We start from the raw sequence: 55,983 nt of genomic DNA, 5'->3' as shown, positions 1-55,983 counted from the left end.
GTCAGGGCCAGGCGCGACAGCATCCAGCCGGAATCGCTGGGGCTGCCCGATCACGGCCGCCGCCGGTCACCCGGGCTGCGCCGCTCGGACCTCGCCACACGAGCCGGCATCAGCGTCGAGTACCTGACCCGTATCGAGCAGGGCCGAGACCGCAATCCCTCGATCGCCGTGGTGAACGCGCTCGCCGATGCGCTCAGCCTCGACCCCGCGGAACGGAACCACCTGCGCTACCTGGCGAAGATCACCGGTGGTGAGTGTTCCGCCCACGTCCGGTCGGCGCCGGCGCGCCGTGACGTGCGGACGTCGGTCCTCCGGACGCTCCGCCTCCTGGAACCGGGCATCGCGATCGTGACCAACAGGGTGGGCGACATCCTCGCTCACACCAGCGCGTTCGAGGCCGTGACGAGCGGAACCGGGCTGCTGGACACCGACGCCCCGAACCTCACACGCTACGTCTTCACCGACTCCCGGGCGCGCACGTTCTTCGCCGACTGGGACGACGTGGCGGACGAGCAGGCGCTCGACCTGTGGCTCGGGCCGTCCGTCGAGAATTCCGAGTGGATCACCGCGGAGCTCGCGCCCATGGCCGGTGCCGACTTCACACGCAGGCTGAACCGCCACGTGGTTCCGCAGCGGGGTGCCCTCAGGCTCAACCACCCCAGCGGGCGCGAGCTGCGGCTCGTCCGCGAAACGCTCGACCTCTCCTCGGACGCGCAGCAACTGGTCGTCTTCCTCCCCGCGGACGAAGGCACGGACCTGGCCGTCGAACAACTCCGCCGCCCGTCCCGGAGCCACCTCCGCGTCATCTCGTGACGCATGCGGTCCGTGCACGCGTCAACCGTCCCGAGGAGGGCCGTGGGCCGTCTCCCTCGGGCTACGGGCGGTGGGCCGCGGCGTCCTTCGACAACTGGACGGCCGAGAGCAGGCTGAGACCGGGTGCAGCCTCGCGCAGCACCTTGATCGCCTGCACGGAGTCGGCGGGGCCCTCGTGACCGGCCGCGGCGAGTCGTTCGTGGACCCAACGGGCGCGCAGCTCCGCGTCGGAGGCGGCGGCAGCCTGCTCGATCAAGGCGGCGGCTTCTTCCAGCCCGGGCCGCTGCTCGGGCCCCGCTTCGGCGAGCGCCTGACGCACGCCGGCGGCGATGACGTCCGCGTCCCGCAGGACGAGGACACTGAGTCCCGGTTGCTCGCTCCGTCCGAACATGCAGCCATGCTCGACGCCGACCACCGTGCGGATCAAGGAACTTGAGCGGCATCTGAGCTGCGCGGCACCGAGCCGGCACCCGGATGCCGGATCAGGCGGCGTCGGCTGTCACCGGGCCATGCTGCCGGCCGCGCGACGGCGTTACCCGTACGCGACCGTCAGCACGGCCAGGAGTGGCCCCCACAGGACCAGCGGCGCGTAGCAGAAGTAGAACCAGGCACTCTCCCAGCCCCCGGCCCGGGTAGGTGCTGGGCACCTCCTCGCCTCGGACCGTGACTCCCATGACCTCGGTGACGGGTGTGATGACGGTCCACAGGAGTGTGAGGAGCGTGGCCCCGACGGCGGCCGGCAGGACCACCGCCGTCGTCGGTATCCGGCGCCCGCCCAGGAGCGGGACCCACCGCGGGAACACCTCGCCCCAGCGGGCGACCAGCCCGATCGCGCTGAACGCGAGGACTTCGGACAGGACGGAGAGGGAGACGATGTACGCCCGTTGGCCGAAGCCGATGCCGTCGGCGAATGCCGCCGGGAGCCGCCGGACGCCGGACGGCAGGACGATGAACGGCACCGCGCAGGCGACGAGTTGGATTCTCCGGGACACCCCGGCGACGGGCCGGTGGGCCGCCCGCCACGCGGTGCGCAGTCGTCCGGGGCGGGGGGTCGGGGGGTCGTCGACGCGCGGGGTCGGCTGCATGTGCGGTCCTCGGCTCCGGTGGGCCGATCGCCGGCCCGCTCGGTGACGAAGACGGCAGCCGGCAGGTCGGTAGCGGATCGTCCTGAGGGCCGGACCCGGCTCCGCCGCACGGCCGTCGGCCGGCCGGACGTGACGATTGACGGCGCGGGCACGCTCCGGGCGGCCCGCGCCACGCACCACTCGGCAGGTGCTCGGCACCACGCGCGGCCCGGAAGTGCTCAGCCCGACAGCAGCATGGCGGTCGCCACCAGAGCGAGCAGCCCGGTGTAGGTCCAGGCGTGAGCCCGGTCGGGGATCCGCGGCGGGTGCCGCCGGAGCACGAGGATCACCGGCAGAGCACCGAGGAGCAGTGCCGCCGCGGCGCCGGGGTCGACGAGGCCGATCAGGTTCACGTGCGCGTGCACCGCGGTCGGCGCCGTGGAGCCGCACAGGGAGACCGCTGTGGCAGGGAGCGCGATGACGAGGGTGAGAGGGTTGGCCAGCGCGGTCGCCACATGCATCGTGTGCCCGGCCCGTCGCATCGCGGGGACGGTCATGACGCTGCCTCCCACGCCGAGGAAGGCGGCTATCGCGCCCATCGGCACACCGAGGACGGCCGGCAACGGCCGTGGCGCCTTCGACGCCTCGCCCGCCTGTCCGCGCGGGCGGAGAAAGCCGGGGCGCACGAGCAGGTCGACGACCGTGAGAGCGACGTACGCGACGAACGCCCAGCGGACCGGGTCGGGAGGGGCGAAGCGCGAGGCCGTCGCACCGGCCGTGGCGCCGGCCGCCAGCAGGAGGAGCAGCGCGGCACTGCCGCGGAGCTCGGCGAGCACCCGGCGCCGTGTGACCGCGGTGGCGAATGCCGCGTTCACCACCATCACCAGGGCCGAGGTGGCCGTCGCCACCCGCATCGCGTCCGTGCCGAGGCCGGCGTCCGCCCAGGCCACGACAGGAACCGCGACGAAACCGCCGCCGAAGCCGAACATCACCGTGGTGAGGCCGGTGAGCAGTCCGATGCCGATCAGTGTCATCACGTCCACGGACCCACCCCACCAGGACCGCCCCCCGCCCCGCATGCGAAAGTCGGCACGGTTCCTTCGAGTCTCGGCCACTACGATGACCGGGTGAGGAACGTCGCCCTGGCGGACGTCGACCATGTCGACCGCGCCGTACTGCCCATCGGCACGGACTATCCGCCCGGACACCTGCTGGACTGGCACGAGCACCGGCGCGCGCAGTTCCTCCACGGTGCCACGGGAGTCATGGTCGTCGACACCGTGGACGGCACCTGGACCGTTCCGCCCGAGCGCGCCGTACTGATTCCGGCCGCCACCCCGCACCGGGTGCGCATGCTGGGGGTGAGCACACGGAGCCTGTACATCGAGCCGGACGCCGTCCCCTGGTGGCCCACCACGTGCACGGTCGTGGACGTTCCACCACTTCTGCGCGAACTGCTCCTCGCCGCCGTCGAGTTCGAGCCCGACTACGACCTGTCGGGACGGGGAGGACACGTCGCGGCGCTCCTCCTGCACGAGATCGCCGCGCGCACCCCGCTCCCGTTCCACGTCGGGATGCCGGCTTCGGCCGAACTCGTGGCGCTGTGCCGCGAGTACCTGGCCGCTCCGGACGCCGCGGTCACCAACGAAGCCTGGGCAGCGCGAGTGGCCATGAGCGAGCGCGCCTTCACCCGCCGCTTCCGCACCGAGACCGGCGACAGCCCGGCCGTATGGCGGGCCCGTGCCCGCACGCTCGCGGCGGTACCGCTGCTGCGCACCGCATCGGTCAGTGAGGTTGCCGGCCGCCTGGGCTACGCCTCTCCCGCCGCGTTCACCGCCGCGTTCTCGCGTGCCTTCGGCGTGCCGCCGTCGCGCTTCACCACGAGCGGCGACCGCGGCGCACGCCCCCGCGGCCGTCGCTCCCGACGGCCCGCCGCCTGACGCGGTGAACCCGCGGTCCGGTTCGTGACCGCGAACCGTGCCCGGCTGATCCGCACGGCCGCCCGCCCCCGCCGGAGCCGCAGCGACGCTAGGGGCTCCCCGCGAGCGTGACCAGCAGTCCGGCGAGTACCACCACCGCCGACACCGCGACCATCACCCCACGGGCGGCTGAGGTGAACGGGTTGAGCACTGCCGGTTCGTCGTTCTTGTCGGGCTCCACACCTGTGCAACGACCTCACGATCGTGAAAGGAACGACCGGCCGCGGAGTGTGATGGTCCGACCGGTGACGCACCGGGCGGGCGGAACCGCCGTGCGACGGCCCTGGACGGGGACTCCCCTCCGTGGCCGGCGCACGGCTCTCCGGTCGACGTCTGCCGACCCGTCAGGGTGACACCTCTTCGAGCCGGCGCCCCGCGGTCTCCTCCGCGCCCACGCCGGCGACGACGGCGCCCGCGAGGGAGACGGCGCCCAGGGTCAGGAACACGGCTTCGATGCTCCCGCCGGCGTAGACCGCGCCGACGACGATCGGGCCGAGGATCACGCCGAGGCGGTTGAGGGCGCCGCCGACGCTGCTCCCCAGGGCGCGCATCCGGGTCGGGAACAGCTCGGGTGTGTAGAGGTAGAGGCAGATGTTGGAGCCGAAGAAGAAGACGGCGGCGAGGGATGTCCAGGCCAGCACCCGCAGGGGCGTGTCGGCACCGAAACAGGCGAGGGCGACCAGCACCGCGGCCGACCCGCCGAGGCAGCCGGTGATGACGCGGCGGCGGCCGGCCCGGTCGACGGTGAGAGCGGCGACGAGGCAGCCGAGCAGACCCGCGCAGGAGGTGACCGTGGAGTACAGGAGAGCGTCGGACAGGGACAGGTCGTAGCGGTTCTGGTAGATGGTCGGCAGCCAGGAGGTGATCCCGTAGTTGACGAAGTACCCGGTGAACCACAGGGCCCCGACGACCAGGATGCGACGCCGGTAACGACCGCTGAACAGGCCGCGCAGGCCGGAGGCCGGCGCGTCGGCGGGCCCGCCGGGCACGGCGGTGGGGGAGGGCGAGGGGACGGGCGGAAGCGGGGCGCGCGTCGCCCTCTCGACGGCCGTCTCGATACGGGTCATCACGGCGGCGGCCTCCGCCGTCCGGCCCCGGTCGGCGAGCCAGCGCGGCGACTCGGGCACCATGCGGTGCACCACGAAGGCCAGGACGCCGGGCAGCGCCGCGAGCCCGTACATCCACCTCCAGCCGAGCAGGGGCACCAGCCATGCGGCCGCCAGCGCTCCGACGGTCAGGCCGGCCGGGAAGACCAGCTCGTACAGGAGCACGAAGCGGCCCCGCCGGTGGCTCCGGGTGATCTCGGCGATGAAGGTGGCGGCCACCGGTACCTCACCGCCGATGGCCAGGCCCTGCACGAACCGCAGAGCCATGAAGACCTCGAGGGAGGGGGAGAAGGCGAGCGCGAGGTTGGCGACGCTGGAGACCGCCACGCATAGGGCGATCACCCGGACGCGTCCGATGCGGTCGGCGATCCGCCCGGAGAGCAGGGCGCCGACCAGCATGCCCACCGAGCCGACGGTGAGCAGGAGCGTCGTGGCCGAGGTGGACAGATGCCACTCGCCGCGCAGCTCGGGCAGCGCGTAGGCGATCAGGAGCTGGTCGAACGCTTCGAAGAAGGTGACCGCCCCGACGACCAGGCGGACGGTGACGTGCCAGCGGGACAACGGCAACCGTTCGAAGCGGGCGGCTATGGAGGCTCGGAGTGCGCTGTCGGGCACTGCTTCGGTCGTCATGCTGGTACTCCGCTGGTTCGCAGGGGCGGGGGACGGGAGCGCGGGACACGGCGAAGAAGGTCCGGGCTGCTGAGCCAATCGGAACGGCAGGTAAGCGCCAAGCTTCTAAGCGCTTAAGTTGTATCTCTCGCCCTCGGGACCGCGTCAAGGTCTGGAGCGCGGATTTAACCGGAGATCCTTTCGCGACAGCCTCTTGCGTCGAAGATATTTAAGCCCTTAGATTTCTAGCGCTTACTCAAGCAGCTCCCACACGACCTGTTCTGGAGGCCCCCGTATGCTCCGAACTCCCCCTGACGAAGCACTCGTTGCGGGCCGGTGGCGGCGCGGCGGGGGTGCCGCGACGCAGACCCTCGACCCGGCCACCGGCGCCGCCCTCGCCACGGTGCACGCCGTCACCCCCGACGAGGTCTCCGAGGCCGCGAGGGCCGCCGCCCGGGCCGCCGCCGAGCCCCAGTGGTACGACCTCCTGCCCCACCAGCGGGCCCGATTGCTCACCCGTGTGGCCACGCTCATCGAGGACAACGCCGAACACCTCGCAGCGCTCCAGACCGCGGACACCGGCAAGGCGCTCACCGAAACCCGCGCGCTCGTGGCCAGCGCGGCCGCGACGTTCCGCTACACCGCCGCCGCCCTGGAGACCGCCGAGGAAGCGATCACGCCGTCACGCGGCGCCTACGTGACGCTGAGCGTGCACGAGCCGATCGGCGTCGTCGGCGCGATCAACCCCTGGAACTCCCCGGTTGCCAGCGATGCCCAGAAGCTCGCCCCCGCCCTGGCGGCCGGCAACGCGGTGCTGCTCAAGCCCGCCGAATGGACCCCGCTGGTCTCCCTCGCGCTGGGACGGCTGATCACTCAGGCCCTGGGCGAACTCCGCCTGCCGACGGCCTTGTTGGCCGTCCTCCCGGGATCCGGGCGGGTGGTCGGCGACGCGATCGTACGGGATCCGCACGTCGGCCGGATCGCCTTCACCGGCGGTACGGAGACCGGCCGCGCCCTGGCGCGGACCGCCGCCGAGAAGCTGATGCCCGTGTCGCTGGAGCTCGGCGGCAAGTCGCCCACCGTCGTGCTGGCCGACGCCGACATCGAGCAGGCCCTGGCCGGCGTCATGTTCGGCGTCTTCTCCTCCAGCGGGCAGTCCTGCATCGCCGGGTCACGGCTGTTCGTGGCCCGCGCTCTCTACGACGGATTCGTCGGCGAACTGGTCGCCCGCGTGACCAAGCTGCGCGTCGGCCCAGGAACGCGGCCGGACACGCAGGTCGCCCCACTGGTGCACCCCGCGCACCGCGACAAGGTCGCCGCCTACGTCGACCTGGCCCGCGGGGAGGGCGCCCGCGTGCTGTGCGGAGGCGCCGCGCCCGAGGGCCCCGAGTACGCCGACGGGGCCTACTACCTCCCCACCGTGCTGGACGGACTCCCCAACGACGCCCGCACGTGCCAGGAGGAGATCTTCGGGCCGGTCCTGGTCGCGCTGCCCTTCGACGACGAGGAGGACCTCGTGCGCCAGGCCAACGACTCCGTCTACGGACTCGCCTGCGGCATCTGGACCCGCGACCACCGGGCAGCCTGGCGGATCGCGCGCCGCGTCGAGGCGGGAACCGTCTGGATCAACACCTACAAGCAGTTCAGCGCCTCCACGCCGTTCGGCGGCATGAAGGCGAGCGGCCTCGGACGCGAGAAGGGCCGTGACGCCATCCGCGCCTACCAGCGCCAGAAGTCCCTGTACTGGGGCACCGCCACCACGCCGCTGCCCTGGGCCGGCTGACCATCCCCGGAGAGGACCCATGTACCGTCGCACCGCCCTCCAGGAACCCCCGATCGCCCGCCTGCGCGCTCTGCGCTCCGTCGAACTGCTCACCCCCCGCTTCACCGAGGCCACCGACTTCTACGAGGAAGCCTGGGGCCTGGAGGTGGTCGAGGCCGGCCACAGCGCGAGCTGGCTGCGCGGCACCGGCGAGGAGCACCACGCCCTCCAGCTCACCCGCGCCGACCGGATCGGCCTCGGCCGACTCGCCTTCGCCGTGGCGACGCCGGCGGAGATCGACGAAGCCGCCCAGCTCCTCGAACGCCGCGGCATCCAGCCGGTCACCGGCCCCGGACCGCTCGACCAGGTCGGCGGCGGCTACGGACTGCGTTTCCACGACCCCGAGGGCCGCCTGATCGAACTGTCCGCCGACACCTGGGCCGTGCCGCCCCGCGGGCGGGAGGCCGCCGTGCCCGTCGGCGTGACCCACGTCGTCCTCAACACCACCGACATCGACGCCTCCGTCGCCTTCTACCGCGAGGTGCTCGGGATGCGCGTCTCGGACTGGTCGGAGCACCAGATGGCGTTCCTGCGCTGCAACAGCGACCACCACTGCATCGCCTTCAACCAGGCCGACTGGGTCTCGCTGAACCACGTGGCGTACGAGATGAGCTCCCTCGACCACTTCATGCGCGGCATCGGACGACTGCGCCACCACGGTGTCGCCCCGCAGTGGGGCCCCGGGCGGCACGGCCCCGGCAACAACACCTTCTCCTACTTCACCGACCCCACGGGCCTGGTGTGCGAGTACACCTCCGAGGTCGCGCAGGTCGTCGAGGACCGCTGGATCTGCAAGGTGTGGCGACGCGTCCCCGAACTGTCCGACCTGTGGGGCACCGCGGGCCCGCCGTCCCGGCTGATCCGCGCCCACATGGCCGGCACCCGGGACGGCAGTCCCGTGCTGCCTCCCGTCGACGCCGAATCCGCCGTACCGCAAGGAGCCTGAACCATGAGCACCACCGGGACACTGAAGGTCGGCCTGGTCGGCTGGGGTGCGATCGGCCGCGTCGTCGGGACGGCCCTCGCCGCCGGCGAGGTGCCGGGCGCCGTCCTGACCTGCGTCGTCGACAACCGCCCGCTGGGCGGGGCCGCCCCCGCCGAACAGGTCCCCTTCGACACCGCGATCGAACGCTGCGACCTGATCGTGGAGGCCGCCGGGCAGGGGGTGGTCCGGGAGTGGGGCGAGCGGATCCTCGCCGCCGGTACCGATCTCCTGGTCGCCTCCACCGGCGCCCTCACCGACGAGGACCTCGCCAAGCGCCTCCTGGAGGCCGGGCCGGGCCGGGTCCGTTTCACCTCGGGCGCGGTCGGCGGCCTCGACCTGCTCCAGGCCGTGCGCGCCCTCGGCCCGCTCGACGAGGTCCTGCTGACCACCACCAAGCTGCCCACGACCCTCGAACAGCCCTGGATGGACAAGGAATTGATCGGGCGACTGCGTTCCGCCACCGAGCCCGTGGAGGTGCTTGCGGGCACCGCACGGGACGTGCCCGTGAAGTTCCCCAGGTCGACGAACGTGGCCGCCTCGGTCGCGCTGGCCGTCGGCGACCTCGACGCGGTCCAGGTCCGAGTCGTCGCCGACCCGCACGCGGTCCGCACCCGGCACGTCATCGAGGCGGCCGGCCCGCACGGCTCCTACCGCTTCGAGGTGGCCCACACCCCGGACGCGGACAACCCCGCCACCAGCGGCGTCGTCCCCTACGCGGTCCTGCGTTCCCTCGGGGCGATCGCCGGACGACCGGGACAGATCCTGTGACCACCGCCGCGAAGACATACGTGGAGGAGGCGGGCACCGACGGGCCGCTGCTGCTGTGCCTGCACGGCATCGGCTCCTCGTCGGCCTCCTTCGCACCGCAACTGGCCACGCTCTCCGACCGGTTCCGCGTCGCCGCCTGGGACGCCCCTGGATACGGCAGGTCGCCGGATCCCGACGGGCCACTGCACCTCGACGGGTTCGCCGACGCCGCGGCCGAGGTGATCCTGGCCCGCGGTGGATCGGCACACGTGCTGGGCGTCTCCTGGGGCGGCGTGATCGCCCTGCGGCTCGCCGTGCGCCACCCGCGGCTCGTCCGCTCCCTGGTCGTCGCCGACTCCAGCCCCGGATCGGGCACGGACCCCGAGAAGGCCGCGGCCATGCGGGCCCGCGTACCGGAACTGGCAAGCCTCGGGCCACGGGCGTTCGCCGAGCGGCGCGGGCCGCGCCTGGTGTCCGCCGACGCCTCTGCCGAGCTCGTGCGCCGTGTCGTCGACACCATGGCCGCCGCGGTGCGCCTGCCCGGCTACGCCCACGCCGCCGAGTCGATGGCCTCCGCCGACCTGCGACCCGATCTGGCGCACATCACCGCCCCGGCCCTCGTGCTGTGCGGCGACAAGGACCAGGTCACCGGACCGGACGCCGCCCAGGCCCTGGCCGGTGGCCTGCACAAAGCGGCCTACGTGATCGTCAAGGACGCCGGTCACCTGGCCAACCAGGAGCAACCCGAGCGCTTCAACGCCTGGGTCCTCTCCCACCTGCACATCGCCACCAACCCCAACACCGACCACCACACGAAGGGCTGACACACCATGCCTCTGAGCACCACCGAGTACGACAACGCCGGCGACCTCGCCAAGTACACCGACTCCCTGATCGCGACCCGCGACTCCCGCGAACCCGACTGGGGCACGCTCTCCTTCCAGGAGAAGGCCGGACCGCAGTACCGGCGCGCACAGATCCGCTACGTCGGCTCCGGCGCCACCGGCAACCACGAGAACGACCAGCGGATCATCCCCTCCGGCGGATTCACGTTCTCCAACATGCTGCTGCCCCCGGGCGCCGAGGGCCCGGCCCACACCCACCACGACGTGGAGGAGGCCTTCTTCGTCCTGGAGGGCCAGGTCCGGGTGGGCATCCACCGGGGCCCCGACGAGGTCGAGTACCGCACGCTCGGCTACCGCGACATGATCGTCGTGCCCGCCGGCGTCACCCGCTCGCTGAAGAACGAAGGGGACACCGACGCGCTGTTCTGCGTGATCATCGGCACGCAGAAGCCGCAGGTGCCGACCTACCCCGAGTACTCGCCGCTGTACGGCGTCACCCGTGACTGACACGGGGACCACGGTCGTCGTGACCGGGGCGGGCCGTGGCCTGGGGGAGGCCATGGCCCGCCGGGCCGGCGCCGACGGCCACCGGGTCGTGGTCGCCGAACTGAACCGGGAGTCGGGCGAGCGCACCGCCGCCGCCGTCCGCGCGGCCGGCGGCGAGGCGCACTACGTGCACTGCGACGTGGCCGACCCGGCGTCGGTCGCCCGCCTCGCCGACGCCGTGCGGGAGCACGGCCCCGTCTGGGGACTGGTCAACAACGCGGCCCTCGCCAACGGCGTGGGCGGCAAGGAGTTCCAGGACATCGACATCGACGTCTGGGACCGCCTGATGTCCGTCAACGTGCGCGGCCCGTGGCTGGTGGCCAAGGCACTCCACCCGCTGCTCGCCCGCCCCGGACGCATCGTCAACATCGCCTCCGACGCCGCCCTGTACGGCTCCCCCCGCCTCGCCCACTACATCACCTCCAAGGGCGCGGTCATCGCACTGACCCGCGGCATGGCCCGCGAACTCGGCCCCCACGGCATCACCGTCAACGCCGTCGCCCCCGGCCTCACCGAGTGCGAGGCCACCGAGGCCGTTCCCGCCGGACGTCACGCGCTCTACGCGGCCAACCGCGCGATATCCCGCCCCCAGCAGCCCGACGACCTCGTCGGCCTCGTCTCCTTCCTGCTCAGCGAGGAATCCCGCTACCTCACCGGACAGGTGATCGCCGTCAACGGCGGCTTCACCATGCACTAGAACCGACTGGAGAACCCCATGGATCTCGGTCTCGCCGACCGGACCGTCCTGGTCACCGGCGGCAGCTCGGGCGTCGGCCTGGCCACGGTCCGCGCACTGCTGGACGAAGGCGCCAACGTCGCCACCTGCGGCCGCGACGCCGCCCGCCTCGCCGAGGCCGCTGCCGGACTGGACGGCGGCGACCGGCTGCTGACCGCCGTCTGCGACGTCCGCGACGCGGAGGCCGTACGCGGCTTCGCCGAGCGGACCGCCGACCGGTTCGGCCGCATCGACGGCCTGGTCAACAACGCCGGCCAGTCCCGGATGAAGCGACTGGACGACACCAGCACCGAGGACTGGCGCGATGAACTGGAACTCAAGTTCGCCGGCGTGCTCAACCCCCTCCGAGCCGCCCGCGCACACCTGCGGGCCTCGGACGCGGCGAGCGTCGTCAACGTCAACGCCGTACTCGCCAAGCAACCCGAACCCCGCCTCATCACGACGAGCGCGGCCCGCGCCGGCATCCTCAACCTTTCCAAGTCCCTCGCGGCCGAGCTGGCCGCGGAAGACATCCGGGTCAACTCCGTCTGCCTGGGCCTGATCGACACCGGACAGTGGACCCGTCGCCACGCGGCCGCCGACTCCGGTCTCGGCTACGAGGAGTGGCAGGCACGGCTCGCCGCCGACCGGGGCGTCGCCCTCGGCCGGCTCGGCCGGGCCGACGAGGTGGCCTACGCGATCGTGACCCTGCTGTCGCCGCGCGCCTCGTACATCACCGGAACCGCCATCGACGTCTGCGGCGGGGTCGGCCGCGGCATCCTCTGAGAGGCACCCATGACGTACCGCAACGGAGGCGACCTCCTCGTCGCTGTCCTGAAGGAACTCGGCATCGACACGGTCTTCGGCATCGTGTCCGTGCACAACCTGCCCCTCGTGGAGGCCGTCGACCGCGAACTGCGCTTCGTGCCGGTGCGGCACGAGGCCACCGCCGTCAACGCCGCCGACGGCTACGGCAGAGCCCGGGGCGCCCTCGGCTGTGCCCTGACCTCCACCGGAACCGGCGCGGGCAACGCCGCCGGCTCGCTGGTCGAAGCGCTCGCCTCGGGCACCTCGGTCCTGCACGTCACCGGGCAGATCGAGAGCCGCTTCCTGGGCGGCGCACGCGGCTTCATCCACGAGACCAAGGACCAGCTGGGCATGCTCACCGCGGTCTCCAAGTACGCCGCGACCGTGCCGGACACCGCGAGCGCGGGGCGCCTGCTCCGCGAGGCCGCCACCACGGCCCTCGCCGCGCCCGGCGGCCCGGCCAGCCTGGAGTGGCCGATCGACCTCCAGTACGCGGCCCAGCAGGACGGGAACGCAGCCGCCCCGGCCGCCGGGACCCCGGACCCGGACCCCGCAGAACTCGCCGCCGCACGCGAACTGCTGGCCGCCGCCCGCCGCCCGCTGATCTGGGCCGGCGGCGGCGCGAACCGGGCCCGCCGCGAACTGCTCGACCTGCTCCGGGCGTCCGGCGCGGGACTGCTCACCTCGAACTCCGGCCGCGGCTCGGTCCCCGAGGACCATCCCCAGGTCATCGGCAACTTCGCCACCACGCCCGCGGCCCGAGCCCTCCTCGCCGACGCCGACGTGCTGGTCACCGTCGGCACCCACTTCCGCTCCAACGAGACGGCCGACTACGCACTGCGACTCCCCGAGGCACACATCCAGATCGACCTCGACGCCGCCGCCCTGGGCCGGGTCCACCCGGCCCGGCACGCCCTGCACGCAGACGCCGCGCGCGTCCTGCCGGAGCTGACTGCGTCGGCCGTACCCGCCGACGCGGACTGGACCGCCCGCGCCCGTGCCGTCCGCGACGAGGTGCGGGCCGCCCTGCGCGACGCCATCGGGCCGCAGGCCGCGATCTGCGACGCGCTCGCCGCAGCCCTGCCGCCCGGCTCGGTCGTCGCCCGCGACGTGACGATCCCTTCCTCCACGTGGGGAAACCGGCTGCTGCCCATGCACGACCCGCGCGCCAACGTCTTCCCGCGCGGCGGCGGCATCGGCCAGGGACTCGGCATGGGCCTCGGGGCCGCGCTCGCCCGCCCCGAGGCGCCCACCGTGGTCATCGCCGGGGACGGCGGTCTCGCGGTCCACCTCGGCGAACTGCTCACTCTCGCCCAGGAGCGGCCCCGGCTGCTGCTGCTCGTCTTCAACGACGGGGGCTACGGAGTCCTGCGCAACACACAGGACCGGTACAGCGACCGCCGCTCCGGTGTCGACCTCTTCACCCCCGACTTCGAGGGCCTCGCCGCCGCCTGCCGCCTGCCGTACGCGCGTATCGCCGCCGAGACCGACGCCGAGCCGGTCATCGGCCGGGCACTCGCCGCCGAGGGACCGGTCATCGTCGAGGTGGACCTGGCCTCGCTCGGTCCGATGAAGACCCCGTTCACCCCACCCGTCAAGATCCCCACCGCGTAGGGAGGCCCCACGATGAGCGTCAACGACGAGCAGGAGCGCGAACTCCTCGTACGCCGCATGACGTGGGAGGCGGACGGTGTGCTGTCCGTCGAACTCGTCGACCCGGCCGGCAAGCCCCTGCCGGCCTGGACCCCGGGCGCCCACCTCGACCTGCACGTGGGCGGCCTCGTCCGCCAGTACTCGCTGTGCGGCGATCCGGCCGACGGCACCTCGTACCGGATCGCCGTCCTCGACGAGCCCGCCTCGCGCGGCGGTTCCCGCCACGTGCACACCAAGCTGCGCCCGGGCCAGCGGGTGCGGACGGCGGGCCCCCGCAACCACTTCGCACTCGAACCGGCCGGGTCCTACGTCTTCGTCGCCGGCGGCATCGGCATCACGCCGATCCTCGCCATGGTCCGCCAGGCCGAACGCGACGGCATCCCGTACCGCCTCGTGCACGGCGGGCGCACCCGCGCCTCCATGGCGTTCGGCTGCGAACTGGCCCGGCTGACCGGGGGCGAGATCACGATCGTCCCCCAGGACGAACAGGGCCACATCGACCTCGCGGATGCCCTCTCCGGCCTCCCCGCGGACGCGCTGGTGTACGCCTGCGGCCCCGAGCCGCTGCTCTGCGCCCTGCAGCAGGCCTGCCCGGAGGGCCGGCTGCGGCTGGAGCGGTTCGCCGCCCCGGCGGTGGAACGACCCGGCGACGACACCGCCTTCGAGGTGGAGTGCCGAAGGTCGGGCGTGACGGTCGCCGTCGGCGCCGGCACCTCCGTCCTGGACGCGGTCGAGGCGGCCGGCGTGCCCGTCACCTCCTCGTGCCGCGACGGCATCTGCGGCACCTGCGAGACCCGCGTCCTCGCCGGCACCCCCGAACATCGCGACTTCCTGCTCTCCGAAGCCGAACAGGCTACGAACGAGACGATGATGATCTGCGTCTCGCGCTGCGCCTCCGACCGGCTCGTCCTCGACCTCTAGACCACCGCCGCCCCATGGAGGAGGCCCTGATGACCACCACCTGGCCGTATCTCGACCGGCACCAGTCCCGCACCCACGAACCCACCCCGTACGAACGGAAACTCGCGCGCACCCTCGAAGAGATCTTCACCGAGGACGGTCACGACCTCGCCGCCGTGGTCGGCGGACTCAACGCCCGCCAGGTGCGCACCCCCGACGGCACGCCCTGGACCGAGGAAACCTTCCGCGCCGAGATGCACCGTCTGGGAGCCTGACATGACCCTCACCACCGACGTCACCGCCGACCACATCTACGCCCACGGCCTGCGCAATCAGTGGCACCCCGTCGTCCCCTCGCACTTCGTCGAGCCGGGCGGCATGCGCAAGGTCACCGCCCTCGGCGAGGACTGGCTGCTGTTCCGCAGGTCCGACGGCACCCTGTCCCTGCTCGCCGACCGCTGCCCGCACCGTGGGGCGCCGCTCTCCCTCGGCAAACACCTCGGCGATCGCGTGGCCTGCTGGTACCACGGCGTCGAGGTGCAGGGCGACGGCACCGTCTCCTCCGTGCCCGGCCTGCCCGGCTGCAACCTGGAGGGCAAGAAGCTGGTGACCTCCCTGCCCGTGCGCGAGGTGGCCGGCGCGATCCTCGCCTACTTCGGCGACGAACAGCACCCCGAGCCGGCCGCACTCACCCTGCCGGAGCCGCTGACGAACCCGGACATCGCGTCCTTCCTCTGCTACGCCGAGTGGGACGTGCCGTGGCGCTTCGCCATGGAGAACCTCCTCGACCCGATGCACGGCGCCTTCCTGCACCACGACTCCCACACGATGTACGACGGCGACACACAGGCCAAGTTCCGCATCCGGGAGACCGACCGCGGCTACTTCTTCGAGAAGACCGACCAGCGCGGCGTCAACTTCGACTGGGTGGAGCTGTGCCGCACCGGCGTCGACTGGGTCGACCTGTCCATCCCGTACCCGCCGTCCGCGGGACCCGGCGGCGCCTTCGGCATCGTCGGCATGGCCTGCCCGGTCGACGCCGGACGCACGGGCGTCTTCTTCTGGCGCTACCGGCAGGTGACCGGCTGGCAGCGGGACACCTGGCGGTTCCTGTACCGGACGCTCATCGAGGAACGCCACTGGGAGGTCCTGGAGCAGGACCGGGTGATGCTGGAGGCCATGCCCGCGGACGCCGACCGGTTCGAGAACCTCTACCAGCACGACCTGGGCGTGGTCCGCCTGCGCCGTCTGTTCCGGCAAGAGGCCGAGGCCCAGGCCGTGACGCCGGACGGGCGCGACGGCTGACGGGGAGCCGTGGCCGCCGGCGGCCTCGTGCCTACGATGTCGCCGAGCCGACGATGGAGCGCTCCAGCTTGGACAGCAGACGGGCCAGCTGCCGTCGTTCCGCCGGCGACAGGTCCGCGAGCATCCGGCGCTCGTTCTCCAGGTGCTCGGCGAACACCTCGTCCACCTTGGCGAGTCCGGCCTCGGTGAGCCGCGAGTAGACGACGCGGCGATCCTCCGGGTCACGTTCACGCACGATCAGACCGTCCTTCTCCAGCCGGTCGATGCGCAGGGTCACCCCGGCGGAGGAGATGAGGCCGGAGTCGGCGAGTTGCCCGGCTGTCAGCCGGTAGGGCTCGCCGGCCCGGCGCAGGGCGGTGAGGACGTCGAAGCCGGCCACGGCCAGGCCGTGCCGCTCGATGGCCGCCGCCAGTTCGGTGTTGTAGCGCAGGAAGGTGCGGTGCAGCCGTGCCAGGACCTCCAGGGGAGAGGTGTCCAGCTCGGGCCGCTCCCGCGCCCAGTCCTCGATGATCACCGCGACGGCGTCCTTCTGGGCCGTGGCCTTCTTCCCCGCCATGTTCCGCGCCTCCCCGAGTCACCTGCTGATGCGGACCTGCGAAGAAATCTTAGCCCTGAAATATGTGCGCCTACGCGGTGAGGAGATGCTGCCGTGGCCACCCGGCGGGTGCGGCAGCACGTCCTCGACGACCGCGTCGTGCCTCACATGACGACCGGGGCGCCGTCAGGCGGGCTGGTCCTGCTTCTCCTGCGCAGTGGCACCCGACTTCGGGGTGACCGCCGTGTAGAACACCGACGAGCCCTGCTTGGAGCGCTGTGCCTGCTCCTTGGCCACCAGGCTCTCCAGCGTGTTGCGTACGACGGTGGTCTTGATGTCGCGCTCGGGGTGCTGCCGGCCCAGGGCGGTGGCGATCTCGGCCGCGGAGCGCGGTTCGCTCTGCTCGGCCAGGTGAGCGCGGACGGTGTCGACGAGTGTGGGCTGCGCCGCCTTGTCTGTGGTCGCCCTGGCGGACGCCTCCTTGGCGGGACTCTTCTTCGCGGCCGGCTTGCGGCTGGGCGCGGACGCCTTCTTGGCGCGGGCCTGCTTGCCCGTACCCGCCTTGGACTCCTCCTTCTTGCGCGGCGCCGGCACCGGCGGGACGGGGGCGGACTCCGCCGGAGCCGGGGCGAGACCGAGGGCCTGCTGGAGATTGACCAGGACGGTGTGGTCCTGCTGCAGAGCGGACAACTGCTGCTGCAACGCGGCGATCTCCGCGCCGATGCGCTCCTGCTCCTTGGTGTTGCGCTCGAGGTCGTCCGCGACCTGAGCGGTGTAGTGCGAGGTCAGACCGGGTGTCGTAGCGGTGGTTTCAGCCATGTTCTTGAGAACCCTCCCTGTTGCTTGCGCAGACCGCGGGCGGCGAGTCTGCACGCTTGCAGGACCAAATGCCTCTGCTCTGTGGCCTGGTGCCTCATGCCCGGCACCGGTTACTGCTGCACAGCAGTGCTGCAGTGATACTACGAAAACGGGGTGTGCGGTGTCGTTTTCACCACGTTCGAGAACAGTTCCTCATGTCTTGGGGATGTCACACACCACGCCCGCCCCGGCCACGCCGGCACCCACAGGCCGACAGAGCTCTCCCTGCCGGGACGCAGCCCGCGGTTCCCACTGAGAGAATGGAGAGGTACGTCCAGGGCTCGCCGAGGAGGTCGCCATGACTCATGAGCGTTCCACCGGGTCCCCGGCCGGGGCGGTGAGACTCATCGAGGCGGACGAGCAGCACGCCGTCCTGGCCTTCTCGGGCGTCCTGGACGAGCACGTGCTGCGCGATCTCGAAGAACGGCTCCTCGACCAGCGCCTGCGGCAGGCCGGCAGCTGGCTGCTGGAGATGAGCGACCTGCAGCAACTGGACCTGGCCAGTGCCTACGCGCTCCTTCGTGCCATGGCGAGCGTGCCGAAGCCGCCCGCCGTCACCATCCGCGGCGCCCGCCGCCCGATCCAGCGGACGCTTCGGCACGTGGGTATCGACGCACTGGCCGCCATCGTCACATAGCCGCGGCACAGCGGACGCACCCGCGCACCTCACGCACAGAAGGGGGCATACTGTGTCCGCATGGACAGACAGGGTGAACCGGGGCAGGGGTCGAACCGGCGGTCCCGTACGGTTCTGAACCCCCGGGTCGGGTCCTCGGAAGGTCCCGGAGCCGGCGGGTCGACCTTCACCGTGATCGTGGCGGCCGCCGCCAACTTCGGTGTCGCACTCGCCAAGGCCGTGGCCGGCATCATCAGCGGCTCCAGTGCCATGCTGGCCGAAGCAGGGCACTCGGTGGCCGACACCGTCACCGAGGTACTCCTGCTCACCGCCCTCAGGCGCAGCAAGAAGCCCGCGGACGACGAACACCCTCTGGGACACGGCCCCGAGCGCTACATCTGGGCACTGCTCGCGTCCGTCGCCACCTTCGTGGGCGGCGGCGTCTTCGCCCTGTACGACGGCATCCACGCCCTGACGCACGGGGAGAGCCCGAGCGACCCCCTGATCTCCTACATCGTGCTCGCCGCGGCCTTCCTGATGGAGGGCTGGTCGCTGCGTACCGGTCTCAAGCAGGCCACCGGGAGGGCGGAACACTTCCGGGTCCCCATCCTGCGCTATCTCCAGCACACGCCCGACACGGCCGTCAAAGCGGTCGTCATGGAGGACGCGGCGGCCCTCACCGGTCTGGTCCTGGCGGCGCTGGGGCTGCTCGGCGGACAGCTCACCGGATCCGGCGTGTGGGACGGCGTCGCCTCGATCCTGATCGGGCTGCTGCTCGTCGTCGTGGCGTGGGTCCTCGGCCGCTCCAACACGGAACTTCTCATCGGCCGCGCCCTGCCGGCGCCGGTACGGGAGGCCGTGAGCCGCGAACTGACGGCGGTCCGGCACATCGAGAACGTCCTGGAGCTGACGACACTGATTCAGGGTCCGGGGGAGATCCTCATCGCCGCCAAGGTCGACTTCTGTGACGTCTCCACGGCCCGCCAGATCGAATGGGCCTGCGAGGAGGCGGACACCCGCCTACGGGCCCTGATCCCGGCCGTCAAGCGCGTCTACCTGGACCCGACACCTTCCCGGGGCAGCGACTGAGAGGTCCGTGTCCTTCGGCTTTCGGGCAGCAACGCCCGCGCCCGTGCACGAGTCGCGGTGTCCGGACCCGCGTGGAACGATGACGGTTGAAACACACGAAGGCACCCGGTCGAAGCGGCCTGGCGGTGCACGGCATCTGTGAGGTTCCCATGTCCTCGAAGCGACGTCGGAAGAAGAAGTCCCGCCGCAACCACCCGGCGAACCACGGCAAAAGACCCCAGTCCTGAATCACCGGACAGGTGACCGGAACGGTCACGAATGGAGAAGTGCCCGTCACCGAGCCGGAACTAGCCTGATCGCACGACGGTCGACCAGGCACCGGCCGGCATCGACGAAAGGGCTTCTCCCATGTGTCACCCCTCGCGCATACGCGCGCTCGCCATGGCTCAGCACCTGGGCGACCTCGCCCGGCTGCGCCGCGTCCGCGACCGGATCGACCGCGAGTACACGCAGCCGCTGAACGTCGAGGCGCTCGCCCGTGGCGCGAACATGTCGGCCGGGCACCTCAGCCGCCGCTTCCGGCTCGCCTACGGCGAGTCGCCCTACGCCTACCTGATGACGCGGCGCATCGAACGTGCGATGGCGCTGCTGCGCCGCGGCGACCTCAGTGTCACCGAGGTGTGTTTCGCGGTCGGCTGCTCATCGCTGGGTACTTTCAGCACGCGGTTCACCGAGTTGGTCGGCGTCCCGCCCGGTGTCTATCGGCGCCGGGCGGCGGGTGCGACGGCGGGGATGCCGCCGTGCGTGGTGAAACAGGTGAACAGGCCGATCAGGAATCGAGAAGCGCGCGACAGGCAGCCGCAGCTAGCGTGACCGCCATGGACATCACCATTCACTCGAGCTTCCTCCCGCACGACGACCCGGAGGCATCCCTGGCCTTCTACCGCGACGCCCTCGGCTTCGAGGTCCGCAGCGACGTGGGAAGCGGCACCATGCGCTGGATCACGGTCGGCCCCGCCGACCAGCCCGACACCTCGATCCTCCTGGCGCCACCGGCCGCCGACCCCGGTATCACCGAGGACGAGCGCCGCACCATCGCCGAGATGATGGCCAAGGGCACCTACGGCTGGATCCTGCTGGCCACCAAGGACCTCGACGCCACCTTCGAACGGCTGCAGGCCGGCGACGCCGAGGTCGTGCAGGAGCCGACCGAGCAGCCCTACGGCGTTCGCGACTGCGCCTTCCGCGATCCCGCGGGCAACCTGGTCCGCATCCAGCAGCTGCGCTGATCCGCCCGGCGGCCGCGGCGTCACTGACGGCCGGGGCGAGGCCGATCCCAGGTGCGCCCTCGTCCCGGCCGTGGGCGCTGCGCCGCCTGCCGGCCGGTCCTCGCGAACCGGGCGTTCCGACGACCGACCCTCGGCTTCGCGGTCTTCCGGGGCGCGGTCTGGTCGAGTCAGGAAGCCGCGCCGACGTTCGGCGCCGCGTTCTCCGGCTCCTCCGGAGGGTCGCTGAGCTGCTCGCGCACGTAGTTCCAGACCACCGAGAGCAGCGCGGTGACCGGTACGGCGAGCAGGCTCCCCACGATGCCGGCCAGGCTCCCGCCCAACGTCACCGCCAGCAGGACCACCGCCGCGTGCAGGCCGAGGCCACGACTCTGGATGATGGGCTGGAACACGTTGCCCTCCAGTTGCTGCACCACGACGATGATCGCCAGCACGATCAGAGCATCCGTCGGGCCGTTCGACACCAGCGCGATGAGAACCGCGACGAAGCCGGCGAACAGGGCCCCGACGATGGGTACGAACGCGGACACGAAGGTCAGCACAGCCAGCGGGAGCACGAGGGGCACCCCCAGGATCCACAGGCCGAGGCCGATGAAGAAGGCGTCGATCAGGCCGACAAGAGCCTGGGAGCGTACGAAGGAGCCCAGGGTTTCCCAACTGCGCGCGGCGACGGTCGGGACGTCGGTGGCGAGTCGGCCGGGCAGTTGACGCGTGAGCCACGGAAGGAACCGCGGTCCGTCCTTCAGGAAGAAGAACATCAGGAACACCGCCAGCACCGCGGTGATCAAGCCGCTGACCACGGTGCTCAACCCCGTGGCCACGGTGGAGACCATGCTGCCGACACTGTCCTGCACGCGGGCCATCGCGGAGTCGACGGCACCGGTGATCTCGTCGACGCCGATGTTCAGCGGCGGTCCCGCGGCCCACTCGCGCAGCTTCTGGATGCCCTCGACGACGCCGTCGGTCAGCTCACCGGACTGCGAGGCCACAGGCACCGCGATCAGGGCCGCGATGCCCGTGGCGACCAGGAGGAACAGCACCGTCACCGTCGACGCGGCCAAGGCCGGACGCCACCCGTGCCGCCGCAGAAAGCGGGTCACGGGCCACGTCAGCGTGGTGAGCAACAGGCCCACTATCAGGGGCCATACGATCGACCACATCCGGCCGAGGATCCACAGGGCGACCGCGAGCATCGCGAGAACCAGCAGCGACTCGGCCGAGACGCGCGCGGTCGTGCGAAGGGCGGCGCGGGTTCTCGCGGGACTCAACGTGGGAGACATGAGGCCACCCTATGGGTACGTCCGTTCTGCCGCCGCAGGGTCACCTCCCGCGGCCGCAACGTCCCGTGGGCTGGGCGGCCGGCGGGCGGCACTGGATCGCGAAGTCGGCTGGATCGCGGCTCAGATACCGGCCGATGCACGTGTTCGCCGTCGTACGGCCGCGCCCGGCGCAGAAGTCGAGCACTTCGCGGCCGTCGCCGAAGGGCCCCGGAGCGTAGATCACCCAGAATCCCGGGCGGAGTGACGCGTAGTCGTCGCTGCGGAGGTAGTCCGCTTTCGGGACCGTCTCGCGGATCAGGGCGAGTCGTCGGTCGCGGGCTCCGGTGCCGGAGGAGACGGGTTCGGAGTACAACTGGCCGATCCAACGCCCGCCGTCGGCCGGGGCGTTGGAGGGCGCGGTGGGCGAACTCGCGGCGGCGGGTGACGACGTCGGGCTGGATCCCTGCGTCGGGGTACGTGCCGATTCCCGTGTCTGCTGCGAGGACGGGGTCCGGACACTCGGCGCGGTCGACGTCTGCGTCGTGGACCCGCCCGCCGCGTCGGTGCGTCCGTCTGGGTCGGCGGTCTTGAGCACCGTGAAGACCGCCGCGGCAGCGGCGACGACGGCCACAGCGGTGGCGCCCGCGATCAGGACCGGCTTGCGGGGCCGGCGCGGCCCCGCCGCGAGCGGCACGTTCGGCGTGGTGGGCGTCGGTGCGGGCGTCGGCGCTGGGGTGGCCGTCACCGTCGGCAGGGTCCAGTGCGGTGAGGGTTCGGCCTCCACTTGCGCGAGCAGGGCGTCCAGTTGCTCGGCGTCGGGGCGGGCCACCGGGTCGCGTACGAGCAGGGCGGCGAGGACCGGCCCGAGCGGGCCGGACCGTACGGGCGGTGGAACCGGGTCGTCGAGGACCGCAGCCAGGGTGGCGAGCGTCGTCGCGCGGCGCAGCGGGCTCACGCCCTCCACGCAGACGTAGAGGACCAGCCCGAGGGACCACAGGTCGGATGCGGGAGCGTCGCCATGGCCACGGACGCGTTCAGGGGCCATGTACTCGGGGGAGCCCACGAGTTCACCGGTGGCCGTCAGGGCGGTCGCGTCGTGCAGGGCGGCGATGCCGAAGTCGGTCAGGACGGCCGAGCCGTCGGTGCGCAGGAGGATGTTCGCGGGTTTGACGTCGCGGTGCTGGATGCCGGCGGCGTGCGCGACGCGGAGCGCGGACAGCACCTGGCGGCCGATGCGCGCCGCCTCTTGCGGGCCCAACGACCCGCCGGCGAGCCTTTGCTGGAGTGACACACCGGGGACGAGTTCCATCACGATCCACGGATGCGGGTCCGTGTCGATGATCTGATGGACCGTCACCACGTGGGGGTGGCTGAGGCGTGCGAGCGCTCGCGCCTCCCTGAGGACCCGCTCCCGTGTGGAGTCCGAGGTGTCGGCGTCCGCACGTACGGCTTTGAGCGCCACCTCTCTCTGCAGCACGGTGTCGCGGGCCCGCCACACCGTGCCCATGCCTCCGCTGCCGAGCCGTTCCACCAGCTCGAAGCGTCCGTCGATCACGTCCCCCGGTACCTGCATGACGACAGATATTAGGGCGGGAACGGGCCGGGGCCGAAGCGGCCCACGGGGACGGCGAAAAAGATCGCCGGCTGGTCCCGGCCCCGTCCGGTGCACTTCACGGACTTTCCAGTGGCCGACTCGGGCAAGGGGGCCGAACGGGTGATGCGTGTGCCGGGGTGGGGCGGTGATGGCGCAGGCCGGGGTTCACCGCTCCTCGGTCTGCTGTCCGAGGGGTGATCCCGTCGCGCCACCATGACCGGTGAACGTGTGCCTCACACGGGGTGTCGGTGAGCGGCTCGTGAGGCGTCAGGGCGTCCACACCTCCGGGCCACCACCGTGCCATTCGATCCACGAGGCGCCCTCGACATCGGACGCTTCCACATCCTCCAGCCCGGCTCGGCGCAGGAACTCGGCGATGTCGAGGAGTGTGTACGCCATGCCCACGAAGGCTCCGTCGACACGGACGCGCCGCCCGCCGTCCTCGGCGGGTGGGTAGATCACCACGGGCAGATCGCTCGCCATGTCACCAGGGTGCCCCTGGCGCCCTCGGCACGCATGCGCTGCACCGGCTGCTTTCCCATGGAGAGCGCCGTCACGGTGACTGTGCGGCCGGTACCGACCTCTGACGTCCGGGCGCAGCGGAGAACCGATCCGTTCCGCGGTGAAGAGCAGCGATGACCTGGGGCGACCACGGCCCGTGGCGGCGGGCCGGCAACCTCGGCGGCCCGTCGGAAGGACCACGGCTCGAAGCAGTGGGATCCGGCATGCGAAGAGGTGATGGGAGGCGAGGGTGGGACGACCAGTCGCGTCGCGACTCCATGCGGCGCCGGCCACTTTGGCCCTTGCGGCCGCGACCGGTGCGGTTGTGTCGATGCCCGAGGCGGCGTCGGCGGCGACCGGCGGTGCCACCGGTTGCGCGACCGGGGACGGCGGGGCCACCGGCGGCGCGGGCGGGCAGACGGTGCGGGCCACCACGGGCACCGCGATCCACGAGGCACTGTGTGGCCGGGCCGGCGGCAGCACCTCGATCACCATCGAGGTCGAGGGGACGATCAACCACGCGAACACCGGCAAGGTGTCGGGCGACAGCTGCAACACCGCTGACGGCGTGATCGAGCTCAAGCAGTTCAGCAACGTCACGATCGGTGAGCCGATGCCGGCGGTTCCGGCAAGGCCGCCGGGACGAGCTACGGCAATGTGCGCGACGGTGACATGAACACCTTCTGGTCGCCGGCCGGCTCGACCGGTTCGATCTCGGTCACATGGGGTTCCTCCATCACGGTCTCCGCGATCAACATCCGGGAGGTGTCCGGCTCCGCAGGCCGCATCGGGTCCTGGAGGATCGTCAACGCCGGCACCGGCGCCGTACCGGCCTCCGGCAGCGGCGCGGGCGTCATCACCTTCCCCGCCGTCTCGCTGTAGAAGATCACCTACGAGATCACCGGTTCGAGCGGCACGCCGGAGGTCGCCGAGTACGAGACCTACGGCGGGCAGCGACGCCGTCCCGCCGGCCGCCGGCCGCCGATCACGGTCCGGGAGCCGTCAGTTGTGACGGCTGCCGGAGCCGAGGCAAGGGGACCGACGGGTATGTGATGCAGATCACGCGGAAGAATCCAAGGGTCGTAAATTGGACAGTGGTGCGGTTACCGAATATCGGACGCCTGTCGTTCGGTCTTTGGAACCTGCAAGGGTGGTCGCCTGTCGACCTTAGGAAATGCTGGTCACATGGCTGCTGAGCCTATGAACATGCGGCAACTCCCCGGAGGGAGGGCCAACCCCATGGAACGGTCACCACGGAAACCGCAGGATTTAACGTCTTGTTCATGACTCAGCTGGACGTACGGCCCCAGGCCACCGACACAGGCGACGGGGCTCCCGCCGAAGGCATGCGCACCAAAGGCCTCAGCGGCAACTCCGTAGGCCTGCTGGGCAGCGCGGTCATCGGCGTTTCCACCGTGGCCCCGGTGTACTGCCTGACCTCGACGCTCGGCTCCACCGCCGGCGAGGTCGGGCTGCAGATGCCGGCCGTGTTCCTGGCGGGCTTCCTCCCGATGCTGCTCGTCGCCTTCGCCTACCGCGAGCTGAACAAGGCCATGCCCGACTGCGGCACCTCGTTCACCTGGACGGTCAAGGCGTTCGGGCCCCGAGTGGGGTGGATGTGCGGCTGGGGCCTGGTCATCGCCACGATCATCGTCCTGTCGAACCTGGCCGGCGTGGCCACCTCGTACTTCTGGCTGCTCGCCGGCGAGATCACGGGGAGCGAGTCGGTGGCGGCGCTCGACGGGAACAAGGCGGTGCACATCGTCACCTGTCTGGCGCTCATCGCGATCGCCACAGTGATCAGTTACCGCGGCATGACGGCGACCAAGGGCGTGCAGTACACGCTGGTGGCGCTGCAGCTGCTGGTCCTGGCCGTCTTCGTGGCCATGGCCTTCACGAAGTCCGGCAGCGCGGAGTTCCCGACGTCGGTCGACTTCTCGTGGTCCTGGCTGAACCCGTTCGCCGTCCAGTCGTTCGCGGCGTTCACGGCAGGTCTGTCGCTGTCCATCTTCATGTACTGGGGCTGGGACGCCTGCCTGACGGCCAACGAGGAGACCAGCGGCAGCAGCCGTACGCCGGGCCGTGCCGCGCTCGTCGCCATGGTGGTGCTCGTGGGCTCGTACCTGGCCACCGGTGTCGCGGCGCAGATGGTCGTCGGGTCGGGCGACCAGGGCCTCGGGCTCGCCAACCCCGAAACCTCGGACAACGTCTTCGCCGCCCTGGCGGGTCCGGTGATGGGCCCGGCGCTCGGCATCCTGCTGTTCGTCGCGGTCCTCGCGTCGGCCGCGGCCAGCCTGCAGACGACGTTCATCCCCGTCGCCCGCACGGTGCTGGCCATGTCGACCTACGAGGCGCTGCCGGCCTCCTACGCCAAGGTCCACCCCCGCTTCCGCACCCCTGGGCGCGCCACCGTGACGGCCGGCATCGCGACCGGTGTGTTCTACACGGTGATGACGCTGCTCAGTGAGCACGTCCTGGTCGACACGATCTACGCCCTCGGCCTGATGATCTGCTTCTACTACGCGCTGACGGCCTTCGCCTGCGCCTGGTACTTCCGGGCCGACCTGCTGAAGTCCGGCCGCGACCTGATGTTCAAGGGACTCTTCCCCGTCGTCGGGGGAGTGCTGCTCACGGCCGTCTTCGCCAAGACGCTCGCCGACATGTGGGACCCCGCCTACGGCAGCGGATCGTCCGTCCTCGGGGTCGGCTCGGTCTTCGTGATCGGCGTGGGCCTGCTCGCCCTCGGCCTGGTGATCATGTTCGTGATGCGCCGGCGCAGCCCCGCCTTCTTCCGCGGCGAGGTGCTCACGAAGTCGACCCCGGCTCTGGTCGCCGAGGACTGACGGCGGAACTGCCGCGGGAGCGACTGCGATGTTCGCCGCGATCCGGGTCGATGCCCGGCTCGCGGCGTTCGCCTTTCCCGGCCCTCGGACATGATCACCGGTCTCAGCCCGTGCCGGCGGGCGGATCGGCGAAGATGCCCTCCAGCATGCCCGTGGCCTGCCCGACTTCGATGAGGTACCCGTCCGGGTCGCGCATGTAGCAGCGGAGTTCCGCCTTGCGGTCGATCGGAGGGGTGAGGAACTCGGCGCCCTGGGCGCTCCAGTCCCGGTAGCACTGTTCGATGTCGGCGACGCGGATGTTGAGAAAGCTCGTGGCCCTCGTCGGGTCGGCGGGTGGGTGCAGGGTGACGTCGGGCTTGTCCGGAGTCGGTCCGCCGCCCGGGTTCATGATGAGCCAGCTGTTCGCGAGCTTGACGATGCACGGATTCTCGGCGAGGACCACCTCGCCACCGAGGACGTCGGCGTAGAACGCTCGTGACCGGGCGACATCGGCCACGGTGAGGAAGTGTGTGAGCAGTATCCCGGACGCGGGAGCCGGGAGGTCTTCGCGGCGCATCATTCAGTCACCCATCGTCTTGGTGCGGGCTTCCAGGGCACGGGGCCGGTCCCCACGCGGCGTGGGGCGTGGTGGTCCCTCCACGGACTGCGGGGCCCGTCTCCCATGGTGGGCCCCGACGGCCGTCCACGAAAGACGATCATGGCCGCGGAGGCGGGCCGTCGGCGACTACATGTTGATCATGTGGCCGGCGAGTCCGTGAAGCGCTTCCTGGACGGCTTCGCCCAGCGTCGGATGTGCGTGAACGTTACGGGCCAGCTCATGCACGGTCAGGTCCCACTGCTGCGCCAGGGTCAGCTCGGGCAGCAACTCGGTCACGTCGGGGCCGATGAGGTGGGCGCCGAGAAGTTCTCCGTGGCGGCTGTCGCTGAGGATCTTGACGAAGCCCGCGGTCTCGCCCAGACCGTGCGACTTACCGTTCGCCGTGAAGGGAAACTTGGCCACCCGCACGTCGTAGCCCTGCCGGCGTGCCTGGTCCTCGGTCAGGCCGAAGCTGGCGATCTGTGGGCGGCAGTAGGTGGCCCGCGGGATCATCACGTAGTCCAGTTCCATGGTCTCCGCGTCCCCGATGGTCTCCGCCGCGACGATGCCCATGGCTTCCGCGGCATGTGCCAGCATGAGTTTCGCGGTCACGTCGCCGATGGCGAAGATGTGCGGGACGCTGGTGCGACACCGGCCGTCGACGTCGATCGCTCCGCGCTCCGTGAGCCGTACCCCTGTGTTCTCCAGGCCGTAGCCCTGGACGCGAGGCTGGAAGCCGATGGCCTGCAGCACCTTGTCGGCTTCGAGCGTCTGGCGTTGGCCGCCGGTGGTGACATGGACGCGTACCTTGTCGCCGGAGTCGTCGATGGACTCGACCCGGGTGGAGGTCAGCGCGGTGATGCCCAGCCGCCGGTACTGTTTCGCGAGTTCGGCGGAGACGTCCTGGTCCTCCAGGGGTACGAGCCGGTCGAGGAACTCGACGAGGGTGACCTGAACTCCGTAGTTGTGCAGAACGTAGGCGAACTCGACGCCGATGGCCCCCGCTCCCGCGATCAGGATGCTGTCCGGCAGCCGGTCGGTGAGGATCTGCTCCTCGTAGGTGACGACCCGCTCGCTCAGGGACGTACCGGGGAGCAGCTTCGTGGTCGCGCCGGCGGCGATGACACAGTGATCGAAAGTGAGCGCGTCCGTGCCACCGTCAGCGCGTGACACCTGGAGTGTCCGGTCATCGATGAAACCGCCATGACCGTGGTACTGGGCGATCCGGTTCTTCTTCATCAGGAAGTGGACGCCTCTGACCCGCCCGTCCGCGACTTTGCGGCTGCGGGCGAAGGCCTCCCCGTAGTCGAAGGTGACCCGGCCCTCCACCCGGATTCCGAAGGTCTTCGCCTCCCGGTCGAAGACATGGGCCAGCTCGGCGTTGCGCAGCAGGGCCTTCGAGGGGATGCACCCGACGTTGAGGCAGACGCCTCCCCAGTAACGCTCCTCCACGATCGCCGTGCGCAGCCCCAGTTGGGCGCTTCTGATGGCTGCGACGTAGCCGCCGGGGCCGGCGCCGAGGACCACGACGTCGAAGTGTTCGCTCATGCCAGGCACCCTAGAATATTCCCGGCAAAAGCTGACAGAAGTGGCGATGTGTTGGATTCCGCCGACTCGGCTCGGACCGCGGCGCCGGCTCCCTGGCCGTGGCCCATGCGCTGGACCGTCCGGGCATGGCGTCTAGAGCTCGGCTGCTAAGCTGCAGGCGTTTCTGATCGTTGGGCGAGGAGTCGCAGACATGGTGGGTGACGACGACATCTCCGGGTGATACCCGGCTCTGACCGGCCACCGGCAGGCGCACAAGGGCGCCGCCAGAGTGGTCGTCTCGTCGTTCCCTCATTCCCATGCCTGCCGAGGCAGTGCTCAGGCTGCCTCCTTCTTCTTCTGAAGGCCGCTCCATGTCCGACATCTCCATTGTCTGCTCGAACCTGTCCTTCTCCTGGCCCGACGACACCCCGGTCTTCAAGGACCTGTCGTTCACCGTGGGCCCCGGCCGTACGGGCCTGGTGGCCCCCAACGGCTCCGGCAAGACCACCCTGCTCAAGCTGATCGCCGGCGAACTGCGGCCCGGCACCGGGACCGTGGCCGTCAGCGGCACCCTCGGTCACCTCCCGCAGAGCCTTCCCCTGACCGCCGGTCTCACGGTGGCCGAAGTACTGGGTGTCGACTCAGTGATCCGGGCCATCGACGCCGTCGAATCCGGCGACGTGAGCGAGGAGCACTTCACGACCATCGGCGACGACTGGGACATCGAGGAACGCACCCGCGCCCAGCTCGACCGCCTGGGCCTGACCGACCTCACTCTGGACCGGAGCCTGAGCACGCTCAGCGGCGGCCAGGTCGTCTCCCTCGGTCTCGCGGCCCAGTTGCTCCGGCGCCCCGACGTGCTCCTGCTCGACGAACCCACCAACAACCTCGACCTCGACGCACGCCACAAGCTCTACGACGTGCTGGAAACCTTCCACGGATGCCTGCTGCTCGTCAGCCACGACCGGGCGCTGCTCGACCGCATGGAGCGCATCGCCGAACTCGACGGCCGCGAACTGCGTTTGTACGGGGGGAGTTTCACCGAGTACGAGGAGACGGTGCGCGCCGAGCAGGAGGTCGCCGAGAAGAACGTCCGCAATGCCGAGCAGGAGCTGAAGCGGGAGAAGCGGGAGATGCAGCAAGCCCGTGAACGTGCCGACCGCCGCGCGAGCAACGCCGCCCGCAACCTCAAGAACGCCGGCCTGCCCCGCATCTTCGCCGGCAACATGAAGCGAGGGGCGCAGGAAGCGGCGGGCCGTGCCGGGCAGATGCACGCGGCCCGGGTCGGCGAGGCCAAGGCACGGCTGGACGAGGCGGGGCGTGCGCTGCGCGACGAACAGCGCCTCGTCCTGGACCTGCCGGACACCGACGTGCCCGCCGGGCGCACCCTGTTCCTCGGTGAAGCGATGCAGGTCCGCCACGGCGAACAGGGCGTATTCGGCGACAAGGGCGTCGACCTGACGATTCGAGGTCCGGAACGCATCGCACTGACCGGACCCAACGGGGCGGGCAAGAGCACGCTGCTGCGACTCGTCAACGGCGATCTCACCACGGACGGCGGCGCGATCAGGCGGGCCGAAGGGCGGATCGCCCACCTCTCGCAGCGGCTGGACCTGCTGGACATGGACCGTACGGTCGCCGAGAACTTCGCCGTCTTCGCACCGCACCGCAGCGAGGCAGAACGGATGAACCTGCTCGCCCGCTTCCTCTTCCGCGGTGCCCGGGCACATCTGCCGGTCGGGGTCCTCTCCGGCGGTGAGCGCCTGAGGGCCACCCTGGCCTGTGTCCTGTGCGCCGAGCCGGCTCCCCAGCTGCTGCTCCTGGACGAGCCGACGAACAACCTGGACCTGGTCGGCGTCGGACAGCTGGAAAGCGCACTGGGTTCCTACCGGGGGGCCTTCGTCGTGGTCAGCCACGACGAGCGCTTCCTCGCCGAGATCGGCGTCGACCGGTGGCTGCGGCTGGCCGACGGCGAGCTGACGGAGACGGGAGCCCCCGAGGTGTGAACGGCCGTCGCATCGACCGGGCCCGCACCGAGGTCTCTCACCCGGCGGGCCGCACACCGATCACCCGGGACGTACCGTCATGCCGCAACCAGCCCTGCTCGCCCACGACCTCGTCCGCACCCTCGGCGGCAAGCGGGTGCTCGACGGCGTCTCCCTCACCGCGTCCCCCGGTCACCGCATCGGACTGATCGGAGAGAACGGCGTCGGCAAGTCGACCCTGCTGCGTCTGCTCGCCGGAGAGGACGAGCCCGACGCCGGCCGGGTCACGCGCCCGGCCGACCTCGGCTACCTCCATCAGGAGATGCCGTTCGACGCGGCATCCACCATCGCCGACGTCCTGGACGACGCCTTGCGCGAGGCCCGCGAGGACCTCGCCGAGCTGGAGTTCCTCTCCGCGGAGCTGGCCCGTGCCACGGAGGGATCGCCGGGCCACGCGGCGTTGCTCGACGCCTATGGCAGGCGACTGGAGCGGGCTCAGGAGAAGGAGGCATGGGACGCCGACCGGCGCGCGGCGCTCGTCCTCGACGGGCTCGGACTCGGCGCGGTCGGACACGACCGCACCCTCTCGTCGCTCTCCGGCGGGCAGCGCGGCCGGCTCGCGCTCGCCGCCCTGCTGGTCCGACGGCCCTCGGCGCTGCTGCTGGACGAGCCGACCAACCACCTCGACGACAGCGGCGCCGCCTTCCTGGAGGAGCAGGTGCGCGAGCTGCCCGGCGCCGTGCTGCTGGCCAGTCACGACCGGGCTTTCCTCGACGCCGTCTGCACGGACGTGATCGACCTCGACCCGGCGGTGGACGGCCCCGTGCGCCACGGCGGCAACTACAGCGCGTACCTCTCCGAGAAGCGGGCGGAGCGGGAACGCTGGGAACGGCGCTACGCCGAGGAGCAGGAGGAGATCGAGGCGCTGCGCTACTCGGCCGGTGTCACCGCGCACGCCGTCGCCCCTCACCGAGAGCGCCCCGACAACGAGAAGATGGGCTACGGGCACCGCTCCGGCCGGGTCCAGAAACAGATCTCACGGCGGGTGCGCAACGCGGCCCGCAGGCTGGAGGAACTGGAGCGCACGCAGGTCGCCCGGCCGCCGCAAGCACTGCGGTTCCGGCGTACGGCGCTCGCCGTCCGGTCGGAGGAGGGCACCCTCACGGAGCTGCGCGACGTGCGGGTACCAGGGCGTCTGGCCGTGGACCACCTCGAGGTGTCGGCCACGGAACGTCTGCTGGTCACCGGCGGCAACGGGACGGGCAAATCCACGCTGCTGGCCGTGCTCGCCGGGCGGCTCACGGCACAGGGCGACGTCCGGCGGCGGCGCGGACTGACCGTGGGGATGCTGGCTCAGGACACCGTGTTCGACCGGCCGGAGCGCACGGTCCGGGACACCTACGAACTCACGCTCGGTGCGGCACGTGCCGAGGCGGTTCCCCTGGCGGCACTGGGCCTGATGCACGAGGCGGACCTGGACAAGCCGGTCGGCCACCTGTCCGTCGGCCAGCGGCGCCGGCTCGCCCTGGCGCTGCTGGTCGCGCGTCCGCCCGCCCTCCTCCTGCTCGACGAGCCGACGAACCACCTGTCCCCGCGGCTGTGCGACGAGCTGGAGGAGGCCCTCGGCCCCGGGCCCGGCGCGATCGTCGTGGCCAGTCACGACCGGTGGCTGAGGAGACGCTGGCAGGGACGTGAGATCAGGCTCGGCCCGGCCGGGGCGCCGCGCCGCAGGCGGAGTCCGCGAGGGTGAAGCGGGCGCACAGTTCGGGCGGCAGGCACCCTCGTGAAGGACGGCCCCCGCCCCCTGTGTGCCGGCACTGCCGGGCCGGCAGGCCGGGCGCACCTCGGCGTCCTGCCGTGATGAGGACGTGGCGCCCCGCCTTGCCGACCTTGCCCGCCGGCCCGGACCACGCAGAGCGCGGCGGCCGGCGTGCGGGACTTCGCTCACGACGACCCCGCCAGACGCTCGATCGCCACCATGGCGGCGTCGTCCCCCAGATGACCGCCGGCGTGGCGTAACAGATCCCTGCGCAGGTGGGTCAGCAGAGCGTCCGGCCCCTTGGAGGCCATGCCGGTCACGCGGTCGGCGAGCGGGTAGAAGGTGCCCTCACGGTCGCGGGCCTCGATGACACCGTCCGTGTAGAGAAGGGCGATGTCACCGGGCTCGAAGGCGAACCTTTCCACGAAGAGTTCGGCGTCCACGAACTCGGTGAGGCCCAGGGGCGGCGCGGGGCGCCGGACATCCAGCACGCCGACCTCGCCGCGGCGCAGCAGCAGGGGCGGAGGGTGCCCGCAGTTGATCAGGCGGAGGGCCGGCTCGTCGTCGGGAACGTCCAGTACGGCGGCAGTGATGAACGCCTCGCCCCGGTTCTCGTCCTCGGCCGCCGCGGGGTCGTCCAGGTCCGAGGAGACGGTTCCCTCCAGGAAGGCGACCAGAGAGGAGAGGTCGGACTGCCTGTGCGCCGCGCTCCTGAACGCCCCGAGGAGCAGCGCGGCATCACCGACCGCCTCCAGACCCTTGCCCCTGACGTCACCGATGACGATCCGGGTTCCGTGCGCGGTGCGGGCGGCGGCATAGAGGTCGCCACCGATCTGTGCCTCGCGCTCCGCGGCCAGGTACACGCTGGCGATGCGCAGCGGACCGATCCGGTGCGGAAGCGGCTTGAGGACCACATCCTGCGCGGCCGTCGCCACCGAGCGCAGCCGCGTCAGTTCCCCTTCACGGCGCTCTCGCCAGTAGGCGAAGAAGGTCACGAGGACGGACATGAGGATCAGAGCGATGAGCTGGAAGCTGTGGTTCAGATCGATGAGGCTGGTGCGCACGATCGCCACCACCGCCTGCGCAAGGACGGCGATCGCGCCGATGCATCCGGTCGCCCGGGGGCCTGCGAACGACGCCGTCACAGCGGGGGCCGCGACCAGGAAGGGCCCGAGGTGGACGCTGGGCGGGGCGAGGATGTCGACCACCGTTACGGTCGCGATCAGCGCGATCGGCGCGGCCAGCAGCGCGTGACGCGGTTTTCCCGGCCGGCGGGGATCTCTGCTGAATCGCCGAGGAAACATATGTCCTGAATACACCCCGGCGCGCCCCGTCGCCCCGACCGGCAGCGGCGACTGCGCCCACCGCGCCCGATCGCTGGGTGCGTGCCTGTCGCCGCGGCTTCGCGGCCGGCCGCCGTCCTCCTCGTTCCGGCCACCTGGCCGATGCACGCCTCCCTCGGAAGGAAGCGGCCGATCCGGGCCGCCGCATCGCGCGGCGACGCGGGAGCCCCTAGGCTCGTTCCCGCCGTCCTTCGGGCCTCACCGACCTCGCCCGGCGAGGTGCCACCCGCTCGGACCACCCGGCGGACCAGGTCCGGGTACTCCACTGGAGGTGCGCTCATGTCCGACTGGCGAGCGCGCGCGGCCCGCGCGGGCAAGTGGCCGCTGCGTCCGTCCGGCCACCCGGGCCACGGCGGAGCGGACCCGGCACCCGAGCACTCGATGGACTCGTGGACGGAGGCCGAGCCCCCTAGGGTCCCCCTGGAGCGCAGCCTGGTCGACGCGGCGGTCTACCGCGACGGCCGGCGCGTCGACGCCCACACCTCGCTGGCGGAGATCTACCGGCAGTTGCCGGGGGAGCCGGGCACGATGGCCTGGATCGGGCTGTACCGCCCCACTCCGGAGCAGCTGTGGCAGGCCGCCGAGCAGTTCGGGCTGCACGAGCTGGCCCTGGAGGACGCCATCGTCGCCCACCAGCGGCCCAAACTGGAACGCTACGGCGACACCCTCTTCGTCGTCCTGCGCTCGGCCCGCTACCTCGACGAGACGGAGGAGGTCGACTTCGGCGAGATCCACATCTTCGTCGGCCCGGAGTTCGTGCTCACCGTCCGCCACAGCCAGGCCCCGGACCTGGGCGCGGTCCGCAAGCGCCTGGAGGACGACCCGGTACTGCTCGCGATGGGTCCGGAGGCGGTGCTGTACGCGATTCTGGACGCCGTCGTCGACGGGTACGCGCCCGTGGTGGCCGGCCTGCAGAACGACATCGACGAGATCGAGACCGAGGTCTTCGGTGGCGACCCGAAGGTCTCCCGCCGCATCTACGAACTCTCCCGCGAGGTCGTCGACTTCCAGCGCGCCACGCGCCCGCTGCTGACCATCATGCGCGGGCTGGAGGCCGGCTTCCAGAAGTACGGCACCAGCGAGGAACTGCAGCGCTACCTGCGGGACGTCGCCGACCACGCCACCACCGTCGCCGAGCGCGTGGACGGCTTCCGGCAGATACTCGGCGACATCCTCACCCTCAACGCCACCCTCGTCTCCCAGGCACAGAACGAGGAGATGAAGGCGCTGGCCGAAGCGAGCCACGCGCAGAACAACGAGATCAAGAAGATCTCCAGCTGGGCGGCCATCCTCTTCGCGCCCACCCTCATCGGCACCGTCTACGGCATGAACTTCGACCACATGCCCGAACTGCACTGGATACTCGGCTACCCCTTCGCCATCGCCCTGATGGCCCTGGTGTGCACCAGCCTGTACATCGTGTTCAAACGCCGGGACTGGCTGTGAACCCCCGGTCGGAGCGCGGCCCCCGTTCGTGCTCGGCCTGAGTCGAGCGCAGCATGGAGGGACGGGCCGGCTGGCGCTGTACCCCCTGGGGCTCGCAGGGAAGGGGGCTCGGACAATGGATGGGCGCGACTCGTACGAAAGCCACGTGTCGGCACTGGGGATCTCCCAGGCGTGGTCCTCGTCGGCAGGGGGACTGCTGGACCTGCTCGGGGTGTCGGCCGTCGTACTGGACGACGTCGGACGCATCGTCTTCTGGAGCCCGCAGGCCAGTGACGTCTTCGGTTACTGCGCCGATGAGGCGCTGGGCCGGTACGCGGCCCGACTCCTGCTGCGCGAGGAGCACCGGGACCTGGCCATGAAGCTGTTCGCCCGGGTGATGAGCTCGGGGGAGAGCTGGGCCGGCGCGTTCCCGATCCGGCACAAGGACGGCAGCACACGGCTGGTGGAGTTCCGCAACGTGCGGCTGCAGGACGATCTCGGCGACGTCTACGCCCTGGGGATCGCCGCCGACCAGAGCGTGCTGGAACGAGTGGAGACCAAGCTGGCGCTGTCCGAACAGCTCGTGTCACAGGCACCCGTCGGCATCGCGCTGCTGGACACCGACCTGCGCTACCTCCTGGTCAATCCGGCCCTGGAACGCATCAACGGCGTGCCCATCGCCGACCACCTGGGGCGGCACCCGCACGACGTCCACACCTCTCCCGAGGTCGGCACCATCGAGGCAGTGATGCGGCAGGTACTGGTGACCGGCACGCCGATGGTCGACCAGTACGTCGTCGGCCGCACCCTCGCCGATCCCGACAACGATCACGCCTGGTCGGTGTCGTACTACCGGCTCGAAGGGCCTGGCGGACGGGTGATCGGTGTGGCGTACTCGGTGGTCGACGTCACCGAACGCCACCGGGCCACGGCCGAGGCGGACCGGGCACGGCGCAGGCTCGCGCTGATCGCCGACGCCTCCGCACGCGTGGGCACGACCCTGGGAGTGGAGCAGACGGCGCAGGAACTGGCACACGTCGCCGTCCCCGAGCCGGCGGACGTGGCGGCGGTCGATGTCCTGGACAGCGTTCTGGCCTGCCGCCGGAACGGCGGCCACCACAGCGGGCCCGAGCGATTCCGCGCCCTCGCCATCGCCGCCGCCTACCCCACCGAGATCACCGGCGCCGCGGACAAGGTCGGGGACGTCGCCCCGTACGGCCCGGACCGCCTGCTCACCCAGTGCGTGCACACCGGCCGGCCCGTGTTCGTGCCCCACACCGGCCCGGACGATCTGCTGCGCATCGCGCGGGACGAGAACGCCGCAGCCGCCTTCGCCCGCGCCGGCGTCCACTCCTACCTGGCGGTTCCGTTGATCGCCCACAACGAGATACTCGGCGCCTTCGACCTCCTGCGGGCCCGCAACCCCGTCCCCTTCGACGAAGACGACGTCCTCCTCGCCCGGGAACTGGCGGCACGAGCCGCCGTCGCCATCGACAACGCCCGCTGGCACCAGAGCGTGCGCAACTCCGCCGAAACCCTCCAGCGCAGCCTCCTGCCCAGCCACCCTCCCCGCCTCACCGGCCTGGAGGTGGCCTCGTTCTACCAGCCGGCCCAGGCGTCCAGCGAGGTCGGAGGCGACTGGTACGACGTCATCCCCCTCTCCGGCGACAAGACCGCCCTGGTGGTCGGCGACGTGATGGGCAACGGCATCGCCGCTGCCGCCACCATGGGACGACTGCGCACCGCGACGCGTGCCTACGCCGACCTCGACCTGGCCCCCCACGAGGTCCTCCACCACCTCGACAAGATCACCTGCGGGCTGGAGCACTACATCGCGACCTGTCTCTACGCCGTGTACGACCCGTACGAGCACCTCTGCCGGATCGCCAACGCCGGACACCTGCCCCCCGTCCTCATCCGCCACCGGCAGCGCCCGGAACTGCTCGACCTGCCCTCCGGAGCCCCGCTCGGCGTCGGCGGTGTCCGGTTCCACACCGCGGCCTTCGGTCTTCGGCCGGAGGACCAGCTCGTCCTCTACACCGACGGCCTCGTCGAGACCCGTGAGCACCCCATCGACGAACGACTGGACACTCTGCTCCAGGCCCTCGCCGGCCGGCGAGGGCCCCTTGAGAGAGCGTGCCAGGAGCTCCTGGACGCCCTGCGGAAACCCGACGATCACGACGACGTCGCCCTCCTGCTGGCACAGGTCCGGCCCGTCGATCCCGAGCCGCCCGGGACGCGGGCACGGTGACCCGGGAGCGGTCGGGCTCCCGGGCGAACAGCGGCCGGAGAGCGCTGCGAATCTCAGAGCGGCCTTGCTTCCGGGGCGGGCGAGCCCGGTGGACGGGGCAGTCGCCGAGTCGGCATGGGGCACGCCGTGCGGAGGATCACGTCAGTGCGCCGCGTGTGCGTCGTCAGGGAGGTCCGGCCGGCCGGCCCGCCCGCCCTTCTCGACCACGACGAACTGGCCCATCATGCCCAGATCCTCGTGGTACAGCAGATGGCAGTGGTACATGTACGGAGTGTCCGGGTCGGGCTGCCCGTCGAAGCGCATCGCCAGCTTCACGGTCGTGTCGTTCGGCAGGAAGACGGTGTCCTTGGCGCCGCGCAGGTGTGCCGGTGGAGCCTCTCCGTTGACTTCCAGGACACGGAACTGCACGTCGTGGACGTGGAAGTTGTGCGGCATGCCGTTGGTGTTGCGCACGGTCCAGGTCTCCGTCGTGCCCTGGGTGACGGTCTCGTCCACTCGGTCCATGGCCATCTTGCGTCCGTTGATGCCGGACATCTTCAGGTCGAAGTGCCGGGCGCGCACGGCCTCCGAGCCGTCCGGCACCTCGAGCTCGCCCAGCCGTCCGGGCAGGGCGGGCGAGGGACGGAGCGTCGTCGCGGCCCGCAGCTGCAGGATGTCGAAGGAGTCGTCGCCCCCGCCGAACCGGGTGTTCCAGGCGTCGCCGTAGTTGTCCTGCGGAAAGCTGCGCAGGGTGGTGCGCTCGCCGGGCCGCATCCGTACGACGATCTCGGCGCGTTCGCCCGGTGAGAGCTGCAGCCGACGGGTCTGCACGGGGCGTTCCAGGAGTCCGCCGTCTGTCGCTATCTGCGCGTAGCGCCGGTCGTCGTCGAAGCCGAAGGAGTACACCCGGGCCGTCGAGGCGTTGAGCAGCCGCAGACGTACCAGTTCGTCACGGACCTCCCGGTAGGGGTCAAGGGTGCCGTTGACCATGGTGCGGTCTCCGAGGAAGCCGACGTTCCGCATCAGGCGGTGCCCGTGGTCGAACCGGGCGCCGTCGAACTTCACGTCCTGGACGATCACGGGCAGGTCGTCGACCCCGTACTTCTTCGGCAGCGGCAGGGCGGAGGACCGCTTGTCGTCGAGCAGGAACATCCCGGCGAGGCCGCGCTGGACGTGCTTCTCGGTCCTGCCGTGCGGATGCGGGTGGTACCAGAGGGTGGCAGCGGGCTGATCGACCGTCCAGTGCGGGGTCCATGTGGCGCCGGGCGCCACCATCTGGTGCGGGCCGCCGTCCATCCGCGCGGGCAGGTGCATGCCGTGCCAGTGCACGGTCGACGGCTCGTCGAGGGTGTTGCGCACTCTGACCTCCACCTTGTCACCGCGTTCGGCGCGCAGGGTCGGGCCGAGGTGGTCGCCGTTGAAGCCCCACGTGGTGGTCTTCCGGCCCGGCCGGAACTCCTTCTCGCCGGCGCGCATGGCGAGGTCGAAGACCTTGGTGCCGTCTGCCTCGACCCGCGTCGGTTCGGCGAGCGGGGGGATGGCGAGTTCCTCGGTGAACGAGGTCTCGCCGGCCGTGCTGGTGTCGGCGCCGGTCCACAGCCATGCGAACCCGGCGCCGAGCAGGACGAGCAGTACGGTCACCACCGCGCCGAGGGTGAACAGGACCCGCTTGAGGGTGCGACGCCCCTTCCCCCGGCCGGCCGGCGGCCCGGCCGCCCTTCCCCCGTCCTCCCCGGTCCTGCCCGTCCCTGGTTTCCTCGTCGTCCCCGTTGTCGTCATACCCAGACGATCTCGGTCCAGGGGTGCCGCGAACATCCGGGAGCCGCCCTGAGCCGCCCCTGCCATGTCCCCTACGGGGCCCGGTCCCAGCACCCGTACGGTGACCGAAGGGCGCCGCGATCGGTGTCGGGCTGCCTGACGGGGTACTCGTACGGCTCGTCGGACGGAACCAGAGGGATGACGGCATATGGTTTCGGAATCGGTGGTTGTCCCCTCGGGACAGGCTGACCTGGCTGGTGACCTGGAGATCCCGCCCGGGGCAGGCGGGCTGGTGTTGTTCGCGCACGGCAGCGGTAGCTCACGTCTCAGCCCCCGCAACCGCGCGGTCGCCCACGAATTGCAACGGGCCGGGTTCGGCACGCTGCTGATGGACCTGCTCACCGAGCAGGAAGACCGCGTGGACGCGGTGACAGCAGAGCACCGCTTCGACATCGCGTTGCTGGCCGGGCGGCTGGCCGACGCGATCGACTGGTCGGGGCAACGGCCGGACACCGCGGATCTTCCCGTGGGCCTGTTCGGCGCGAGCACGGGAGCGGCCGCGGCCCTGGTCGCGGCGGCCGAGCGACCGGGAACAGTGGCCGCGGTCGTGTCCCGGGGCGGGCGGCCGGACCTGGCCGGCGATGCGCTGCCCCTGGTCAGAGCCCCGGTCCTGCTCATCGTCGGCGGCAACGACGAGACGGTCCTCGACCTGAACCGCGAGGCCGCCGAAGCACTGTCCGCACCCCATGCCACCCACGTGGTGCCCGGCGCGACCCACCTCTTCCCGGAGCCCGGCGCTCTGGCAGAGGTCGCCGCGGCCGCCGCCGACTGGTTCCGTGACCACCTGCACCACGGGTGACGGGCCTGGTGCCGTGCTTTCTCCCGTCGCTCACCGGTCGCTGCGCGTGCCGTGGGGCCAGGCGAGCGTGAGCGTTCCGGCGGGGCCGAGAGCCACGTCCACGCCGTCGCTGATCCTGGCGAGCGTCGCGCGCAGCCAGGCACGGTCCTCGTCCGGCGCTGGTTCCAGCCGCATCCGCCGGGCCAGCAACGGCACGATGCGCACGGCGGCCAACCGGCCGGTGTCGGCCCTCACCGAGACCAGGTGGGCGAGGCGGAGGTCGTCGCGGTACTCCTCGTAACCGCCGATGCCCTCGTAGTCGTCGATGAAGTCCCCGCAGCCGTGCAGGATCAGCCGGTCGCGGTACACCTCGACGGGGCGTGGGTGGTGCGACGAGTGTCCGTGGACGATGTCGACGCCACCGTCCACCAGCGTGTGGGCGAAGCGGACCTGCGCCTGGGGCACGTGATAACCCCAGTTGGATCCCCAGTGGACGGACACGACCGCGATGTCGCCGGGTCGTTTCACCTGCTGTACGCGCCGGACCAGGGACTCGGCCGCCGCAGCGGTCGGCGCGGGTACGTAGGCGAGTCCGGCCTGCTCCTCGGTGGCCGCCCAACTCGGCGGGATGCCACTGGAGGACATGCCGATGGCGAAGACCAGGACCCGGACGGCCGGGCCCACGGGGACCACGGCCGGTGCGCGGGCCGCCACGGCGTCCTGCCCGGCTCCGGCCACCCGCAGGCCGGCCCGGGACAACGCGTCGAGTGTCTCGATCAGGCCGCCGCGGCCGAAGTCCAGTACGTGATTGTTGGCCAGCACGCAGACGTCGGGCCGGGCCACCGACAGGGCGGGCAGATTGGCCGGGTGCATCCGATAGTGCACCGCCTTGCCGTGTGCGAACTCCCCGTCGCTCGTGATCGCGGTCTCCAGATTGAGGATCCGGACTTCCGGGGCGGCTCGCTCCAGCACCTTCAGTGCCTCGCCCCACGGCCACGAAGGGCTGACGGGCGCGGGTATCGGACCGGCGGCCCGCTCCGCGAGCTCCACGTACGACCGTGCGTTCCGTACGTAGTCCTCCCGCAGCTCCGGGTCACCGGGGTGCGGGAGGATCTGGTCGACGCCGCGCCCGAGCATCACGTCACCGCACAGGAACAGTGTCACCACGCTGGTGCCCATGTCCCCACCCTAGGCCGATCGCCGACATCGTGGCCCACACCGTCCCCACCTGCGGGAATGCTCGTGATCCCGCCGGGCCGCCAGATCGGCTTCGGCCGGTGTCGAGCGCATGCGCCGGGTGCGACGGCTGCACCGTCCGGGCCGCGCCCGCCGGCCGTTCGACGTGCCGCCCGCGCCGCGGTGGACGCCGCCGGGCCGGTCGGCGCGGCGGCCGACGGCTCCCGCGGAACGTCTGACGTGCCGCCGGCTCTCCCGCTCGCCGGTCACCGCACGCAACCACAACCGGCGCGTCGCACCGCTTGACTGAGCGGACGTCACTCCCGCCCAATTGACGGACGCGTCGTCAACGACTCCCCTTGAGGTGACCAGTGAGAAGCCTCAGAACCTGGGCTGCCCTCTGCGCAGCCACCGTCCTCGCTCTTCTCGCCACGGGCCTGGGTCGCGTCCCCGCCACCGCGACGACCGCTCCACCGGGCAAGCCGCCCTTCACCGCCCGACCAGCCGAGGCAGCGCTCGCCCGGCTGCTGCCGCGCCACGTCTCGCAGTTCACCCTCGTCCCGGTGAGCCGTCCCGAGACCGGTGACTACTTCACCGTCTCCGGCGGCGCCGGCGACGTACGCGTCCAGGGCACCAGCCCCGCGGTGATCCTCAGCGGCGTCAACTGGTACCTGAAGTACACCGCCAAGGTGGACATCGGGTGGCCCGGCGCGAGCACGGCCAGGCTGCCCCGCACCCTGCCCGCTCCCGCCGGCACCGTCCGCAAGGACGCATCGGTGCCGCACCGCTTCGCGCTGAACGACACCGACGACGGCTATTCCGGCGCATATCGCGACTGGGCCTCCTACGAGAGGCAGATCGATCTCCTCGCCCTGCACGGAGTGAACGAGGTCTTCGTCCAGATGGGCGCCGACGCCGTCTACTACGAGACCCTCCAGGAGTTCGGCTACTCCAAGGACGAGCTCAGGTCCTGGATTCCGGGGCCCGCGCACCAGCCGTGGTGGCTGATGCAGAACATGTCCGGCTTCGGCGGCCCGGTCTCCGAGCGGCTCCTGAAGGAGCGGGCGGAACTCGGCCGCAGGATCGCGGACCGCCTGCGCCGGCTGGGCATGACCCCGGTGCTGCCCGGCTACTACGGCACGGTGCCCCCGAAGTTCACGGAGAAGAACCCGACCGGTCCGGTCGTCCCGCAGGGCGACTGGGTCGGCTTCGAGCGGCCCGACTGGCTCGACCCGCGCAGCGAGATGTTCCCCAAGGTCGCCGCCTCGTTCTACCGGCACCAGCGTGAACTGTTCGGCGACTCCACGATGTACAAGATGGACCTGCTGCACGAGGGCGGACGACCGGGGGACGTGCCCGTCCCGGACGCCGCCGAGGCCGTGATGAACGCGCTCCAGACCGCGCACCCCGGTGCCGTCTGGACGCTGATCGGCTGGCAGAACAACCCCTCGACGCAGCTGATCGACGCCGTCGACAAGAGCAAGCTGCTCATCGTCGACGGCCTCTCCGACCGCTACGACGGCCTCGACCGAGAAGCCGCCTGGCACGGCGCGCCCTACGCGTTCGGCACGATCCCCAACTTCGGTGGCCACACCACGATCGGCGCCAACACCGCCGTCTGGGCCGAACGCTTTGATCAATGGCGCACCAAGCCCGGCAGCTCCCTGTCGGGCATCGCCTATCTGCCGGAAGGCACCGGCGGCAATCCCGTCGCCTACGAGCTGTTCACCGAACTGGCCTGGCGCACGGGGCCGGTGGACCACGAGGCATGGTTCGCCCAGTACGCGGAACGCCGCTACGGCGGTGCCGACCCACATGCCGCCAAGGCGTGGGAGCTGCTGCGCAGCGGCCCGTACAGCACCCCGTCCGGCAGCTGGAGCGAGGCGCAGGACAGTCTCTTCACCGCCCGTCCCCGGCTGACCGCCACCAACGCGGCCAGCTGGAGTCCCGGCGCGATGCGCTACGACCCGAGTACGGTGCACCAGGCGCTGATCGAGCTGCTGAAGGTCGCACCGGCACTGCGCACCACCGACGCCTACCGCTTCGACCTGGTCGACGTCGCCCGTCAGGCGCTGGCCAACCGGAGCCGGACCCTGCTCCCACAGATCAAGGCCGCCTACGACGCCAAGGACCTGCCCCGCTTCCGGGAGCGGGCCTTGGAGTGGAAGAGCGACCTCGCCCTGCTGGACGAACTGCTCGCCACCGACGCCCGGTTCCTCCTCGGCCCGTGGCTGGAGGACGCCAAGTCCTGGGGCACCACCAAGGCGGAGAGGGCCACCGCCGAGTTCGACGCCCGCTCGATCCTCACCACCTGGGGCCACCGCTCCGGCAGCGACTCGGGCGGTCTGCGGGACTACGCCAACCGGGAGTGGTCCGGGCTGGTCTCCGACTTCTACGCGATGCGCTGGACGAAGTACCTCGACTCCCTCGAGACCGCTCTGGTCACCGGCCGGGCGCCGGTCGCGATCGACTGGTTCACGGTCGAGAACGCCTGGAACCGGCAGCACGACGGCTACCCCGTCAAGGCCTCGGGCGACCCCGTGGAGCTGGCCACCGCTGTGCGCGACGCCCTGCCCGGCCCCTCCCGGACGGCAGCGGAGGGTGCCGGCTGAGCACCGGCCTGCGGGGCGCCGGGCGTGCGGTCGCAGGCCGTGCGCCCGGCGCTTCGTGATGGTATGAGGTGAAACCTGCGAACAGTACCGGCAATGCGTCAGGGCAGACGTCCACCTGCCCCCGGACCACTGAGACCACCTCGAGCCTGGGGAGACACGAATGCCGGCAGCAACCACGGCGACGGATCTCGCGTCCGTCTACCGCGACCTCCATGCGCACCCCGAACTCGCCTTCCAGGAGACACGCACCGCAGCGATCGTCGCCGACCGGCTGCGCGCCCTGGGGTACGACACCGCGACCGGGGTCGGCGGCACGGGAGTCGTGGGCCTGCTGCGCAACGGCGACGGGCCCACGGTCCTCCTACGAGCCGACATGGACGCCCTTCCGGTGCGGGAACGGACCGGCCTGCCCTACGCCAGCATCGCCCACGGCACCGACAGCGACGGCACGACCGTGCCCCTCATGCACGCCTGCGGCCACGACATGCACGTCACCTGCCTCCTCGGAGCAGCGGCCGAACTGGCCGGAGAGCGGTTTGCCTGGAGCGGCACCGCCATGCTCGTCTTCCAGCCCGCGGAGGAGACCGGCCGCGGTGCGCAGGCGATGGTCGACGACGGCCTGTACGACCGCTTCGGCAAGCCGGACGTCGTCCTGGGCCAGCACGTGGCACCGCTGCCGGCCGGATTCCTCGGGCTGTGCCCCGGTCCCGCGTTCGCCGCCTCGGACTCCCTGTCCGTCGTGCTCCACGGCCTGGGCGGACACGGATCACGTCCGGAAGTCACCGTCGACCCCGTCCTCATGGCATCGGCGACCGTGATGCGCCTCCAGGGCATCGTCTCGCGCGAAGTGGCCGGCTCCTCCACAGCCGTCGTGACGGTCGGGGCCCTGCACGCCGGCACCCGCGGGAACATCATCGCGGACCGGGCCGAGATGCACCTCAGCGTCCGCACCTTCGACGCGGCCGTACGGGACGCCGTCCTGTCCGCCGTCGAACGCATCGTCCGGGCCGAGTCCGCAGCCTCCGGCGCTCCCCGCGAGCCGGAGATCACCGTGGCGGAATCGTTTCCCGCCGTCCACAACGACCCGGAAGCCTGCACCTTCACCCAGCAGGCCTTCGCCACCGTCCTCGGCCCCGGTCTGGTCGTGGATCCCGGCCCGGTCACCGGCAGCGAAGACGTCGGCATCCTGGCGGACGCGGCGGACGCCCCGTGCGTCTACTGGCTGCTCGGCGGAGCGGATCCGGCGGCCTTCGCGCACGCCCGGGACTTCGAAGGCATCGAACGCATCGCGCGCAGCCTTCCGTCCAACCATTCCCCCCACTACGCCCCCGTGATCGAACCCACCCTGACCACCGGCATCAAGGCCCTCGTCTCCGCGGCCCGCGCCTGGATGCCGACGGCTGACCTCAGACGATGAGGCAGGTGTAGCGGCCGCTCTGCCCGACGCCGATGCGGGCGGCCTGCGGCAGCAGGTTCGGATCCAGCTGCCCGACGGCGGCCACGGAGCAGGCGGGATCGCCCACCACCTCCGCGGCGGCCATCCGCCGGGCGGCGGCCAGCGCGGTCGAGGAGGTGTACCACGTCGTGGGAGCCGCTTTGCTGCCGCTCGGTGTCGGTGCAGGGGACGCGGACTTCCGTGTGGGGGGCCGTGGGGCCGACGCACTGGGCGGTTTCGGTACGGGGTCGGGTGTCGCTCCGGTGGCATGGGGTGTCGTCATCGGCGGTTGTGCGGTCGGTGGTGTGATGGTGGTGCGGGCGCGGGAGGACGGGGCGACGGGCCGGGGTATTGCTTCGGTGGGGTGGGGTGTCGGTCCCGGCGGTTGTGTCGTCGGTGGGCTGGTTGTGGTGCGGGGGCGGGAGGGCGGGGGGAGCGGCTCGGGTGTCGCTCTGGTGGCGTGGGGCGCCGTCAGTGGTGGTTCCGTGGACCGTGGGGTCACCACGGTGCGGGTGCGCGACGGTACGGGTACCGGTCTGCCGGTTGCCTCGCTGGGGCGGGGCGGTGTGGACGGGCGGGGCGACCCTGTGGGCGTCCGTGCGGTCCGCGGGGCAGCCGTGGTGCCGGGGCGCGACGCCCGAGCGCTGGGCGGAGCCGGTTGCCGTGGGCCGGCCGTCTCGGTCGACGCGGACTCCCGGGTCCCGCTCGGCCTCGGCCGTGCGGTGCTCGATGCCGTCGGCGTAAGGGTGGGCGTCGAGGACGGCAGCGGGGCCGGAGTCGGCAGGGACAGGTCGGCGGAGGCCGACGGCACGGGTTCGGGTTCTCCGCCGTCCGGGGCGACCAACACCCACACGCCGATGCCGCCGAGGACGAGCACGGCGGCGCCGCCCGCGATCCATGGGGCCCGGCGGGGTGGGCGTCGGTGACGGTTCATGGTCACCACTTTCGCCCGTAGGCTGACCGGCCGCTCGTCGTCAGACGCAGGTCGCCGCCAGGCTGCGGCTTCGTCACCTCGACCCACGTCGGGCCGGCCACCACGTCGGACGCGTCCGTCGGTGTGAACGCACCACCCGTCGAGTGGGGCGACGCCGAAGTCCCAGGTGCGCGGGGAGCCGTCCACCCCGCGGAGGGGCGCGAGCGCACGGTGCGGAGACCGGCCGTGCGCGGAAACGCGAACTGATGGGCGCGCGAAGGTCGTTCGGACGTAGGTTGTGCCTTGAATGATCCACGCCTCGGCTGAAAGACGGACACGACTCATGACCGACCCCACGACGGCGCCCGAACCGGTGGCGCACCAGAAGATCGACACCTCGGTGCCGCACTCCGCCCGTATCTGGAACTACTGGCTCGGCGGCAAGGACAACTACCCCGTCGACGAGGAGGCCGGCGACGAGTACACCGCCGTCTTCCCGGGGATCGTCACCATCGCCCGCAGCAGCCGTGCCTTCCTGCGCCGCAACATCGCCTATCTGGTCTCCGAGGCGGGCATCCGGCAGTTCCTGGACGTCGGCACCGGCCTGCCGACCGCCGAGAACACCCATGAGGTCGCCCAGCGACTCGCTCCCGATGCACGGATCGTCTACGTCGACAACGACCCGATGGTCCTCGCGCACGCCCGCGCGCTGCTCTACTCCTCCCGCGAGGGCGCGACCGCCTACATCGATGCCGACGTGACGGATCCGGACCGCATCCTCGCGGCCGCCGCCGAGACGCTCGACCTCAGCCGGCCCACAGCACTGATCCTCAGCAACATCCTGGGCCACGTCGCCGACCACGATCAGGCCCGTTCCATCGTCACCAGGCTGATGGACGGCCTGCCGTCGGGCAGTTACCTTTCCGTCAACGACGGATCACGCGGTGTCGATCCGGTCTTCGAGCAGGCTCAGGACGCCTACAACAACAGCGGCGCCGTCCCGTACAACCTCCGCACCGTCGAGGAGATCGCCACGTTCTTCGACGGCTTGGAGCTCGTCGAACCCGGCGTCGTCCCGGTCACGCAGTGGCGTCCGGAGCCCGGTTCGCCCACTTCGGAGGTCATCGCCGAACACGGCGGACTCGCCCGGAAGCCCTGACCGGCGCACGGACCGACCAATGCCCTGCTCCGCCCCGCACGAGGGGGAGCAGGGCGATCCGTCGTCCCGACCCGCCGTGGGTGGCTATCGCGTCGGCGGGATGCGGTAGACGGACACGTGAGAACGTGATTCGGCGGTGAACGCGGCGCCGGCCCAGTCCGCGTGCCTGCTCTCCGGTTCGAACCCCGCCAGCTGGGCCATGAGGTCGAGTTCGGCCGGCCAGATGTAGCGGTGCGGGCTGCGGAACAGCTGCGCCTGCTCGGTCTCGTCGAACCTGAAGTGGTGCGACACGACGTGCTGACGCAAGACGTCGTAGGTGTCCAGACCGATGTACCCGGGGTCGGACTGCCAGACGGTGGCCTTCTGGCCCGGCGGAAGCTTGCGCAGCTCGGGTACCCAGAGCTCGACCACGAACCGGCCACCGGGCTCGAGGTGGCGGGCGGCGTTACGGAAGCACTCGACCTGCTCGGCCTGGGTGAGCAGGTTGGAGATCGTGTTGTAGACGAGGTAGACGAGGGTGTACGTCCCGGGGGCGACAGCGGTCGCCATGTCGCCGATGACCACGGGGATCGTCGCCGCGTCCACCTTGGTGCGCAGTTGCTCCACCATCGGCAAGGACAACTCGATGCCGGTGACGGGAACTCCTCGCCCGGCGAGTGGGACGGCTACCCGGCCGGTCCCGATCGCGAACTCCAGCGCTGCTCCCTGCCCTGCGAGCTCGGCGAGTCGGTCCACGGCCGGACCCAGGACCTCGGGCGCGAACATGCCGGCTCCGGGCGTGTCATAGCGCTGGGCAGCGTGTGCGTCCCAGATCTCCTCTTGTCGCATTCCGTCAACGCTCGCTGCCTGCCGGTGCTTTGTCCAGCGGATAACCGCCCTGTTCCATGAAGAGATCGGGGACTCGTCACCGAGGCCGGAGCCCCGACCTGACGCCGGCTCCCTGCTGCGAGGAGAGAGAACTCGGTAGCGAACTCGAGCCGTCACCGGCGAACATGGAGCACATGAGTGATCAGCCCGCGCGATGGAGCCAGGCAACCGTCCACCCCGACATGTGGGTCGACCCGGACGACGACCCACGCCACAGCGAAGGAGCGAGTCCGGACGGCGAGCTCGCGACGCTCCAGGACTTCCTGTCGGGCTACCGCACGACCCTGCGGATGAAGTGCGAGGGCCTGGATGCGGAGCAACTGGCCCGTCGGTCGGTTCCGCCGTCGACGATGTCACTGCTCGGCCTCGTGCGGCACCTCGCCGAGGTGGAGCGGGACTGGCGCAACTGGATCAGCGACGGCGATCCGCTGCCGAAGCTGTACGGCGAGCGCGACGCGGACTTCGACGGAGCTGTCGCCAAGCCGGCGGTGGTCGACGCCGCGTACGTCGATCTGGAACGCGAGCAGGCCGCGACCGACGCCGCGCTGGCCGAGCACCCGGACCTGAGCGAGCGCGTGGGGAAGGACGGGATCGCGGTTCGGGAGCTGATGGTGCACAGGGTCGAGGAGTACGCCCGTCACTGCGGGCACGCCGACCTGTTGCGTGAGTGCATCGACGGAAGGGTCGGCCAGTGACAGGGCCCCACGGGGCATGGGGCGCATACACCCGCGCCCACCAGCACGCCACCTGAAGGGTGACGGTCAGCGGATCCGAGGCGCGGAGGACCCCGGCGGGCCGGGGTCCTCTCGGGGCGCGGAGACGGCCGGTCAGTGGCCGGGGGTCAGTTCGCCGCTGAGCTTGCCGTGCAGGTGGGCGTTGTGCTTGTTCAGGCCGGTGATCTCGACGGTCTTGCCTCGCTGGGCGTACTTCGTCTCGATGGCGTCCAGGGCTGCGACGGAGGAGGCGTCCCGGATGTGCGCCGCGCTCAGGTCGATCACGACCCTGTCCGGGTCGGCGGCGTAGTCGCACTGGCCGACGAGATCGTTGGACGAGGCGAAGAAGAGTTCACCCGTCACCCGGTAGACCACGCACGTGCCGTCGGGGTCGGTGACGGCCGTGACCTCGGCGAGGCGGGCGACCCGCCTGGCGAAGACGACCATGGCCGTGATCGTGCCGACGACGCCCGCCTGATGGTCGTCCGCCGCCTGAAACCGCTGGGCTTCACGCTGGAGCAGATGCGGGACCTGCTGCAAGCCACCGACCGCCTCGACGCCGGCACGGGCCTGGACGCCGACGAGCGCGAGGCTCTTCTGGAGCGTGTGCGCGGGTACGAACGGGCTGCCGCGGAGCAGGTCGACAAGTTGCGCGTCCAGCTGGCCCGCGCCGAGGACTTCGCCGCGACCCTGCGCGCCCGCCTGGAACAGAACGCGCCCGCCACCTGAGCCGAACGGCGACTCCCCGGCGGTCGAAGACGCCGGTCTCACCCGACCCCTTCAGGCCTTCGGGCCTCGACGGTCGGGAGGGTGATCTCGAAGCGGCATCCCGCCGTGGCGTTGTGGACCGAGGCACGCCCGCCGTGGGCCTCGACGATGCCACGGACGATCGCGAGCCCGAGTCCGGCGCCGGTGTCCCCGTGCCGCTGGTGCCCCCTGGCGGCACGGGCAGCGGTCCTCATCCCGTCCGGCGCGCCCGCATCGGTCACCGGGGCCGTCGTGGCGGTGCGGCCGTGCGGCGGGGTGCGCGCCCGGCTGCCCCGCCAGCCCGTGTCGAACACGTGCGGGAGGTCCTGCTGCGGGATGCCGCCGCAGCAGTCCTCCACCGCGAGAACGACCAGGTCGTCCTCGCGGCGCGCGCTCACCGCGACGGTTCCGTCGGCCGGTGTCGCCCGGATGGCGTTGACCAGGAGATTGCCGAGCACGCGCGTGATGCCCTGCGCGTCGACACGGACCGGGAGGGCATCGGTGCCACCGTCCACCAGCCGCACTCCCCGCTCGTCCGCGAGCGGCCGCGCTGTGGCCAGGGCGTCGTCCACGAGGTCGTAGACCGATACCCGGGCCAGGACGAGGTCCAGGGACCCCGCCTGGATACGGGACAGCTCGAAGAGGTCGTCGACCATGCCGGACAGCCGCTCGACCTCGGTGCGCATGCGGGAGTGGTAGCGCGCGGGGTCCGGGGCGACGCCGTCCTCGAGGGCCTCGGCCATCGCGCGCAGCCCAGCGAGCGGAGTACGGAGGTCGTGCGAGATCCAGGCGATCAGCTCACGCCGCGAGGTGTCCAGTGACCGCTCGCGCGCCTGTGCGGCCTTCAGCCGGACACCGGTCTCCTCCAAAGCGGCGGCGAGCGCGGCGAGTTCGGAGGTGGGCGGGTCCGCGGGGGCCACGAAGCCGGTCTCACTGCCGACACCCAGTGCCGCCACGGCCAGTTCCCGGCTGCCCGCGGCGATGCGGCGTCCGAACAACAGCGCAGCGCCGAGGGAGATCAGACCGGACACGACGACCACGATCAGCACCACGCGGAAGTCGTGCCCCGACAGGAACATCTCCAGCGCCACCGCGACCGTGCCCGCCGCCATCGCGACGACGGCGAGCGCGGCGACCGCGAACATCGACAGAACGACCGAACGACGGCGCAGCAGGGTGACGGCGGGAGCGGCGATCAGCCCGGCGAGCAGGGCACCGAGAGCCGCCAGGACGACGATGACCAGCATGTCGATCACGGCTGGAGGCCCCCGTTCCCTGTCGGAGCCGCGGGCGGGTCGAAGCGGTAACCGGCGCTCCACACCGTGCTGATCAACTTCGGCGCAGCAGGATCGTCCTCGACCTTCTCGCGCAGCCGCCGTACGTGCACGGTGACGGTCGACGTGTCGCCGAACTCCCAACCCCACACGTGCCGCAGCAGCTCCTCACGGGAGAACACCCGTCCCGCATGGCGCAGCAGGAAGACCAGAAGGTCGAACTCGCGCCCGGTCAGGGCCAGTTCCCGTCCGTCGCGTTCGACTCGCCGGGCGGCCGGGTCGACGACGAGGTCACCGGCCCGCAGGACCGCAGAGGACGCGGCAGGCGGCGGGGCCTCGGCGCGGCGCAGTACGGACGTCACGCGCAGCACCAGTTCCCGTGGGCTGAAGGGCTTGGTCATGTAGTCGTCCGCGCCGAACTCCAGGCCCAGGATGCGATCCGCCTCCTCGCCGCGCGCGGTGAGCATCACCACCGGTACCGGCGGCCCGTCGCCCGACCGCAGCCTGCGGCACACCTCCAGGCCGTCCAGCCCGGGCAGCATCAGGTCCAGGACGACCAGCCGCGGGCGCAGGGCCATGGCCGACTCCAGCGCGGCAAGGCCGTCGGCGGCATGCTCGACCTCGTAGCCGGCGCGGCTCAGATAGCCGGTGACGACCTCGGCGACGGTGGGATCGTCCTCGACGACGAGAACCCGGTGGGTGGTACTGGGACCGGGGGCGGATCGGGTGCTCAAGGGTCAGCTCCTCACCGGGGCGAGGTCGGCGGCGCCGAAGGAGACCGAGAACCGCTTGCACCAGATGACGGCGCTGCGGAACGTGGACAGATCCGTGGCGGCAGGGACGGTGTAGTTCTGGTTGCCCAGGTTGCCCTTGAGCTTCCCCAGCTCCACCGCCCCCTCCCCGAGTCCCGCCTTCACCGTGTCGGCGTCCCGTGTCGAAAGATAGACCCGCACATCCGGGCCTGCCGAGGTCATGAGGTCCTCCAGCCGCAGTACCTGCCCGCCGCCCGCGAGCCGCAGCGTACGGGCGGTGCCGCTGGTGTCGTGCTCGTGGCTGACGAAGCTGCCCTGCGTGAGATCCTCCGGTCCGGTGTCCTTCACCGGTGCCTCGTCGCCCTTGGCCCCGGCGTCGTCCTTCATCCGCGGCCCGTCCGCCACCGTGGGAGCTGAGGACGCCGGCAGGGCCTCGTTCACCGTCGTGTCGGTGAACGCCTTCCAGGGCTGGAAAAGGTAGAGCACGAAACCGGCGGCGACGGCCAGGACCAGCACGGCGGGCACGACGGTACGGCGGGACAGGCGGGACACCAGGACCTCCTGAAGGGGACGAGCGGACCGGCCGCGACCGGCCGACTCCATGATGCGTTCAGCGAACACGTCCCCGCCCGGCCGGGGTACGGGATCGGGCGCCCCGTAAGACACCGGTAATCAACCGAGGTTCGCGGATCGGATCGCCTCTGCCCGGGTGTCCGTGCTCCCGCCGAGCGTGCCGATGAGCTGGAGTGGGTGGCCGGCCTCGCGCAGCGGACCGCGGACGTCGCGGTCGAGGTCGGGCAGGTAGCCGAACAGGACGTCGGCCGGCCCGGCGATCTCCACCTCCCCGCAGGCCGCGGGCAGCAGCAGTGTTTCCGCGCGGCCGAGCTCTTCGCTCCAGGCGCCCGTGCGTACCCGCACCGGGGAGCCGACGTTGGACAGGATCTGCGCGGTGGCGAAGGAGTGCCGCAAGGGTTCCGCCGTGCCGGCACGCCAGCGTTCGAGAGCGAAGTACGGGCCCGCGCACAAGAAGACCCGCTCCACCCCGTCACCCACGGCGACGCTCAGGCCGGGTGTGAAGTCCGGTCTGGTCTCCAGGTCGACCTGCTGCATCAGCATGTCGAGGTTGGAGCCGAACTCCGCGTCGCCCACGGGAGAGCCGTCCTCCATGTTCCAGCGCATCGCGTGCTGCTGGATGTCGGACGTCTGCTCGATCTCGTACACCAGCGTGTCCGGGCCGAAACTGTGCAGGGTGCCGCCGGGCACGTACAGGGTCTCTCCCGCGCGCACGGGCAGACGGCGAAGGACGGCGTCGAAGTCCTGTGCCTCCAGGGCGGCGCGCAGCCGGTCGGTCGTCACACCGTCCTTGACACCGCACAGGGCGGTCGCGCCGGGTGCCGCGTCAAGGATGTGCCACGCCTCGGTCTTGCCGTTGCGTTGCCCTTCCAGACGCTGGGCGTTCGCGTCGTCGGCGTGCAGATGCACGGGCAGGGCGCCGGTGGCGTCGATGAACTTGGTCAGTACGGGGAAGTACCGGCCGGACCACCCGGTGCCCATCAGTGCTTCGGGGTGCTCGGTGACCACCTGGCGCAAGGACCGGCCGGCCAGGGGGCCGTCGGTCACCACGCCGCCGGCGCCCGTGACGTCGCTGCACTCCCAGGTCTCCGCGATGCTCCAGTCCGGGATGCCGGTCTTGCCGAGGCGGCGGGCGATCGCGTGACCACCGAAGACAAGCGGCTTCGCCGTGACGGTCAGCCTCAGCGGGTACAGGCGTGTTCCGCGGGTACTCACGGGACCGGCTGCCCGCCGATCCGGGCCCCGGAGACGTGGCGTACCTCGTCCGGGGCGGGCAGAGGTACCACCCGTGATCGCCGAACCGGGCCGAGTGGGATTTGATGCCGGCGAGGCTGGGACATGGTGGCCCCCGGAGGACGAGTCGGACGGGGCGACGGCGCCTGACCCGCCCGTTCACGCCAGGCGCCCTGTGGCACCCGCTGCCCACCCGGGCCGGAACCCTGCGCATCACCCATGCTCACCCGCCGGCCGATGACCCGCCATGCGAGAGACGGTGCGGAGCGGACCGCACCCCGACCAGGTGACCGGGCGCAGCCGGGATCAGTCGAAATACGACTCGAGCGTGCCGCGCCGCCGGACATCGAGCGTCGCGCAGTGGAAGGAGCCGCCGAACGGCGCGTAGTGCAGCAGGTCGCACGGGACCGGCTCGAACCCCCAGCCTTCCAGGGCCCGCAGCATGCCGGTGTGGTGCCGTTCCGCGATCACGTGCTTCTCGTCGATCATGAGAACGTTCATGTTGAGCCACTTGCCGCACATCGAGGTGATCTTGAGCAGGCGGTCGTCGATCGGGTCGGGCTCGGGGGCGACCAGGATGTCCCACGAGTCCAGGCGGTCGGGGAGGCGGTCGATGTCGACGTACTCGGGATTGACCAGGACCTTGCCCGGCGCGAGCAGGAGGAAGGTCGTGTCGATGTGCATGGGTGTACGGCAGCGGCTCTCGATCTCGTGGACGCGGTAGCCGGGTCCGAGGTGGCGGCGCAGCCAGTCGATGCCCATGCGGTTGGTGACGTTGCTCCTCGTCACGAACAGGTCGCGTCCCGCGCGGACGAAGTCCGCCGCGTCGAACACCGGCTCGAACTCGGTGAGGATGTGACGCATCGGTTCGCCGGCTTTCGGGACACGGAAGTCGGGGTCGAACAGTTCGTCGGTGAGCTGCGGCCTGGGTGCCGCCGTCCAGCGTGCGCCGCGCCGGAAGTAGTCCTTGAGGATCGCGCGATAGGAGTGGGTCTCGAAATACCGGCACGGCCATGCCATCGGGGTCTCGATGATCTCGTCGCCGATCACCAGCATGCTGTCCCGCGGGCACGTGTTGCAGAAACCGCGTGACGACCAGTCGGGCGTGCCGAAGCGCCTGCGGTGGTCCACCGGTTCCGGCCGCCTGACCGTGACGCCAAGGGACCGCAGGAGGGCGATGAACTGATCGAGCTCATGCTGCGCGCGTTCGATCAGTGCGCGCGGATACCTGAAGCCGGCGGCAAGCCCTTGCAGCCGTGCGGCCCACGGTGGGACGTTGCAGGTCACGACCGGATGACCGGAGGGAATCGTCGCGCCCTCCAGACGCCCGACGATGATCTCCTCCAGCGGGTCCCACTCGTTGTGCGAATTGACCGGCGAACGTGTCGGGGTGCTCATGGAACCGCCTCCGTCACCTGACCGGGACGTTGGCTGCGGGGGTCGTCCAGACCCTGGCGGGGCGCCGGCACCGTGCGGTCCCACCGTCCCGGTACGGAACCGCTTTTCATTCCATCGGTGGGGAGACGCGTGCCATCGGCGGCCTCGGTGCTTGCGGACGACGGCCGGGGCGCGGCGGGGGCGCGTCACCGTCCGGCCGGTGGTTCGGTGACCTGGGCCTGAGCGGGCCGCAGGAGTTGGCCGCCGACGCGGTACCCGGGACGCAGGATCGCGGTGCAGGTGGGCTGTTCGACCTGGTCGGAGTGGGTGCAGGAGACAGCCTCGTGCCATGCGGGGTCGAAGGGATCGCCGACAGTGCCGAAGGGCTGCAGTCCCAGGGCCGCCAGTTCGCCTTCCAGCACCTCGGCGACGCGCTGGAATCCGCCGGTGACGTCTCCATGCCTACGCGCCTGGTCGATGGCGTCGAGGACGGGGAGCAGACCGGTGAGCACGTTGGCCACGGCCACCTCGCCGACCGCGCGGCGGTCCCGGACGACCCGCCTGCGGTAGTTGTCGAACTCGGACGTCACGCGCCGCAGGTCCGCTGTCAGCTCGCGCAGCTGCGCCCGCAGGGCATCGGCCTCGCCGACGGCCGGGTGCGTCTGCCGGGCCGGTTCCACGTCGCCGCGGCGGCGGGGCTCCAGGCTGGCTCCCGGCTCCCGCCGCCGGTCGTCGTGGATGAGCGTCAGCGGGTTCTTGCCTGTGCGGTGCATGTCGCTCGGGCGGGTCATCCTCGACCCTCCTGCCGCTTGTCGTCGTCGACGATCTCCGCGTCGACGACCTCCTCGTCCTGTCCTGCGGCGCCTGCCTCGCCCCCGCCCGCGCCGCCGGCGGCCGTCTGCCGGCCCTGGGCCTGCGCGTACATGGCCGTGCCCACCTTCTGGGCCGCCGCCATCACCTTCTCGGTGGCCTGCCGCAGAGCCGCCGGGTCCTCGCCGCCGGCCGGCTGGGCCTTGAGGGTCTCCTTGAGCTCCGCCAGAGCGGCCTCGACCTCGCTCCTGACGTCCGGGGGGATCTTGTCGGCGTTGTCGGTGAGCAGCCGTTCGGTCTGGTACGTGACCTGCTCCGCCTGGTTGCGGGTCTCGGCGGCCTCCCGCCTGCGCCGGTCCTCCTCCGCGTGCTGCTCGGCCTCGCGCATCATGCGGTCGATGTCCTGCTTCGGCAGCGAGGAGCCGCCGGTGACGGTCATCTTCTGCTCCTTGCCCGTGCCCAGGTCCTTCGCGGTCACGTGCA

General features: G+C 71.3%; 52 protein-coding genes and 3 pseudogenes (1 of these 55 only partly in view). 30 read left to right on the top strand and 25 right to left on the bottom strand.

Going from position 1 to position 55,983, the window contains the following annotated elements; translation table 11 throughout:
• Positions 1-813: the 3' portion of a helix-turn-helix domain-containing protein gene (locus IE260_RS30085; protein ID WP_189877552.1), read on the top strand. The gene continues 24 nt to the left of window position 1, outside the view; 813 of the gene's 837 nt are visible here — the last part of the coding sequence; its start codon lies beyond the left edge, outside the window; the stop codon is at positions 811-813.
• A 61-nt stretch (positions 814-874) separates the two neighbouring features.
• Here IE260_RS30085 and IE260_RS30080 read toward each other — a convergent pair whose 3' ends face one another.
• The 3 genes from IE260_RS30080 to IE260_RS30070 form a co-directional block, all read right to left on the bottom strand.
• A complete protein-coding gene (locus IE260_RS30080) occupies positions 875-1,204 on the bottom strand; it encodes a hypothetical protein (protein ID WP_189877550.1) in 330 nt (109 codons plus the stop codon).
• Between the two features lie 91 nt (positions 1,205-1,295).
• Positions 1,296-1,898 (bottom strand): hypothetical protein, encoded by a 603-nt coding sequence (locus IE260_RS30075; RefSeq protein ID WP_308434707.1) that lies wholly within the window; start codon positions 1,896-1,898, stop codon positions 1,296-1,298.
• Between the two features lie 218 nt (positions 1,899-2,116).
• On the bottom strand, positions 2,117-2,920 hold the full coding sequence (locus tag IE260_RS30070; protein WP_229881422.1) for a sulfite exporter TauE/SafE family protein: 804 nt from the start codon (positions 2,918-2,920) through the stop codon (positions 2,117-2,119).
• A gap of 84 nt (positions 2,921-3,004) precedes the next feature.
• Here IE260_RS30070 and IE260_RS30065 point away from each other — a divergent pair, with 84 nt between their 5' ends.
• A complete protein-coding gene (locus IE260_RS30065; protein WP_189877548.1) occupies positions 3,005-3,817 on the top strand; it encodes an AraC family transcriptional regulator in 813 nt (270 codons plus the stop codon).
• 88 nt (positions 3,818-3,905) lie between these two features.
• Here the strand turns inward: IE260_RS30065 and IE260_RS42685 are convergent, their stop codons facing one another.
• Together IE260_RS42685 and IE260_RS30060 are read right to left on the bottom strand one after the other, a co-directional pair.
• Positions 3,906-4,037, bottom strand: coding sequence for a hypothetical protein (locus tag IE260_RS42685; RefSeq protein WP_268254951.1), 132 nt, complete (start codon positions 4,035-4,037; stop codon positions 3,906-3,908).
• 163 nt (positions 4,038-4,200) lie between these two features.
• Positions 4,201-5,592 (bottom strand): MFS transporter, encoded by a 1,392-nt coding sequence (locus tag IE260_RS30060; RefSeq protein ID WP_189877545.1) that lies wholly within the window; start codon positions 5,590-5,592, stop codon positions 4,201-4,203.
• Between the two features lie 274 nt (positions 5,593-5,866).
• Here IE260_RS30060 and IE260_RS30055 point away from each other — a divergent pair, with 274 nt between their 5' ends.
• Genes IE260_RS30055 through IE260_RS30005 form a run of 11 tightly spaced genes read left to right on the top strand, consistent with a single transcriptional unit; the run spans position 5,867 to position 15,896 of the window.
• The gene (locus IE260_RS30055) at positions 5,867-7,354 is read left to right on the top strand and encodes an aldehyde dehydrogenase family protein (RefSeq protein ID WP_189877543.1); all 1,488 of its coding nucleotides are present in this window, start codon (positions 5,867-5,869) and stop codon (positions 7,352-7,354) included.
• Between the two features lie 19 nt (positions 7,355-7,373).
• Positions 7,374-8,339 (top strand): VOC family protein, encoded by a 966-nt coding sequence (locus IE260_RS30050; protein ID WP_189877542.1) that lies wholly within the window; start codon positions 7,374-7,376, stop codon positions 8,337-8,339.
• Positions 8,340-8,342: 3 nt separating this feature from the next.
• Positions 8,343-9,146: an aspartate dehydrogenase domain-containing protein gene (locus IE260_RS30045; RefSeq protein WP_189877540.1), complete on the top strand. Its 804-nt coding sequence runs from the start codon at positions 8,343-8,345 to the stop codon at positions 9,144-9,146.
• Entirely contained in the window at positions 9,143-9,949 is an 807-nt protein-coding gene (locus IE260_RS30040) for an alpha/beta fold hydrolase (RefSeq protein WP_189877537.1), read from the top strand. The genes IE260_RS30045 and IE260_RS30040 overlap by 4 nt, the downstream gene beginning before the upstream one ends.
• Positions 9,950-9,955: 6 nt before the next feature.
• The gene (locus tag IE260_RS30035) at positions 9,956-10,477 is read left to right on the top strand and encodes a cupin domain-containing protein (RefSeq protein WP_189877535.1); all 522 of its coding nucleotides are present in this window, start codon (positions 9,956-9,958) and stop codon (positions 10,475-10,477) included.
• Positions 10,470-11,213: an SDR family oxidoreductase gene (locus IE260_RS30030; protein WP_268254950.1), complete on the top strand. Its 744-nt coding sequence runs from the start codon at positions 10,470-10,472 to the stop codon at positions 11,211-11,213. Before IE260_RS30035 ends, IE260_RS30030 begins: the two co-directional genes overlap by 8 nt.
• Before the next feature lie 18 nt (positions 11,214-11,231).
• Entirely contained in the window at positions 11,232-12,017 is a 786-nt protein-coding gene (locus IE260_RS30025; protein ID WP_189877533.1) for an SDR family oxidoreductase, read from the top strand.
• A 9-nt stretch (positions 12,018-12,026) separates the two neighbouring features.
• Positions 12,027-13,652, top strand: coding sequence for a thiamine pyrophosphate-binding protein (locus IE260_RS30020; protein WP_189877532.1), 1,626 nt, complete (start codon positions 12,027-12,029; stop codon positions 13,650-13,652).
• A gap of 12 nt (positions 13,653-13,664) precedes the next feature.
• Positions 13,665-14,612: a PDR/VanB family oxidoreductase gene (locus IE260_RS30015; RefSeq protein WP_189877530.1), complete on the top strand. Its 948-nt coding sequence runs from the start codon at positions 13,665-13,667 to the stop codon at positions 14,610-14,612.
• 29 nt (positions 14,613-14,641) lie between these two features.
• Positions 14,642-14,866 carry a recombinase-like helix-turn-helix domain-containing protein gene (locus tag IE260_RS30010; RefSeq protein WP_189877528.1) on the top strand — a complete coding sequence of 75 codons (225 nt, stop codon included), beginning with the start codon at positions 14,642-14,644 and terminating at the stop codon, positions 14,864-14,866.
• Position 14,867: 1 nt separating this feature from the next.
• Complete coding sequence (locus tag IE260_RS30005; protein ID WP_189877526.1) at positions 14,868-15,896, top strand: Rieske 2Fe-2S domain-containing protein; 1,029 nt, start codon at positions 14,868-14,870, stop codon at positions 15,894-15,896.
• A gap of 31 nt (positions 15,897-15,927) precedes the next feature.
• On the opposite strand, the gene IE260_RS30000 is transcribed toward IE260_RS30005, so the two are convergent.
• Positions 15,928-16,452: a MarR family winged helix-turn-helix transcriptional regulator gene (locus IE260_RS30000; protein ID WP_189877523.1), complete on the bottom strand. Its 525-nt coding sequence runs from the start codon at positions 16,450-16,452 to the stop codon at positions 15,928-15,930.
• Between the two features lie 165 nt (positions 16,453-16,617).
• On the bottom strand, positions 16,618-17,250 hold the full coding sequence (locus IE260_RS29995) for a hypothetical protein (RefSeq protein WP_189877521.1): 633 nt from the start codon (positions 17,248-17,250) through the stop codon (positions 16,618-16,620).
• Positions 17,251-17,587: 337 nt separating this feature from the next.
• Between IE260_RS29995 and IE260_RS29990 the strand changes: the two genes are divergently transcribed.
• From IE260_RS29990 to IE260_RS29975, 5 genes are all read left to right on the top strand, one after another.
• Positions 17,588-17,926, top strand: a complete 339-nt coding sequence (locus IE260_RS29990; protein ID WP_189877519.1) for an STAS domain-containing protein — start codon at positions 17,588-17,590, stop codon at positions 17,924-17,926.
• Positions 17,927-17,986: 60 nt separating this feature from the next.
• A complete protein-coding gene (locus IE260_RS29985) occupies positions 17,987-18,994 on the top strand; it encodes a cation diffusion facilitator family transporter (RefSeq protein ID WP_189877518.1) in 1,008 nt (335 codons plus the stop codon).
• Positions 18,995-19,143: 149 nt separating this feature from the next.
• Complete coding sequence (locus IE260_RS43430) at positions 19,144-19,221, top strand: 50S ribosomal protein bL37 (RefSeq protein WP_465270565.1); 78 nt, start codon at positions 19,144-19,146, stop codon at positions 19,219-19,221.
• 121 nt (positions 19,222-19,342) lie between these two features.
• The gene (locus IE260_RS29980; RefSeq protein WP_189877516.1) at positions 19,343-19,807 is read left to right on the top strand and encodes a helix-turn-helix transcriptional regulator; all 465 of its coding nucleotides are present in this window, start codon (positions 19,343-19,345) and stop codon (positions 19,805-19,807) included.
• A 5-nt stretch (positions 19,808-19,812) separates the two neighbouring features.
• Positions 19,813-20,223, top strand: a complete 411-nt coding sequence (locus IE260_RS29975; protein ID WP_189877514.1) for a VOC family protein — start codon at positions 19,813-19,815, stop codon at positions 20,221-20,223.
• A gap of 167 nt (positions 20,224-20,390) precedes the next feature.
• On the opposite strand, the gene IE260_RS29970 is transcribed toward IE260_RS29975, so the two are convergent.
• From IE260_RS29970 to IE260_RS29960, 3 genes are all read right to left on the bottom strand, one after another.
• Positions 20,391-21,500 carry an AI-2E family transporter gene (locus tag IE260_RS29970; protein ID WP_189877512.1) on the bottom strand — a complete coding sequence of 370 codons (1,110 nt, stop codon included), beginning with the start codon at positions 21,498-21,500 and terminating at the stop codon, positions 20,391-20,393.
• Positions 21,501-21,540: 40 nt separating this feature from the next.
• A complete protein-coding gene (locus tag IE260_RS29965) occupies positions 21,541-23,052 on the bottom strand; it encodes a serine/threonine-protein kinase (RefSeq protein WP_189877510.1) in 1,512 nt (503 codons plus the stop codon).
• A gap of 288 nt (positions 23,053-23,340) precedes the next feature.
• Complete coding sequence (locus tag IE260_RS29960; RefSeq protein ID WP_189877509.1) at positions 23,341-23,556, bottom strand: hypothetical protein; 216 nt, start codon at positions 23,554-23,556, stop codon at positions 23,341-23,343.
• 268 nt (positions 23,557-23,824) lie between these two features.
• Here IE260_RS29960 and IE260_RS29955 point away from each other — a divergent pair.
• Together IE260_RS29955 and IE260_RS29950 are read left to right on the top strand one after the other, a co-directional pair.
• Positions 23,825-24,525 (top strand): annotated as a pseudogene (locus tag IE260_RS29955) (hypothetical protein); the annotation flags it as partial.
• A gap of 332 nt (positions 24,526-24,857) precedes the next feature.
• Positions 24,858-26,417: an APC family permease gene (locus IE260_RS29950; RefSeq protein WP_189877507.1), complete on the top strand. Its 1,560-nt coding sequence runs from the start codon at positions 24,858-24,860 to the stop codon at positions 26,415-26,417.
• A gap of 103 nt (positions 26,418-26,520) precedes the next feature.
• Here the strand turns inward: IE260_RS29950 and IE260_RS29945 are convergent, their stop codons facing one another.
• Both IE260_RS29945 and lpdA read right to left on the bottom strand, forming a co-directional pair.
• Positions 26,521-26,973, bottom strand: coding sequence for a VOC family protein (locus tag IE260_RS29945; RefSeq protein WP_189877684.1), 453 nt, complete (start codon positions 26,971-26,973; stop codon positions 26,521-26,523).
• A 168-nt stretch (positions 26,974-27,141) separates the two neighbouring features.
• Positions 27,142-28,542, bottom strand: coding sequence for a dihydrolipoyl dehydrogenase (lpdA, locus tag IE260_RS29940; protein WP_189877505.1), 1,401 nt, complete (start codon positions 28,540-28,542; stop codon positions 27,142-27,144).
• Between the two features lie 350 nt (positions 28,543-28,892).
• Between lpdA and IE260_RS29935 the strand changes: the two genes are divergently transcribed.
• Positions 28,893-30,527: an ABC-F family ATP-binding cassette domain-containing protein gene (locus IE260_RS29935; RefSeq protein ID WP_189877503.1), complete on the top strand. Its 1,635-nt coding sequence runs from the start codon at positions 28,893-28,895 to the stop codon at positions 30,525-30,527.
• A gap of 79 nt (positions 30,528-30,606) precedes the next feature.
• Positions 30,607-32,256, top strand: coding sequence for an ABC-F family ATP-binding cassette domain-containing protein (locus tag IE260_RS29930; protein ID WP_189877501.1), 1,650 nt, complete (start codon positions 30,607-30,609; stop codon positions 32,254-32,256).
• A gap of 194 nt (positions 32,257-32,450) precedes the next feature.
• On the opposite strand, the gene IE260_RS29925 is transcribed toward IE260_RS29930, so the two are convergent.
• Positions 32,451-33,569 (bottom strand): PP2C family protein-serine/threonine phosphatase, encoded by a 1,119-nt coding sequence (locus tag IE260_RS29925; RefSeq protein ID WP_189877499.1) that lies wholly within the window; start codon positions 33,567-33,569, stop codon positions 32,451-32,453.
• Positions 33,570-33,887: 318 nt separating this feature from the next.
• Between IE260_RS29925 and IE260_RS29920 the strand changes: the two genes are divergently transcribed.
• Positions 33,888-35,054, top strand: coding sequence for a magnesium and cobalt transport protein CorA (locus IE260_RS29920; protein ID WP_189877497.1), 1,167 nt, complete (start codon positions 33,888-33,890; stop codon positions 35,052-35,054).
• 115 nt (positions 35,055-35,169) lie between these two features.
• Positions 35,170-37,284 carry a SpoIIE family protein phosphatase gene (locus IE260_RS29915; protein WP_189877495.1) on the top strand — a complete coding sequence of 705 codons (2,115 nt, stop codon included), beginning with the start codon at positions 35,170-35,172 and terminating at the stop codon, positions 37,282-37,284.
• A gap of 141 nt (positions 37,285-37,425) precedes the next feature.
• Here IE260_RS29915 and IE260_RS29910 read toward each other — a convergent pair whose 3' ends face one another.
• On the bottom strand, positions 37,426-39,042 hold the full coding sequence (locus tag IE260_RS29910; protein WP_189877493.1) for a multicopper oxidase family protein: 1,617 nt from the start codon (positions 39,040-39,042) through the stop codon (positions 37,426-37,428).
• Between the two features lie 187 nt (positions 39,043-39,229).
• On the opposite strand from IE260_RS29910, the gene IE260_RS29905 reads away from it, so the two are divergent.
• A complete protein-coding gene (locus IE260_RS29905) occupies positions 39,230-39,880 on the top strand; it encodes a dienelactone hydrolase family protein (protein WP_189877486.1) in 651 nt (216 codons plus the stop codon).
• A 30-nt stretch (positions 39,881-39,910) separates the two neighbouring features.
• Here IE260_RS29905 and IE260_RS29900 read toward each other — a convergent pair whose 3' ends face one another.
• Positions 39,911-41,038 carry a CapA family protein gene (locus IE260_RS29900; RefSeq protein WP_189877484.1) on the bottom strand — a complete coding sequence of 376 codons (1,128 nt, stop codon included), beginning with the start codon at positions 41,036-41,038 and terminating at the stop codon, positions 39,911-39,913.
• Positions 41,039-41,406: 368 nt separating this feature from the next.
• Between IE260_RS29900 and IE260_RS29895 the strand changes: the two genes are divergently transcribed.
• Both IE260_RS29895 and IE260_RS29890 read left to right on the top strand, forming a co-directional pair.
• Positions 41,407-43,647, top strand: a complete 2,241-nt coding sequence (locus IE260_RS29895) for an alpha-N-acetylglucosaminidase (protein WP_189877482.1) — start codon at positions 41,407-41,409, stop codon at positions 43,645-43,647.
• Between the two features lie 160 nt (positions 43,648-43,807).
• Positions 43,808-45,064 carry an amidohydrolase gene (locus IE260_RS29890; RefSeq protein WP_189877480.1) on the top strand — a complete coding sequence of 419 codons (1,257 nt, stop codon included), beginning with the start codon at positions 43,808-43,810 and terminating at the stop codon, positions 45,062-45,064.
• On the opposite strand, the gene IE260_RS42680 is transcribed toward IE260_RS29890, so the two are convergent.
• A complete protein-coding gene (locus IE260_RS42680) occupies positions 45,054-45,188 on the bottom strand; it encodes a hypothetical protein (protein ID WP_268254949.1) in 135 nt (44 codons plus the stop codon). The genes IE260_RS29890 and IE260_RS42680 overlap by 11 nt on opposite strands.
• A 1,150-nt stretch (positions 45,189-46,338) precedes the next feature.
• Between IE260_RS42680 and IE260_RS29885 the strand changes: the two genes are divergently transcribed.
• The gene (locus tag IE260_RS29885) at positions 46,339-47,154 is read left to right on the top strand and encodes an SAM-dependent methyltransferase (protein WP_189877478.1); all 816 of its coding nucleotides are present in this window, start codon (positions 46,339-46,341) and stop codon (positions 47,152-47,154) included.
• Positions 47,155-47,238: 84 nt separating this feature from the next.
• Here the strand turns inward: IE260_RS29885 and IE260_RS29880 are convergent, their stop codons facing one another.
• Positions 47,239-47,982 (bottom strand): class I SAM-dependent DNA methyltransferase, encoded by a 744-nt coding sequence (locus IE260_RS29880; protein ID WP_189877476.1) that lies wholly within the window; start codon positions 47,980-47,982, stop codon positions 47,239-47,241.
• A 173-nt stretch (positions 47,983-48,155) separates the two neighbouring features.
• On the opposite strand from IE260_RS29880, the gene IE260_RS29875 reads away from it, so the two are divergent.
• Complete coding sequence (locus tag IE260_RS29875; RefSeq protein WP_189877474.1) at positions 48,156-48,716, top strand: DinB family protein; 561 nt, start codon at positions 48,156-48,158, stop codon at positions 48,714-48,716.
• A gap of 132 nt (positions 48,717-48,848) precedes the next feature.
• Here the strand turns inward: IE260_RS29875 and IE260_RS29870 are convergent.
• Positions 48,849-49,202, bottom strand: a pseudogene (locus IE260_RS29870) (STAS domain-containing protein); the annotation flags it as partial.
• Between IE260_RS29870 and IE260_RS29865 the strand changes: the two are divergent.
• Positions 49,197-49,463, top strand: a pseudogene (locus IE260_RS29865) (MerR family transcriptional regulator); the annotation flags it as partial. The pseudogenes IE260_RS29870 and IE260_RS29865 sit on opposite strands and share 6 nt — an antisense overlap.
• Positions 49,464-49,501: 38 nt before the next feature.
• On the opposite strand, the gene IE260_RS29860 reads toward IE260_RS29865, so the two are convergent.
• The 7 genes from IE260_RS29860 to IE260_RS29830 all read right to left on the bottom strand — a co-directional run.
• Positions 49,502-50,737 (bottom strand): sensor histidine kinase, encoded by a 1,236-nt coding sequence (locus IE260_RS29860; protein WP_189877473.1) that lies wholly within the window; start codon positions 50,735-50,737, stop codon positions 49,502-49,504.
• Positions 50,734-51,489 (bottom strand): response regulator transcription factor, encoded by a 756-nt coding sequence (locus tag IE260_RS29855; RefSeq protein WP_189877471.1) that lies wholly within the window; start codon positions 51,487-51,489, stop codon positions 50,734-50,736. Before IE260_RS29855 ends, IE260_RS29860 begins: the two co-directional genes overlap by 4 nt.
• A gap of 3 nt (positions 51,490-51,492) precedes the next feature.
• On the bottom strand, positions 51,493-52,059 hold the full coding sequence (locus IE260_RS29850; protein WP_229881414.1) for a DM13 domain-containing protein: 567 nt from the start codon (positions 52,057-52,059) through the stop codon (positions 51,493-51,495).
• 120 nt (positions 52,060-52,179) lie between these two features.
• Positions 52,180-53,295 carry a class I mannose-6-phosphate isomerase gene (locus tag IE260_RS29845; RefSeq protein ID WP_189877469.1) on the bottom strand — a complete coding sequence of 372 codons (1,116 nt, stop codon included), beginning with the start codon at positions 53,293-53,295 and terminating at the stop codon, positions 52,180-52,182.
• A 324-nt stretch (positions 53,296-53,619) separates the two neighbouring features.
• The gene (locus IE260_RS29840) at positions 53,620-54,711 is read right to left on the bottom strand and encodes an amidinotransferase (protein ID WP_189877467.1); all 1,092 of its coding nucleotides are present in this window, start codon (positions 54,709-54,711) and stop codon (positions 53,620-53,622) included.
• Positions 54,712-54,896: 185 nt separating this feature from the next.
• Entirely contained in the window at positions 54,897-55,481 is a 585-nt protein-coding gene (gene grpE / locus IE260_RS29835; RefSeq protein WP_189877465.1) for a nucleotide exchange factor GrpE, read from the bottom strand.
• The coding region (locus IE260_RS29830) for an Hsp70 family protein (RefSeq protein ID WP_189877463.1) at positions 55,478-55,983 on the bottom strand (506 nt) is incomplete at its 5' end. The genes IE260_RS29830 and grpE, both read right to left, overlap by 4 nt.

It is taken from the genome of Streptomyces viridiviolaceus, from assembly GCF_014650995.1.
In the GTDB taxonomy this organism is placed as follows: domain Bacteria; phylum Actinomycetota; class Actinomycetes; order Streptomycetales; family Streptomycetaceae; genus Streptomyces; species Streptomyces viridiviolaceus.
The sequence above is the reverse complement of the archived record's forward strand: the minus strand, read 5'-3'. Positions and strand labels throughout refer to the sequence as shown.

Excerpts from the sequence above, each read along its gene's own strand:
- IE260_RS29950 (WP_189877507.1), top strand. The coding sequence starts at position 24,858 with ATGACTCAGCTGGACGTACGGCCCCAGGCCACCGACACAGGCGACGGG.
- IE260_RS30005 (WP_189877526.1), top strand. The coding sequence starts at position 14,868 with ATGACCCTCACCACCGACGTCACCGCCGACCACATCTACGCCCACGGC.
- IE260_RS29990 (WP_189877519.1), top strand. The coding sequence starts at position 17,588 with ATGACTCATGAGCGTTCCACCGGGTCCCCGGCCGGGGCGGTGAGACTC.
- IE260_RS29970 (WP_189877512.1), bottom strand. The coding sequence starts at position 21,500 with ATGTCTCCCACGTTGAGTCCCGCGAGAACCCGCGCCGCCCTTCGCACG.
- IE260_RS43430 (WP_465270565.1), top strand. The coding sequence starts at position 19,144 with ATGTCCTCGAAGCGACGTCGGAAGAAGAAGTCCCGCCGCAACCACCCG.
- IE260_RS29915 (WP_189877495.1), top strand. The coding sequence starts at position 35,170 with ATGGATGGGCGCGACTCGTACGAAAGCCACGTGTCGGCACTGGGGATC.
- grpE (WP_189877465.1), bottom strand. The coding sequence starts at position 55,481 with ATGACCCGCCCGAGCGACATGCACCGCACAGGCAAGAACCCGCTGACG.
- IE260_RS29905 (WP_189877486.1), top strand. The coding sequence starts at position 39,230 with ATGGTTTCGGAATCGGTGGTTGTCCCCTCGGGACAGGCTGACCTGGCT.
- IE260_RS29885 (WP_189877478.1), top strand. The coding sequence starts at position 46,339 with ATGACCGACCCCACGACGGCGCCCGAACCGGTGGCGCACCAGAAGATC.
- IE260_RS30045 (WP_189877540.1), top strand. The coding sequence starts at position 8,343 with ATGAGCACCACCGGGACACTGAAGGTCGGCCTGGTCGGCTGGGGTGCG.
- IE260_RS30020 (WP_189877532.1), top strand. The coding sequence starts at position 12,027 with ATGACGTACCGCAACGGAGGCGACCTCCTCGTCGCTGTCCTGAAGGAA.
- IE260_RS29975 (WP_189877514.1), top strand. The coding sequence starts at position 19,813 with ATGGACATCACCATTCACTCGAGCTTCCTCCCGCACGACGACCCGGAG.
- IE260_RS29910 (WP_189877493.1), bottom strand. The coding sequence starts at position 39,042 with ATGACGACAACGGGGACGACGAGGAAACCAGGGACGGGCAGGACCGGG.
- IE260_RS30000 (WP_189877523.1), bottom strand. The coding sequence starts at position 16,452 with ATGGCGGGGAAGAAGGCCACGGCCCAGAAGGACGCCGTCGCGGTGATC.
- IE260_RS29980 (WP_189877516.1), top strand. The coding sequence starts at position 19,343 with ATGTGTCACCCCTCGCGCATACGCGCGCTCGCCATGGCTCAGCACCTG.
- IE260_RS30060 (WP_189877545.1), bottom strand. The coding sequence starts at position 5,592 with ATGACGACCGAAGCAGTGCCCGACAGCGCACTCCGAGCCTCCATAGCC.
- IE260_RS29920 (WP_189877497.1), top strand. The coding sequence starts at position 33,888 with ATGTCCGACTGGCGAGCGCGCGCGGCCCGCGCGGGCAAGTGGCCGCTG.
- IE260_RS29880 (WP_189877476.1), bottom strand. The coding sequence starts at position 47,982 with ATGCGACAAGAGGAGATCTGGGACGCACACGCTGCCCAGCGCTATGAC.
- IE260_RS29995 (WP_189877521.1), bottom strand. The coding sequence starts at position 17,250 with ATGGCTGAAACCACCGCTACGACACCCGGTCTGACCTCGCACTACACC.
- IE260_RS29890 (WP_189877480.1), top strand. The coding sequence starts at position 43,808 with ATGCCGGCAGCAACCACGGCGACGGATCTCGCGTCCGTCTACCGCGAC.
- IE260_RS29960 (WP_189877509.1), bottom strand. The coding sequence starts at position 23,556 with ATGGCGAGCGATCTGCCCGTGGTGATCTACCCACCCGCCGAGGACGGC.
- IE260_RS29930 (WP_189877501.1), top strand. The coding sequence starts at position 30,607 with ATGCCGCAACCAGCCCTGCTCGCCCACGACCTCGTCCGCACCCTCGGC.
- lpdA (WP_189877505.1), bottom strand. The coding sequence starts at position 28,542 with ATGAGCGAACACTTCGACGTCGTGGTCCTCGGCGCCGGCCCCGGCGGC.
- IE260_RS30050 (WP_189877542.1), top strand. The coding sequence starts at position 7,374 with ATGTACCGTCGCACCGCCCTCCAGGAACCCCCGATCGCCCGCCTGCGC.
- IE260_RS30075 (WP_308434707.1), bottom strand. The coding sequence starts at position 1,898 with ATGCAGCCGACCCCGCGCGTCGACGACCCCCCGACCCCCCGCCCCGGA.
- IE260_RS29900 (WP_189877484.1), bottom strand. The coding sequence starts at position 41,038 with ATGGGCACCAGCGTGGTGACACTGTTCCTGTGCGGTGACGTGATGCTC.
- IE260_RS30010 (WP_189877528.1), top strand. The coding sequence starts at position 14,642 with ATGACCACCACCTGGCCGTATCTCGACCGGCACCAGTCCCGCACCCAC.
- IE260_RS29965 (WP_189877510.1), bottom strand. The coding sequence starts at position 23,052 with ATGCAGGTACCGGGGGACGTGATCGACGGACGCTTCGAGCTGGTGGAA.
- IE260_RS29945 (WP_189877684.1), bottom strand. The coding sequence starts at position 26,973 with ATGCGCCGCGAAGACCTCCCGGCTCCCGCGTCCGGGATACTGCTCACA.
- IE260_RS29985 (WP_189877518.1), top strand. The coding sequence starts at position 17,987 with ATGGACAGACAGGGTGAACCGGGGCAGGGGTCGAACCGGCGGTCCCGT.
- IE260_RS30080 (WP_189877550.1), bottom strand. The coding sequence starts at position 1,204 with ATGTTCGGACGGAGCGAGCAACCGGGACTCAGTGTCCTCGTCCTGCGG.
- IE260_RS29875 (WP_189877474.1), top strand. The coding sequence starts at position 48,156 with ATGAGTGATCAGCCCGCGCGATGGAGCCAGGCAACCGTCCACCCCGAC.
- IE260_RS30035 (WP_189877535.1), top strand. The coding sequence starts at position 9,956 with ATGCCTCTGAGCACCACCGAGTACGACAACGCCGGCGACCTCGCCAAG.
- IE260_RS42680 (WP_268254949.1), bottom strand. The coding sequence starts at position 45,188 with ATGGCCGCCGCGGAGGTGGTGGGCGATCCCGCCTGCTCCGTGGCCGCC.
- IE260_RS29935 (WP_189877503.1), top strand. The coding sequence starts at position 28,893 with ATGTCCGACATCTCCATTGTCTGCTCGAACCTGTCCTTCTCCTGGCCC.
- IE260_RS30055 (WP_189877543.1), top strand. The coding sequence starts at position 5,867 with ATGCTCCGAACTCCCCCTGACGAAGCACTCGTTGCGGGCCGGTGGCGG.
- IE260_RS30015 (WP_189877530.1), top strand. The coding sequence starts at position 13,665 with ATGAGCGTCAACGACGAGCAGGAGCGCGAACTCCTCGTACGCCGCATG.
- IE260_RS29840 (WP_189877467.1), bottom strand. The coding sequence starts at position 54,711 with ATGAGCACCCCGACACGTTCGCCGGTCAATTCGCACAACGAGTGGGAC.
- IE260_RS29925 (WP_189877499.1), bottom strand. The coding sequence starts at position 33,569 with ATGTTTCCTCGGCGATTCAGCAGAGATCCCCGCCGGCCGGGAAAACCG.
- IE260_RS30025 (WP_189877533.1), top strand. The coding sequence starts at position 11,232 with ATGGATCTCGGTCTCGCCGACCGGACCGTCCTGGTCACCGGCGGCAGC.